This is a genomic window from Enterobacter cloacae complex sp. 2022EL-00981 (assembly GCF_028737495.1).
GTDB lineage: Bacteria > Pseudomonadota > Gammaproteobacteria > Enterobacterales > Enterobacteriaceae > Enterobacter > Enterobacter cloacae.
This window is the reverse complement of sequence record NZ_JAQZRK010000001.1, coordinates 344851-401385: the sequence shown is the minus strand read 5'-3', so window position 1 is coordinate 401385 and position 56535 is coordinate 344851. Positions and strand designations below refer to the sequence as shown.

The window sequence follows — 56535 nt, the reverse complement described above, 5'->3', positions numbered from 1 at the left end:
GTCCATGCTGGCGCAGTACCTGCTCCACCACCTCCGGCACCGGCTGGTGCTGGAAAATGCGGCACTGGCGGGTGCGGCTGAGCAGCGCCAGACGGGAACTGAGCACCACCTGGTAATGCGACTGGTCGGCGGTGGTGGAAAGCCACTCCAGGCGGGTGATGATGCCGTGCACTGCCTTGCCGTTGCGCATCCTCAGGGTGGCGTGTTTCATCAGCACGTCTTCAGGGGCGAGATTGTTCTGCGGGGTGGTGAAATCGATGGTCCAGCGAAAGGGCTCGCTCAGGGCTTCGTGCCCGGTGAATTTCAGCACATCCGCTTTTACCGGGCTGTCGTTAATCTCCAGCAGATAGCGCGGCTGCCCGTCAAACAAAGCCAGCCAGTTGTCCTTGTCCATCACATCACTCCTTTACCGACACCAGACTGAGCCAGCCGTCACCCAGTTCAATGGTGCGGGGTTTATCCGGGTCGAGGTCATCCCGCGTGAGCACCAGACGCCAGCGGTTGTCCTGCATGTCCGGGCGGTTGAACAGCCCCACCACGGCGACGAACTGTGCGTCTTCATCCATTGGCATATTGAGCGTCACGCTGCCTTTGGGCATCACCAGCAAGGCTTTTGAGGCCAGTACATCGTCTTTCAGTACCGTATCAGCATTGCGCAACAGAGCTTGATAATCAGCACTATCGACTGCCTGGCGGTCTTTCAGCTGGTAAACCCGTACCATGGTGGCCAGCGGCGTCTGGGCGCCGTCTGCATTCGCCGCGGTACGGGGGGTGAAATCCAGATGCAGCGTTTTAATTTTCTTGTAAAAGATGGATTTAGTGAGACTGACGGTACCGTCCGTCACGGTCTGGGTCAGGCCGCAGCCTGTCAGCAGGGCGCAGGCGATTAGCGTCAGCGCCCGCCAGGGGGTGACTGTTGTCATTCAACATTCCTTTTGAAGAGGGAAAGTACGCAATTAATCGAAACGGTAATGACCGCCTTCAGCGGGCGGTAACGCCCGGCAGTTCAGACCTTTATAGCAGCCCAGACTCACCGTGAGAGTCTCCCGGTTATCGCTGAGCCTGCCGTCCTTCAGGCCGAGCAGGCCGGTGCGGCCCAGCTGTATTCGCCGGCCTTTACCCAGCCGGGGATCTGGCAACAACCGGACCGGTACGGTAAGACACAGCCGTGCATCGCTGCGGTAACCCAGATAAACCCGCATCAGCACCAGCAAGTCGGTATGGAGCTGACCACCGGGTAACCAGCCTTCGGCTTCATCAGGATCTTCCGTGACAAGCGTCACCCGCACCCTGCTGCAAGCTTCCCTGGCGGTTTTGCCAAGCGTTGCCCGCTGTGAAAGACGGACACGGTTGCCGGTGTCCAGCCCGGTGCGGTTTTCAATATGCACGGTAACCGGGTCAGGTTCGGTGATAACCACACGGGTATGCGGGGCTAGCAGGCTGACCAGCGCCCGGGTACCTTCCACATTGCGGGTGGGCAGCCGCATGGTGCCGAGCAGCGCCAGAAAGCGGGAAACGGGCGTTTCCACATGTTCCGCCGTGCCGGGAATACCCAGACCGACCAGTCCCAGCAGGCACTGGGATGTCGCATCTTTACCGCCCGCCTCAAAAGTGGCCGGGTAGGCATATTTACGCCAGATCCGGTAATACTGCGTGGTGATACGGTGACTAAAGATGTCCAGAAACGACGTGACCGCCTCGTATCCCTCACGACGCTGCGCGATATCATCCAGATACGAGCCCGGCAGCGGTGAATCCACGCCGTACATTCCCAGAAAGGTGGTGCGCACGGTCGGGGGTAACCCGGGATTGTCCTCATTGGTCTCAACCGTCCGCAGTTCGGTGACCGGGAACCCCATCCCCGGCCAGGGTCGGAAACGCACCGGATCGTCACCGGGATGGCTGGTCGCGCCGAGCTTTGGTGCATCCGGATGCTCCTGCTCCAGCAACTGGCAGAAACGATAAAAGTTAGCCTGCCAGATGTCCTTATTGAGGGTTAACGTCAGCCCGGTACGTACTGGCTGTGATTCTCGCGCCATCTCAGTCGTTTCCCTGTCGGTTGCAGTACCAGCGTGAGCTGGTTAAAAAGGTGAATATCCGCATAGAGCGCAAAGAAACGGTTCAGCATCTCGCCGAACAGGTTCACATCGCCCTCGCCTGCAAAGTTGTCCATGTTCAGCGTGACCTCGATATCTACGCCCCGCAGCATAAAACCTTTTTCAAAGCGGCGGATCAGCGTGTGCTTCACCGCAACGATGGCCTCAAGGCGACGGCGGTTCATTTCATCGTCAGTCCAGTCATACAGCGCCAGCGTGCCGCGCAGCACTTCGGGGTTATCCATCATGCTGAGGAAGTTTGAGCCGAGATGGCTCATTACCCGCCAGTGGAACCGGTCGTTTGCTGGGGGATACAGGGGCATGGTGGGAGCCGTGACGTTCAGTACCCTGACCGGAACTTTGCCGACTTTCACCACCCTGTCCAGCAAGGTGCTTTCGAGCGCCTTACGCGGGAGCTGCCCGTTGGTGCCAGTGATCCGCATGGAGAGCGATTCCGGTTTTTCGGCCAGTTGATCCAGCTCGAATGAACGTCCACCGAGGATAAGCCAGGTGTCATAAAGACCGGACGCGCCGCGCTTAACGCGTGTGTGGTAGTAGCGCTCCGGAGCATCGTGGCGCATCATGCCGCCCCGGTGCCGGAAGCTGGTGAACGGAACATACGGGTGCTTGCCGAGTTTTACCGCGCCGTGGATATTATCCACGCTGTAAATTTCGGTGTGCCCGTCCTGGAGGCGCAGCGGCCGCAGCAGATACTCATTTTCCAGCGGACTGAGCGTCAGCGGATCTGCCTCGAGCGTGAAGAGATTAATCACCGGCGCGCAGTGCAGACGGAAATTGTCTGTCTCAAACGGCAGATCGGGCGACCAGGCCTCACTGAGCACCATGTCGATTTCAAACCAGGTGCTGGCCGCCGTCAGTCCGAGTGTGTCAAGGCCGCGCAGCTCCACAAACATAAACTTCGGACGGAAGCTGAAATACTCCAGCAGCAGTTGGTAGCCGCTAAAGGCCGTGTCGCTTTTTTTCCACAGGCCGTCATTGTCATCAAAGCCCACCGGCCTGCACCAGCCGTCAAACTTGTGCCGCTCCGTGTGAGTTCCGGCGTGACGGGCATACATCGCGTGAACACGACGGGTCATCGCCAGATGCAGGGCTGAACTGACCGGACTTTCGGCATTCAGGAAAATAGTGACTTTCTCAAGCCCGGCATTGCTCCAGTCCACTTTTTCCGGGCACTCAAAACGCAGGCGGATGGCCGAACGACCATCCGTTTCGGTATGCAGACGCGCACCGGCAAGGTGCAGGGGTTGCAGGGGAACATCCCGCGTGGTGCGGTACTGACAGGCGGTTTTGTGCGGCCCCACCGGGCGCGACAGCACCGAAAACCCTTCGGCCAGCGTCTCTGTCTGACGCAGATTCCGCCAGTCCGGCGTAAACTCAACGATGGCAAGCGACGGGATGGTCCGCATGTAGTGCGGCCATAACAGGCTGACCAGCCCCTCAGTCAGCTCCGGCAAGTCATCATCGAGTTTTTCACGTAGTCGGCCCATCAGGAAGGCAAAGCCTTCAAACAGGCGCTCTACGTAGGGATCACGTGCACCGGGTTTATCCAGGTTGAGCATTGCCGCCCGATCCGGATGGGCACGAGCAAATTCTTTTCCGGCCTCACGCAGATAGCGCATTTCGGCCTCGTAATAGCGCAGGGTTAAGTCATCCATGCACGGTATTCCTGATTGTTAACAAGTAAGTTCTAGCCACACAGCACCATGGCCCGGGCCGGATCGATGGCAATCAGCCCTGCCAGCAGCGCGTCCATCTCGGGCATCAGCCGGGCTTTATCAGATTCGCTGCGGCCGGCTTTCATGCGCAGCAGTTTCAGGCGGCGGGCCTGAACCTCGAACAGCAGGCCCGGCTCCCAGTCCGCCAGCGTCAGCTGCGGGGCGGAGGCCGTCAGTTCCCCCAGCAGATGCAGTGCCATCTCGTTGCGGCCATACTGCTCGGCCACCCGGGCCATCAGCAGGCGCACCAGCCAGCGCTGGCGCGGGGTGTCCGTTCCCGGCCGGGACTGGAGCCAGGCGAGTGCGGCTTCGGGACCTTCGCTGTCGCCCTTTTCCATCGCTTCGGCTTCCAGTAACAGCACATCGTCCTCATGCCCGGTGGCGGGTGTTACCCGATCACTGGCAAATGACAGCCCCTCTTCGTGTACCTTTTCCGCTATCCAGCCCGTGGTCACCTCATCGGCAAACGGGGTACCGTCATTCCATGCCAGTCCTTCAAGCCCGGGCAGGCGTCTGAGGAGCAGCCGGAGATCCAGCAGAACAGATTCCGCCTGGTTCTCCCACGGCTGCCCCGCATGACTGAGACCCTGCCAGAGATACCACTGCAGATCGAGCCAGAAATGGTTCACCGCTTCGCAGTATATCTGGCTGGCCTGTTCGATCAGCTCAGTCCAGTTTTTCTGCAGATACAGACGTTTCAGCTGCGCCCGGTACTCGGGTTTAGGCGGGAGCAGCCGGGTACGGCCAGCGCTGTCCAGCGGCGGGATCTGATCAACCGTATCCCAGCGAATGGTTTTTATCAGCCGGTGAGAGGCCAGCCATCCCTGCGGTTGTTCACCCAGCCAGTCGGAAAGTAGCCTTGCCTGATCGAGCAAATCACGCCCGGATTTCACGGCCGTCAGTTGTGGCGACGGAGATAAGACGGTGTCGCGTCCGGTTTCCTGAATGCTGCTGTTCTGGGGTATAAGTACCTCCACCCCGCCGGAACGCGCAAGGCGATTATCCAGGGTGGTACAGAGACCGGTAAAGGACGGTTTTTCATCTTCAGGCCAATCAGCAACGCTCGCCGCCAGCAGACTGACAGCCCCCGCAGTCAGTCCGGCATCATCCCGATCCACTTCCGGCCAGCGCGAAAGTGTATCCAGCATTTTTGAACTGTTTAGCCATTCCAGGGCAGATTTTCTGGCATTAGCGCGCAGCGGGTGACAGCGTTTGCCGTAGCGGGACAGCATCGCGACCAGAAGCAATACCCCTTCTGCCAGCCCTTTCTCACCGTCAACGCTCAGTCGGGCCTGGATATACCAGGTGACGACGCGGATATCTTTGGCGCTTTCACACAGTATCTTTTCCGCCAGCCTACAAAGCAGCTCCGGATCGGTCCCCGAGAGCTTATTAATTTCTTCGCGCATCAGCTGGAAATTGTCGTCATAGGCCGGATCGTCACCCGTTTCCGTCTCAGGTCTGACAGGTTTTAACCAGTTATCCCAGAGTGACAGGGTGACGGAGGCGCTTTCGATAAGTTTCTGTTGTTCTTCCTGATTTGTGGCGCATGCCGCTAACAGGGCTTCCGGAGAACTCATGTTTTTCCTTGTCTCATCTTTATTCAACGTCTTCAGCGCTGGCAGCAACCGTAAATATGTTTTCAGGCAGCGTAAACCCCTGGAGCTTCAGCAATGCAAGCGGACCATCACCCAGTTCGCTGCGCATCACAAACTTCAGTGGATTACCGTCCGGCGCTATCCACACCAGTTGCATTCGGCTCGCATCAAGGGGGGTGATCAGGGCTTTATCCAGCAGGCGAATGAATCCCCAGTTGCCCTGGTTGCTGGTGTAAAGCTGCATCCCGCTGTTAACACTGCGCCAGCGGAGGTTCACTCCTGGGTAGTACGTGTTTCCCGGCCAGGTAAAGCTCTGCCAGCTTTCCATCTGGTTAAAGAAGTCCAGATTCTGCTCGTCAAGCGTCAGCTGCATGCGGGCCACATCGCGGGAAGGACGCGCCATCAGTTCGAAGTGAACGTTCGCATCCCCCTGGGCAAAAACGATATCCGACAGTTCAGCCAGCTGGTTAATGGCCCGGAGGAAATCCGGGTTCACCTCCATCCCCTGACTTGCTGAAGGATCCACCACCCAGCGGTTCCCTTCCTGATGAAGAATGCCGCCGAGGCTGGTTTTCAGGAATGTGGCGATGCGACCTGAATCACTGCGCAGGAACTGCGCCAGTAAAGGCAGTGAGGCATCACTGCCGGTGGCTTTAAACGGATAGCGACCGGCAAAGGCTTTGTTCCACTGATCGACAATGGTCGTCTGCCAGCGGGTATTAAGGCTTCCTGCCGCCGGAGTCAGCACCTGTCGCCAGGCCAGATCCAGCGGCTGCACAAACAGTGACTGACCGAATCCGTTCCACTCCTGACCTAGGCTCGCCGCCACCAGACTGCTGTAGTCACGCGTATCGGTCAGGTCGGTAGCCTTGCCCTGGAAGACTGTCTGGGCCAGCATCTGGGACATCGCCTGCGGATCCAGCGCACTGGTGACCTGCTGGAGCTTGAGGCGCACCTGCGTCACGCGAGCAAGCCAGGACTGGAAACTCAGGTTACCGTTACGTCCGGTGCCCTCTTTTCCCTCCATGAACCCCGTCAGCGGACCAAACACGTTATCCAGCGGTCCTTTCGGCCCCTGTGCCTGTTCGATGAACGGCCGGGCATATTTTTTCCGGCCAACCAGTTTTTTCGCCGAATCCACTATCGAATCCGCCAGCGCTTCGCCCTTCTCGCCTGTTTTTCCCTGGTAGTTCAGGGTGTTCATCAGCGCCACCAGGGGTGACTGACGCACATCGCCGATCAGGCTGAGCTGGGCAATGGCTTCTGACAGCGAAGTCGCTTCCTGCCACTGAATGCTGTTGACCATATTCAGCCAGGCATTGCCAAAATCGGTAAAGTAACGTTCGGTCAGCCTGGCCTTCAGCGCTTCGGGTGCGATATCGCTCCCCGGCTGACGGGTTTTATCCGTCAGAACCCAGTCAATTTCGTCGCGACGGGTTTTGACCACATCGTTAATAGCATCCTGTACCTGCTCTTCCCAGGCCTGGCGGGTAAACATGCCCGGCACCACTTCTTCTGTGCTGAAGACGGAGGAGGCATCCGTGTCACCGGTCATATCGGCAAGCGTGAGATCCGGCCAGTTGCTGGCAACGCGCTTCAGCATGTCCTGATACAGCCCGGATTCAGCATTACGCTGGCCAATCTGTTTAAGGAGGATCTGACGCACGGTTGTGACAAGTCCGGCATCAGGCTTAATTTTCCATTCCGGATGTGACGGCAGGTTCTGGGCGTAAAAGCCCAGCAGTTTTGGTGCCAGTTCCTGCCAGGCTCCATCTGATATACCCTGCCGTTTCGGCCAGGCCGTCAGCACATGTTGCGCCAGCCATCTGGCATCAGCTTTGTCCGGTCTGGCCATCATCAGGTAACTTTTGAGCACATCGTAAGCCCGTTGTGTTCCCTGCATACGGGCTTCGCTGGCCGGAGGAAGATTAACAAAAGCCTGAAGCTGCTGTTTCAGGTGGATAACCGTGACATCTCGTATCAGCAGCGCATTATTACGGGCATACAGAGGCCACAGGGCCACCAGCGTGTCGTGGTCCTGATTGAGTCCAAAGCGGGTGTACCAGGGCGCACCGGTTGCTTCCCGGTTCTGCAGTCTGGCAATCGCCTGCTGGAGCACAAGCTGGTTACGCAGACGCTCTGTCAGAGGACTTTCAGTATCCGCGGCAAGACGGGCGGTACTCTGAGCCTGGTATATCTGCGCCCGGTTGACGGCAAGCGACAGCAGTGTACCGGCTCCCCAGAGGACACTCAGGGCAAGCACCAGTAAACGCAGCCCTTTAAGCCAGTCGAAGTTCAACTTTCTGGCGCGGATGGTAGAGCAGTCATCAATAACGGCTTTCCAGCCGGGAGTATCAAGCCGGGCATTGGGTACTGAACCGGCAACGGCCAGTTCATGGCTGAATATCACGCCCCGGAGCCGATAAGCAGCAGAGCCCTGTAACAGCCCGTCAAACAGGGCGTGCAGGCCTGCCTTCAGGTCCCCCTGCAGACGGGACGAGAGTTGCAGCAGCCAGTTATGATGCGGATTATTCAGCACCTGAGACATCCCGACCTGGCGTAAATGCGGAACCAGCGTATCCAGCGTACTGAGAACATCCTGCGCGGTCACACCGGGGCCAAATAACGCGCCGGTCGCCACAGGTTCCGCCTGATCGTCGGATGTGGCTGCCTTGTCAGTCAGCCATAGCCAGACCGGAGCCTGCCACCCCAGAAGGTAATCGGCTTTCTGGCGACACCGTAAAAACGCATCGCGCTCTGTATCAGTCGGCAACACTGCGGTATCCATCACATGGATGATGCCATCCACAGGTTTGCCGGGACGCAGGCGTTTTAACCGGGACAGGAAAAGCTCGTCGGGAAGAGACTGAGCATCGCCGCCATATACCAGAATATTGCCATCACCTTCCTGCCAGAGATCGTGACAAAGTCCGGGGGCTGCTTTTTCCGTCTCGTCAGCATTACCCTGCACAAGCAGGATCCGGACCTTAGACCGCCAGCGACGACCATATCGCATCTCCAGATGTACTGACATCTGTTCATCACTGAAAATAGCTTCCTGCCCATCACCGTCAGCAGACGGAATCTCTGCTAACTGAGCCATGGCCTGTCGTTGGCTATCTCCCCAGTGAAGATAAAGACCCGCTTTCCCCGCATAGCTGAACGCTTTTTCAGTCATCCATCCCAACAGGAATATGGCTGCATTCAACAATGCGCAAAATGTCAGGATGCGCTGTCCATCATATGGTCCCAGTCCGGTGGCAGATGCCAGCCATTGCGGGAACGCATAAAACAGAAATGCGACTGTCGCTGTCAAAAAAAACAGAACTCCAGCCGTTGCGCCAATGAGCGTTTTGACTTTTACTTTAGCCATTCCCTTGATTTTCCTTACGAACGCCTTTTTTATTAACGACGGCTACCCAGACATCTTCTTCGTCTGCAGCTGATTGGGCTGCGATGATTTGTGATCCATTATCGTGACATGCGACAGAAGCAAGAATAATGACAAGCCAGGGAGCGGCTCGCCCGGCATATCCCATAGCGTAATCAATACTGCGATTGTCATCTGACAGGCTGAATGTCACTCCGTTATCTTCACAAGCTTCGTTCCACCCGCTCCCGCTGGCAAGGGCTGGTCCTGTATGCCAGGCAGCTTTCAGTGATTCAGGGTCTGTGTCGGCCCAAAGTAGTGCCCGGTTCAGCGTTTTTACCAGCGCGGGCTCTTTGCCTTTTTCCGGGCGGTGCAGGCACACTGCGTGAGGATAAGCAGCAGCCTTTCGGTTGCAGAGCACCACCAGTGTGATGGCATCGGCGTCACCCTGACTGGGGTACGCTGGTACCGAGAATGTCACAGCTGCAAGAATGCCCGGCTTTTCCCAGCGCAGGTCCAGCCAGGTATCAAACGCCGACAGACCTTTGCCAGACAGGAGTCTGAAGCTTCTCCCTGTTTTGGCAGCAAGTTCTTTTTTGAGATGTGACTCAACGCATTGCCTGATATCGTCATCACAGTCCAGCATCAGGCAGCAGAGAATATCCGTCGGGAGTGTTGCGGTAATATCCTGCACCCGAGCGGCAAGTGTTGAGGTGGTGGCAATTATTTCAGCCTCCAGGTCGACCTGAAATCCTGTCAGGGCTGCATATCTGACAGTGACTTTACTGCCCCGCGGCGTTGAGAAATGCACTATGGGCATAGTATGGCTCGCCGTCTGCAGCAATGCTCCGGGCTTATTTCCTGCGGGATGCTGAATGTGATAACCCAGCATCCAGCCGCAACGCTGACCACGGCGGATTTCCTGCTGAATCAGCGCTTCCCGCTCAGCATTACGGGATTCAGCCCCTACCTGTTCCGCTTTGTACGCGAATCGACGCAGGGAAAAGAGCACTCCCCATAAACAAAATGGTAGCCCCTGCGCAGTAAACCAGAAAATGAATCCGGTTCTACTTGAGGTCCATTGCCAGAGCGTTAACGTGATACCAGCAACCAGCATAAGTGCCAGAAACAGCAACCAGCGCCGGGGATTGGGGCGCATAACTTTCGGCGCTTTTTCGGGAATGGCGTCCAGCCAGACGGGCATGTTCAACCAACCTTTGCAGGAACAAAAGAACTGATCAAAGTGCAGCCGCAACCGCACCTGTGGCCGTGAAAAGCAACAGGGATACCATTATCCAAATAGTTGGGATTACCTTCGATGATCGTTGTCGGACCATGCCCAGGTATCGGGCAGGAAACCCTGTCGCCTTTACGTGCCACGCCGATTCCACCAAAAATTATGGTTTCGGAACAGGTCACTACTGAACCACCGTGCGTGGTTTTGTCGCCTTTTCGAATAATTTGCAACATATTTATTCCTCTGTTGGGATTTATTTTTCATATCACCTGTTAATATTATCTAAATATTATTTGTTCCTCCGTGTCATTCTCAACCACCCCCCCTGACCATAAACGAGAGGCTCTCCTTTAATATACATATGGTTTCCTTTTTGCTTAATTTGGAATTGAGGTGACGGATACACACACCCATCATCACCTCCTGTATAGATTAAAATATATTCTTTATTATTTTTTTATATTATAATCACCATCACATGAGACGGGTGCATGCCATGTAGTTATCCTGACATGCGCTTTTTTTTGTCCGTAAAACATATCCACATCATATCGCATATAAACTTGTGAACCATCAGATAACGTTTCACCATTCATTTCAAAGAAATATTTCTCATCAGAGCGAGTAAGTTCTGAGGCACTTGAAGCGCAGGTAAATAAAAACGTTATAAAGAATACAATACTTGATATCAGGTTGACCATCCATCCTCCTCTTTAACCGGCACAAAACACGTCAGTTAACTTTAATGGATCTTTATTTGTAGTATCAAACGTATATGAACAACTAAATTCAGCAGTCATATTCTCCGGAGCAGAAATGAGCATGTTTTCAAAAATAACGATCCGCCCATTTTTTATTTTAACCCGAAAAGAATAACTCCCATTTTTGTCAGTAAACTTTTTTATATTTCCATCCAAAGCGTCACCATTTAGAAAAGTGGAGTTGACAAAATTGATAAAGAACTTTTTAGATGCCGCACCATTAAATATAACATTTGAATTATGCAAATCGTTGTTACCAAATGATTCCGGAGGGGATTTCCCGAAATCAATAAATAGTTCAGGGTGAAGTTTATAAGAAGATAACCTTGAATAATCATTCACTGAAATAATCGGGGGCGTAAATGCCTTTGTAAAACCCCTAAAATAATTAGAATATATCAACTCATCAGCAATTGAAGGGATAGACACGAATAGCAAAAAAAACGATATTATTTTCATTCATTGCCCTTAATGTGTATCAGAATAACTTGAATCAGGTCCAGAAACATTCATAATTTCTAAATCATAATCTTCTGGCCTAACGTTATAACCTTTTGGCTTCATAAAATACTTAACAGCTGTTATCGAGTTGGCTCGGATAGAAATGCAATTTGCAGTTCCTTCTCGCCCACCGCCCTGGTTTCCTCCTAGTATAAGTAGTCGACCCTGAGCATTAATGCCGCAAACAAATCCAACGTGGCTATATTTCATCACAGCAATAGCTCCATAGAAGGGCTTATCTACAACCTCACCATTTTGCCAAGAACCCATGCCTCAAGAATACGCCAAAGCACTCTTCGTAGCTAATGGAGCATACTTAGTCTGTGTAAAGCACCAGTTTACAAATGAAGAGCACCATGAGGTGCTCACCATCTTTGCCCTTAGCGTTAGTTGTGTCATGGTATATCTTAATTTTATCATTTAATACAGAATCGGACTCAATTAAATCTTTATATTTATTATATTCTGATATTGCAATTGGCATCCAATCTGGATTATTATTTTTCTGAACTATACATGAACACTGGTTCTTATATCTTTCCCCTTCGGCAATCAAAACACTCAACCTTGCAAGTAATTCACTTTTTTGTATCAAACCATCATTATTCCCTTTATTTCCATGTTCTGTAGAGTCTAAACTGGCATTTCTGCCATATGCTTTCTCATTGTCCACCTTTGAATACAGAACTGCATCATTCGGCTTCCCTACACCTTCAGGACAGAATATAAAGGTATAAACATCTTCAGGGCTTTTTATTTGATCAAATTTTTCTTTGTTTGAAGTAAAATATAACTTCACATAATCTAGCTGTTCAATCTCGTCCATAAGTGCAAGCTGCATTTTAGTCAAAGTTAGATTGTGAATTATATTTATTTGTTGTACTGCTATAGAAGTGAACTGAATCAACCCTACTGCACTTTTCTCTACTATACTTTTATCTTTAATTATTTCCTCTTTAGTAAATACATGAAGTTCAATTTTAGGTCTAGTGCCCGACTTACTGGAAATAAATATAATATCACCATTTTTATGGCGCGCTTTTCTGTAAGCTACAATAGAAGATGTGAACATTCGATTCGTTTCAACAGACATACATCCCATTAAAACATCAGCATATCTTATTTTATCTTTCTCTCCCCACATTGCAGCACATATCTTGACAATTTTTTTCCTGAATTCACAAGCCTTAGCAGCACCTAATCTCTGGTTTACCACTTCACCCCAGATTAATTTTGCGCAGTCCTCTTCCGTTTTTAGCGCAGATAAAAACTCGATCGGATGAAAATGCCACACGGCCTCATCTTTATCAAACGACGGAACCCTGCTCATCCACTCCAGATCCGCCTGCCATTTTTCACAGTACCCAACTTCCAGTGAATCCAGATCTTCGTAAAACCCTTCCCAGCGCCCCGTTGAACGCCCCTTACTCCATTCGCTGTGATGTTTTACCGCCAGACGATTCACCACATTCTTCACCAGCGGATCGCGCACTGCCAGCGCCTGTCTGATTTCTTCTGCAGTAATTTTCCCGTCACGGTTGCTGTCCATCTCTGCCATCAGATCACGATAAAATGGCGGCACCAGACCGTACTGATATCCCGCGCCCTGTTCTGCTGAACGGCTTATTGCCTCAAACGACTGAGGCACCCAGCTTTCATACGGGCTGTCCATCACATCACTACTGCAGTCTTCCTCCAGCGCCTGAAACCCGAGCTTCAGTAAATCATACTGATTCACTTCTTCAACATCACTTTGCGGTAACCAGCCACTCCCGGTAATTTTGTACCACCAGTTCTGTGATTCATCCGCAACGGGTGTTGTTGCTCCCCGTGTGAGCAGGCACAGCGCGCTCAGTCTGGCTGATATCGGGGTAAATACCGGTTGCCCTGTTGCATCCTGCCGGGTAAACAGGAGCTTTCCTTTTGATGCCAGAACTGACTTTTTATCGCCCTTCTCGCATTCAGATCTTTATAAAAGCCTTCCCAGCGCCCGGTTGAACGCCCCTTACTCCACTCGCTGTGTTGTTGCTCCTAGTATGAACAGGCACTGTGCGCTCAGTCTGGCTAATGTTGCTGCAAATACTAGCTGTCCTGCTGTATCCTGCTGGATAAAAATTCAGCGCAGTCATGCACGCCCTGCCGGTAGCGTGACTGACTCGGCAGCTACTTTACCAGGCTGCATCATTTATTAGAGAATCATTCACGGCCGCATTCCTGCCTTACGGTTGTCAAATATCAACACAAACCCGCCTCCTTCATTCCAGCTAAGCGTCATGTGAGTTATTAATGTATTTTCCTGATACTATGCCAATCTCCATCCCCCCAAGGAAATAACACACTGCGTATTAAAACCTCACCTGAAGATGTTTTTTTCATAAATATTTGAGGCGCAGGGGATTCACATTCCCCTCCTACATTTTCCTCTTGAGACCAGCTCAAAGACAAATAATCTTTTTCATTAATCATGGAATATGAACCATCACAACTAAATGGCGCATGCCATGATGAGATAGTAACAATAGCATTGTGATTATCTTTCAGATTAACATTCCACGTAATACTTGCTTTCTGTCCATCAATCAACTCATCACCTTTTTGCGTATAAGTATAGATCCCTGGAGAAATTGAATTAATTGGCATTGAAAAGCATGAATAGCTCACTAAAGCTATCACAACTTTCAAACAAGGAAAGATTTTTTTCATTCATAAACCCCCTCGGAACAGTTAGCCATGACTTCATATCCAAGAGCATAATATAAGTGATATTTTTTGGGCTCGGAATAAATATGCACACCTTCGGTGCTAGTGCAAAAGGTTACTCTAGCTTTAAAAGCATTGCCAGTTATAAATACACCTTCTTTATCTCCAAAAGTCACATTAATTTCCCTCGCATTTAATTTCGGATAAATAATGGCAATATCGATATTATTTAAAGACATATCATCTAAAAAAGAATAAGTATAAATACTTTTATTTGTTTCAACATCCTCAACATATTCATTTCCCCCTACGACAGTGAGAGACTCACTTAGAATGGGTTTGCATATTCTCTTTAATGGGGAACAGATTAAAACTATGTCATCTCGTAAGGAACTTTTTGTTGTCGAAATCAACAATCTTGCCCCTTTACTAGTTACAATCCCTATAGCAAAAGATGGAATAAATTCTTTAGCTTGAATCCAATACGGAGAAATTATCAAAGATAAAGCTATTAGTAATTTAAACATATATCACCTTTTTAGTGACCGTCATCTGACCAATGCGGAGGATCTGATGCCAATTTATAGACACCATAAGTTGCCCCTACACTATGCAATTGAGACTGTGAGCTAACAAGAACTTCAGTACCGTCAGCATTTTTTAATACCTTACCCATAATATCAGTTATCGTCATGTCAATAGCACGTTTCTGAGTATGCCTTGATGTAAGAACTGGTTTGTAAACAGTATGGTAACCGCTGACCATATCCCGAGCGGCCGTAACTGCGGCAGTATGATTTCCTTTATGGGTCCAATCTATATTTACACCTTCTTTGTCCGGAACTTCAGAGGGGTTTAAACCCTCTCTGGCAATCTTCCATGAATAATGCATTAAATATGCTCTTTCTACCGGTCTGTAAGTCGCGGATATTCTGACATGGCCGCCGGCGTTTTCGATTGAATTAATAAAATTTTGTACGGATGTAGAAAATGCAGGAAGTAAGTCATTAAGTACTGCACTTGTTGGGAATCTGTTCACCCATTGTGCTCCACTAGGTTCTTTAGATATCGTCAAAGAGTCTGGATTGCAGATACATTTATTTACGTATAGTCCTCCCTCTTCTTTTAACTTATTCAATCGAGTTAAAAGCTCTCTTCGTTGAATGATTCCATCATTATTTCCAGCATTACCATGTTCAGTCGAATCTAGACTTTGATTATCTTGATAATAATTTACACTTTCATCTTTATCTTTTTGCCTGCTATATAAAGCAAAGTCATCATTCATTCCTACACCAGCAGGACAAAAAATACACAAATAAATGTCATCAGCGCTATTAATTTTTTTGAAAAGTGATTCATTCGATGAAAAGTAAAGTTTTACATAGTCAAGTTGTTCTATTTCATCCATTAATGCCAGTTCTTGCTTAGTCACTGAGAGTCCATGAACTCTATTTAATTGAGTAACGGCAGGTCCAGTAAATTGAATTAAGCCCACCGCATTTTGCGCAGCTATAGATGGGTCTGCAATTATTTCTTGCTTTGAAATGGGCCTATATTCTTTTATAGTCCGCCCTTTACTATTTAAAACAACGTCTCCCTGTGAATTAATTTTTGGCATTAACTTAACTACGGAAGATGTAAATAAACGTGAAGTTTCAACTGCCATGCAGGACATAAGAGAATTAGCATATTCGTTTTTCTTTTCTTCCCCCCATAGTTCAGCACAAATTCTAACTACTTTCCTCCGGAATTCACATCCCTTAATAGTACCTAGTCTCTGGTTTACCACTTCACCCCAGATTAATTTAGCGCAGTCCTCTTCCGTTTTTAGCGCAGATAAAAACTCGATCGGATGAAAATGCCACACCGCCTCATCTTTATCAAACGGCGGAACCCTGCTCATCCACTCCAGATCCGCCTGCCATTTTTCACAGTACCCAACCTCCAGTGAATCCAGATCTTCGTAAAACCCTTCCCAGCGCCCCGTTGAACGCCCCTTACTCCATTCGCTGTGATGTTTTACCGCCAGACGATTCACCACATTCTTCACCAGCGGATCGCGCACTAACAGCGCCTGTCTGATTTCTTCTGCAGTAATTTTCCCGTCACGGTTACTGTCCATCTCCGCCATCAGATCACGATAAAATGGCGGCACCAGACCGTACTGATATCCCGCGCCCTGTTCTGCTGAACGGCTTATTGCCTCAAACGACTGAGGCACCCAGCTTTCATACGGGCTGTCCATCACATCACCACCGCAGTCTTCTTCCAGCGCCTGAAACCCGAGCTTCAGTAAATCATACTGATTCACTTCTTCAACATCACTTTGCGGTAACCAGCCACTCCCGGTAATTTTGTACCACCAGTTCTGTGATTCATCCGCAACGGGTGTTGTTGCTCCCCGTGTGAGCAGGCACTGTGCGCTCAGTCTGGCTGATATCGGGGTAAATACCGTTTGCCCTGTTGCATCCTGCCGGGTAAACAGGAGCTTTCCTTTTGATGCCAGAACTGACTTTTTATCGCCCTTCACGCATTCCGGATTGGCCAAAAAACCGGGCATCCTGCTGTCTGTACTCAGCACTTCCAGATGAACAAACCATTCCCTGTCCACAAGCCGACTTCCCTCTCCCGGGGATTCCGTACACCCCATAAATCCGACAGGCGCTCCGGCGCTGACCTTCCATTCTTCCGTTTCCCCTGTCAGTTCTACAGAATCAAAAACACCTTTTTGCTTCGCCTTCTGCATCCATTCAGGCATCAGCCCCTGTATTTCTCCGTCCGGTTCCATCAGTTCAGGATCCAGCGTTACCCAGTACTGCTCTTTTCCCGGAATATTATTTTTCAGTAAACGGACCAGCCCAAAAGTTGTCAGGGTTGTTTTTCCCTTCTTCGTGACATAAAAACGCCCCGTCCGGGAAGAGATAAAACGGTCACCTGCCTTAAGGTTCTTCTTCGTTTTGGCTGGCGCAGGATATTTTCCGGCCTCACCGTTGTCCGGCTCGCCCTCCGGCATACCGTTCTGCCCGTTTTTATACTGACGTAACAGTATGCCGCTGTGCCCGTCCCTGACTTTATAGCAGGGAGAAGCCGGATAATCGGCAACCGGGGCAAGATGCATATACAGACTGTAAAATTCCAGCCAGCTTTTTTCTTTTTGCGGATCCGGTTTACACAGCGATTTAACCAGCACAAAACTACTGCTGTAACGTAGCTGTTGCCCACAGTATGGGGCAGTGAGATACTCTTTGTTTAATCGGTACGCAACCACAGTGCCGTCAGCCATAAACTGGAGTGGTACAGGTTCTCCGGTATTGAGTGCATCCGGGTTCAGGGCCGAGAAGGGATTAGAGACATCACTGATATGGATCCCGCCATGCCACTGTCTATTTGCACCCAATAGCCATGTTCCGTGAGCTTCATCGTCGACAAGACGCATGACTTCATCCAGCGAGCGAAACTCCTGACCACTTGTGTTCCTGATGGGATAGCAAATTTTCATAGACACTCCTTATCGGGAAAATCTTCCGCGCCGCTGCATTGGTGGTTGTGAATTTTCATCTTGCTGTTCTTCTGTAGAAAGAACCTGCTCGAGACTGGTTTTCTTAAATACTTGTGTGACATTTTTCATTGACGCCCCTGTGCCAGGCACCAGGTAATTAGCCACTTTCATTATCATCATCCCTTCAGAGCCATGCTCTATCCCGTTCTTGCTCAGCTTAAGATATGACCCGCCGCCGTTCAGCGTTAAGGTTTTCGGCGTGGTAATGATGATTTCGTCTTCGCTGCTGGTCACGGACATCTTTTTTTCAGATAACAACGACATGGTGTTGTGCTGTGCCTGAACTTCAATATCCCCCTGATTCGCAACCAGCTTCGCCCCCTCCTTATGCACAAACAACCCCAGCGCCTTTTCTACCGTCACGGACAGGTTCTGCATAGCGCCGAAATCCAGATGCTCGCCGGCGTTAATCATGGTGTTCTTCGTGCTGGTCAGCTGGAGATGTTCACCGGAGGTCAGTGCCACCCCCTGCGGGGCGCTTGCCAGTATCACAGACGACTGAAGATCTTTCAGCCTGCCCGTAACCAGGCTGACCTGGGTGCTGATATCGGAGACCAGCGCGCCGGCGGCTTCGGCAGCACCGTTCAGCGCCTGCATCTGACTGTTGGCCTGGGTAATCTGATTCACCACCGGAGTCATCTCCAGCACCTGCCCCTGAGCTTCTGGCTGCTCATGTGCGGCCAGGAAAAGCCCCCTGGCCGCACGAACGGCACCATACTCATCCGTGCGCAGTTCAAAACCGGTACCACGCTGTTCGCGCTGTGCATCAACCAGATGGCCCATATTAAGCTGACTTTTCCCGTACTCCGTGGCGAGCTTGATATGCTCCTCACCCCTCCTGTCTTCAAGCCGCAGCTTATTATTCGCCGGAGTGCGCAGGACGTTGCGCGTGTGGTTATCACTGGTGACGTGGTCAGGGTGTTCAGAGTCGTGCTGAGCATATGCAATATACGGCCGGTCCGGGTCGCCGCTATCAAACATCACCGCCACTTCCGTTCCGTCAAGCAGCGGTGCATGCCAGCCGTAAGTGTCACCAGCATATGGTTTCGCCAGCCGCAGCCACAGGTAAGCGTAACCCTGTTCGCTGCTGTTGCGGTCAAAGTCCAGCTTCACCCGGTAACGCCCCTGCGTATCCAGCCAGGCGTAAGTGTCGCCTTTCTGCGCGCTCTCCACGCGCGCCGGCAGTGAGCCGGAAATCACCGGACGGTTAAGCAATGCTGGACGGTAACAGATGCTTTCGCTGTACGGTATACCGTCGAATTTCATCTGAAAGCTGTCCTGTCGCGAGCCACTGGCTTTTACCGTGGTGATTACAATTCCGTCTTTCACCATTTCCGGCAGGCCCGTATCGGTTTCCAGCACCTGGCCCGGCGCCAGATGCGGGCTGGAGGTACGCCCGCTGACGGTATACTGCTCATTCAGGATGCGCTCGTGGCGCAGACGGGCAAAGAACGCGCCGGTTTCAGGACCTTCCGTATCACCGGCTGTCAGAAACGGCTCTGCGTAGTGGTAGGTTTCACCCGTTGTGATGTCTTCCTGTCCGCTGATACTGACCGTGCTGTCCTGCGGCGTCAGCGCTTCCCGGTAGTTGTAATCCCGGGTTGTCACCCCTCCACTGACAACGTGGTACGCGGTATGAATATCCCAGATACTCTCCCTTCCGCTGTCACTCATCCCGGCGGGGTTTCGTAGCGGGAGGGTCACACCAAACTGGTACTGCTCCTGAGAGTCCTGGAAAATGACGACATCCTGCTCAAGGCGGCTGTCCATCTCGAACCGCCAGAAAATCCCCACTTCGGCCAGCAGACGCTCAATAAACTCCAGGTCGGTTTCACGCCACTGAGTAATCAGCTCCCGAACCGGATACTCGCGGGACAGGCGGAATTCAAAGTCTGCCCCCTCCAGCCCGTGTTTACGCAGGATCTGCTCCACCACTTCAACAACGGACTGATTGAGGAAAATTTCACAGCCCTTCGTTTTCGCTAACAGGGCAATACGCGGCACCAGCGCCAGGGCGTAAACGGTATCCTCTTTTGATGTGGATTTGCGCTCAAATTCCTCAATCACGCCGTAAACGGTACGCACAGGTAAAGCAGGCGTCCCGTCAAATACCGGGGTCTGGAACGTAAAGGATGCGGGTTTTAACAGCACGGCTTCACTTGTGATATCCGGCGAAGAGCAGGTCACGGAGATATCATACCGCCAGGGCTTGCTGAGGGATTCAACCGATGTGAATTTCAGTACGTCAAGAAATTCAGCGCAGTCATGAACGTCCAGCCGGTAACGGGACTGACCGAGCAGTTGCTTTACCAGACTCACTGCATCATTTATCAGAGAATCACTCATACGCCCGCTCCTTCATCAAACGCCAGCACAATCCCCTCCTCCTCATCCCAGCCAAGCCACAGGTGCTGTGGCTTCTGCCCCGCCGCCATATGCGTCAGCAGCTGCTGACTCAGCAACGGCAGAATCTGCTGATTGAGCAGGCTGTCAACGTTGCGCGCCCCGGTATCCGGCAGCAGACAAGCGGCGGTCAGCGCGTCGTACAGGGATCCATCGATGGTGGTCGTCATACCATAGTGACGCGCCAGACGCTGACTCACCTGACCGAGCTTCATCCCGACAATTGTACGCATGGCTTCCTGCGTGAGGGGACGGTAAATCACCGTCTGGAAACGGGCGAGTAAGGCTGGCTGGAAGTGGTCACGCAGCAGCGGACGCAGTAGCTCGTGCAGCTCCGGTTCGGTGGCTTCCGGCTGTGCATCCAGCAGCTGCATGATGTGGTCGCTGCCGAGGTTGGAGGTCATCAGAATCACTGTGTTGCGGAAGTCAATTTCCCGCCCCTCGCCGTCGCGCATAAAGCCCCGGTCAAACACCTGATAGAACAGGTTCATCACGTCACGGTGCGCCTTCTCCACTTCATCGAGCAGCACCACGCTGTACGGACGCTTGCGCACCGCTTCAGTCAGGATGCCGCCCTGACCGAAACCGACATAGCCCGGAGGGGAGCCCTTGAGCTGGGAGACGGTGTGCGGCTCCTGGTATTCGGAGAGGTTGATGGTTATCAGGGATTTCTCGCCGCCAAACAGTTCGTCCGCCAGAGCCAGGGCGGTTTCGGTCTTGCCGGTGCCGCTCGGACCGGTCAGCAGGAACACGCCCTGCGGGCCGTTCTCCGGCGCAAGCCCGGTTTTTGACGCGCGCAGGCGCTGCGCGATGGCATTCAGCGCCGCATCCTGGCCCACCACGCGTTTACCGAGGCTGGTTTCCAGGCTCAGCAGCTCCGTCTGCTCGTCCTTCATTAATGATGAGAGCGGCACTCCCGTCCAGTCGGCAATCACCGTGGCGACGGTGCGCACGTCAACGTCCAGCCCCAGCAGCGGGTTACCCTGCTGAACGTCACTCAGTTGCTGTTGCAGACCGGCAATTTCCGCCTGGCGGGAGATGTCCGCGCGGCAGGCGAGCAGTTCTTCCGTGAGCTTCAGCTCCCGGCCGTACTGCGTTTCCCGTTCGTCGAGTTCCACGATGATGCGGACTTCGTCCTGCTCAATGGCCGCCAGACGTTCACTGTGGGAGGTGTTGCCCACCGCGATATCCTCCATCAGCGCCTGCTTTTCCATCGCCAGGGCCGTGAGCTGCGCCTTCATCCGGGTCAGCGGCTCCGGCACTGTGTCAAGGCTCATGCGCACGCGGGCCGAGGCGGTGTCCAGCAGGTCAACCGCCTTGTCCGGCAGCTGGCGGCCGGTCAGGTAACGTCTGGACAGGGTGACCGCCGCCCTGACGGCCTCATCGGTAATGTGCACCCCGTGGTGCTGTGCGTAGCGTGATTTCAGACCACGCAGCATCAGGCAGGCGGTGTCGTCGTCCGGCTCATCCACTTTCACCATCTGGAAGCGACGTTCCAGCGCCGCATCACGCTCAAAATACTGCTTGTATTCAGACCAGGTCGTCGCGGCGATGGTTCTGAGTTCGCCACGCGCGAGCGCGGGTTTCAGCAGGTTGGCCGCATCCGCGCCACCCGCCTGGTTGCCGGCGCCGATAATGGTGTGGGCTTCGTCAATAAACAGCAGCACCGGCAGCAGCGACTGCTGCACCGCCTCAATGATGTTTTTCAGGCGCTGTTCGAATTCTCCCTTCACACCCGCACCCGCCTGCAGCAGGCCGAGGTCAAGGGTGCGCACCGAGACCGGCTTCAGTGCGTCCGGCACGTTGCCCTCCGCAATGCGCAGCGCCAGCCCTTCCACCAGGGCGGTTTTCCCCACGCCCGGCTCGCCGACCAGAATCGGGTTGTTCTTACGGCGACGGGAGAGGATATCCACCATCTGGCGGATTTCGTTGTCGCGGCCGAACACCGGGTCGATTTTGCCCTCGCGGGCGCGGGCGGTGACGTCGAGGGTGAATTTGTCCAGCGCGTTCTGCAGGGCCGGATTCAGTTCCCCCTCTTTCACTCCGGCATCAACCGGGCGGCCGACAAACGTCACCTCGCCGTCCTGCGCCAGCTCTTCTTCCTGCTGCACCTCCGGACGCTCGTCCGACTGCGCATCCAGCAGCCCGCGCAGACGCTCCAGCTGGCTCTGCGCCAGGGTCAGCAGCGGCCACAAACCGTCGCAGCGCACCCGTTTTGGTTTTTCAGCCAGCGCCATCAGCAGGTGAATGCTGCGTATCTGCTCTTCGCCCGCCAGCGACGCCCGCAGCCAGGCGTCCTGCATCAGGGTCTGAATGCTGCCGGAGAGCTGCGGACGGCTGCGTACCGAACGGGGCAGCGTGTCGAGAAATGCCAGCAAATCCTGCCAGATGGCGTCCATATCCCATTCGTAGCGCCGTGCCAGCACCGTCAGGTCGCCCTCTCCCTGCTCCAGCAGCTTCAGCAGCCAGTGCTCGGGCAGGATTTCCGCATGGGCGCGGGTCTGGCACAGGGAGGCCGCGCCTTCCATGGCACGGGCGCAGTAGGGGTTAAGACGGCGTAACAGGATGGCTGGATTTTCCATGAGGCTCTCTCTTTATCAGTTCCGGACACGCTACCGCCCGTCGCTGTTCCCTGTCATTCAGGAACCCAAAGCGCATAAGGTCGGGCAGGCAGATTGTGTTGTTCTTTGCTGAACGCCCGCGGTTACAGACGTTCAGCAAAAACGGCGGACAGGCAACCCTGTCCGCACGGGGCTTACGCGGTGGTACGTTCGTTCCAGCTGTCGGAATGAATGATGTTGCCGTCCTTGTAGGTCCAGGTGATTTTTTCGTAGCGCAGCTCAATCTGCTCGAGGTGGTTGTGCTTCTCGAACGCCGGGTCCTTGATGTCGTGCATCTTCGGATTCACTTTCACCAGCTTCACGTTCTCAAGCTTCGTGTTGAAGTACTCCACTTCCTGCCCGGCGTCGTTGATTTTGTACCACTTGAATTCCGCAGATTTCAGGGTCTGGCCGGTGGTCACTGCCTTGTACAGGTACGGGCTGGATGAGTCGATCTCCTTGGTGAACAGGAACGGCGTGTGGATACGGGTGCCGGTCAGCTTGCCGGTATTGTTGTCGGTCGGGATGTACAGGTTATGCTCCTGCGCCACCACCTCGATGCTGCCTTCACGGTCCTTCACGTCCACGGAACCTTTGATGTCCGCGCCGCCGTCGTCCTTCAGCCACAGATAAACAGGAATTGCCATGTTAATTACTCCATTTCATTTTTTGAGACGCCATCATCCTGCGATGGCGCGGGTGTGTTGCCCGGCAGCTGACAGGCATTCGCCTGCGGCACCAGACTGATTTCGACACGGCGGTTCAGCGCCCGGCCTTCCGCCGTGTCGTTGGTGGCGACAGGACGGCTCTCGCCGTAGCCCTGCACCGCAAAACAGCTCTCCGGCACGTCGCCGGTATCGCGCATCCAGTTGCGCACGGACTCCGCACGCTTAAGCGACAGCACCTGGTTGGACGGGTCATCGCCCGTGCTGTCGGTATGACCCGCCACCACAATCAGCCAGCCGGGCTTTGCCTTAATGCCCACCAGCGAGTTCACCAGCAGCTTCGTCGAGCCGGGTTTCAGGGCCCATTTGCCGGTGTCAAACAACGACATGCTGTCGAGGCGGATGATTTTCGGTACTGGCTTCATGGCAGGTGCCGGAGGGGTCACATACGAGTCAATCGCCCTCTGTAACGCCAGCCACAGACGCTGACCGGAGTAATAGCCCAGCGCATACCTGAGCGGTTCCCCCTGCCGCTGCCAGCGCTCCAGCAGAAGAGCGTCCTGTTTCAGCGCGGCAAGTGACTGCGCCTTCGGCTCATAATGGTTCATGGGGATGGCATACCAGCGCTGCAAATTCGTCCCGACCAGGCGGATCAGCGCCGCGTTATTCACCCCAGAAAAACCGATGGCAGCAAGAACACATACCAGCATCCATAAAACGAGGCGACGGGTACGCTGCCCGCCCTGGAAGGGCGCACAGTAAGGCGCAAGCATCGGCAACACCGCATCAGGAAAACGCCCTGCCACCTCTGCGGCTCCGGCTGTCTGCGGTAAAACCAGATGCGTCAGACGACACAGGTGATGCGACCACAGCGAAGCGGTGTCAGCAGAGGCCGTACCGCTGCGAAACGCCACAGCAAACGGATGAACCGCCGGGAACAGCCGGTCCTCTTTCGCCAATTCATCCATCAGAATGATGCGTATAAAAGCAAAGGCTTCCCGAAGGACAGGCATCAGCGCCAGATGATTGTCCTGTTGCCAGTCATCCAGCGCCTGTGGCGTCCCATCAAGAGGGTATACAACCGGTTTGTCGCCACGGACAATAACCCACGGAGTTTCAGCGCCGGAAAACTCACCGCTCAGGAGCACTGGCGGTGTGAATCCGGCGATCAGACTCAGTTGTTTCATCTGCTGGCGCAACGCTTTCAGGGTCGCGCGCAGCACCGCTTCATCCTGATGCCCGTCGGGGTGGCAGCTATACATAACGGCGATTTGCCCGGCCTGCCGCGGCTGCTGCTCCTGGATATCGCGCACGATATCAGTGAGCCTGTTGATGTCATTCACCCGCAGCCACCAGCCCTGCGCGGTTTTGCGCAGGGCGTGTCCCTGGAATAAGGCGTCCAGTTCATCCCCACAGACGAGAACAACCGGCCCTGCGTCAGCGAATACAGGCAACTCAGCATCAGACGTCCCGCTATTGTCCTGAGCCTGGCTGAAACGGCTTTTTCGCCGGATCTGCCAGACGGCCAGCGCAACGATGCATAGTGTCATCACGCCTTTGAACAGCGTACCTGCCGGAATGAAGCCCCACAGAAGCCATAAAAGCGCAGCGGCACCCGCCAGTACGTGGAGTATCAGAGAAACCATGACCGATTTATGCATTAATGAGGCAACTCCGGTAACTGTGCGGACAGCAGCGCCTGGAGCCAGAGATGGCCGCCCCACCACACGGCGGCAGTGATCACTGCCGCCGCGACGATCCAGAACCAGACAGAGCGCATCAGGCTGTAGCGGTGTTTTCCGGTCCTGCGTATCACCAGTGAAAGGCCGGCATCCAGAGGCGGCACCCGCTCAGCAAGCGCTTTCATTGCCTCCTCACGCTGGCTCTGGCTGACAGAGCCCATGCTGTACAGCCCCTGGAACCCCAGCGCGATCACCCGGTGATAGCAGGTCAGGACGGCCATATCCGGCGCAGGCTGGCGTAACACCTCCGCAATACGGTCCCAGAGAGCTTCACCTGCGTGCAGCGACCCGAAATAGCGCGCCTGTAGCGGCGCTTTTCGCCAGGCCACCTGTCCCGCATCAGCATCGGTCCCGTCATGCAGTTTTCTGCTCATGACCACTTCGTCAAGCAGCGCACACTGCGCATAAGAGATATGATCGATACTGGCTTCATCGTATCCTGCTCGATCCAGCGCCCCACGCACACTTTCCACCTGTTTGCTGCAGGTGTCGTACAGCACATCCCCGTCAGGCGTGGTTGCCCCCTGCTTAAGCAGGGTGACGGTGAGCCAGGTCTCCGCCATCAGGGCATCGATATCGGTTTCTTTTCTCATGATCGCAGTACCGCAAACAGTTCAAGTTCAAGCTGTCCCAGCAGGGCAGGCACGTAGAACATACAAATTCCCTGCTCCAGCATGTCCCGTGCCGCAGCACTTTCCATGTCCAGCGCGAAGTACTGGTTCTCCATCCGTACCGGTAACGCAGCAGGAACGCGATTCACGGCGATAAGCGGGATCCCCTGCAGCGCAACGGTGGAAATAGCATTCACATCATCCGGGGAACCCGCCTTGCATAATGCCGGGAATTTCTCTGCCACCTGCCAGGCGGGAACGTCAGACCTGACTGAGAGATAGAGATCGGCCTCCTCACGCAGACGAATATCATGCAGCGAGGCTTTCCACGTCTGCTCGTCCGGGCGAAGCATGTCCAGCGCGATAACACGGGACGGCAGGCTGGCTTCCAGTAAGCCGGTAATCAGCTCAAACAACGGAGGAAACGTGTTTTCCGGTCTGGCATGGTCATAGCCGGGAATGGCGTCCAGATCGCTGTCGAGAGAAAACGTCAGCATGCTGCCCGCGAGCCGCGCGAGCTCCACCCACACCTGCTCAGGATGACGGGCCGGAAAACGTTCAAACTCCGTCAGCACCCGCGCATGGGAGTTCAGCGCATTGAGCAGCCAGAAAAGAGACACATCTGCCACCGCGAAATCGGCCAGACGCTCGTTGCTCTCGCGGCGCATGGACATCAGACGCTGGCGGCGTGAGCGAAGCTGGCGGTTCAGTAACACCAGTCTTTCCCGCATCGCCGGGCTGGCAGAAAACAGGGCCATGGGCGGAATAAATGCCGGATCCTGACGCCATCCCTGTCCGTCACGGATCAGACGCACAACCGGGCAACACTGCCACGATGCGTTATCCTCATGTTCAAAACGGATAGCCAGGTTAAAGCGGGCAACCGCAACGGACTCGTCCTCACTGCCAAACGCATCCTGGACATTCACCCACTCTTCACGGTAACGAAGCGGTCTGTCGGCCACAGCCGACTCCTGCTGCACGTTATTCAGCCCGGACTGCATGAGCGGCAGGGCAATCACCACCGTGACCACATCTGATAGCTGTGAGGCTCCCAGTTCGCGCGGCTCGGGCGGCAAATCGCTGACCGCCGCGTCCACCAGCGTGCCATCAGGCAGCCAGAGCCGCAGGTGCGTAATCTGAAGAAGACCCGATCCCAGCAGTCGTTCATCAAACTCAGCGCGCTCCACACCCCATGCAAACGGTGAGGCAAGCGCCGCAACGCCTGTGCTGCGAAAAGTTTCCCATTCTGACTGTTGCTGGAACTGCTGAGGGGACAACAGCGCCCCCTCGTTCCACAGCGGACGATAAATTTTCATCCCTGCGCCCGCCTTACGCTTTCGCTTTCGGCATCTGGCTCACCAGCGACAGGTTCACGTCCATGCCTTCCACCTGGAAGTGCGGCACCGCGAACAGCTTCACGCGGAAGAAGCCCGGGTTGTCCTCAATATCTTCCACCACCACCTTCGCGTCGCGGAGCGGGTGTGAGGCCTGCAGTTCGTCGCCCGGATCGGTCATTTCGGTCACCAGACTGCGTACCCATGTATTGAGTTCCAGCTCCAGCAGACGGCGATCTTTCGTCGTACCGATATTTTCGCGCTGAATCAGCTTCAGGTAATGCGCAATGCGCGACAGCAGGAAGATATACGGCAGACGGGCATTGATGCGGCTGTTGGCAGTGGCGTCGGCGGTATCGTACAGCGCCGGTTTCTGCGCCGAGTTCGCCGAGAAGAAGCAGGCGTAATCACGGTTCTTGTAGTACGACAGCGGTATAAAGCCCAGGTTAGCGAATTCAAACTCGCGGGTTTCCGGGATCATCACCTCTGACGGGATCTTCACCTGGTTGCCGGTACCCAGATCGTACAGGTGGATCGGCAGGTCTTTCACGGCCCCACCTGCCTGCGGGCCACGAATTTGCACGCACCAGCCGTTGTTGATGAAGCTCTTCACCATGTTGGAGGCGAAGGAGAAAGATGCGCTTGTCCACAGGTATTTTTCGTGGTCCGGACCTTTCACCTGCTCAACGTAGTTGAAACTGCGCACCGGCACCGTGTCCGGACCGTAAGGCAGACGCCCCAGCACGCGCGGCATCACCAGGCCGATATAACGGGCATCGTCGGTGTCGCGGAAGGATTTCCATTTGATGTATTCGGCACGGTCGAAGTAGTTACCGATGTCCTTAATCGCGGCCACCTCTTCCATCGATTCCTTGAGGAAGAATTTCGGCCCGACGGCACCGATAAACGGCATATGCGCGGCGGCAGAGACTTTAGAGATATTGCGCAGCAGCGCCACGTCCTGCGGGCTGGCATCGAACTCATAGGCGGAAATGACTGAACCAATCGGCTCGCCGCCCGGGGTGTCGTATTCAGCGGTATAGGTGTGCCAGTACAGGCCGCTCTGGATAAGTTCCGGCGCATCTTCGAAGTCCTGGCGCAGGTCGTCTTTGGACACATCCAGAATTTCCGTTTTCACGTTCTGGCGGTAGTCGGTGTTGTCCACCAGCTGCTTCAGGCCGCGCCACAGGGATTCCACTTTCTGGAATTCTGCATGATGCATCACCGCATCCAGCTGGCGGCTGATCTGGAAATCCAGCTCTGCAATATGGTGGTCAATCAGGGTTTTATCGAGTTTTTCCACTGGCTGGCCGGATTTGCGGATGCAGTCCATAAATACCTGCATTGCCGCTGTCAGGCGCTCACCTGCCGGAGCATCAGACAGTGCGGCATCGTCCAGAAACGCATTGATATCGCCCAGGCTTGTGGCCGGGGTCAGGTTGATTTTGTCGAACAGGGAGGCGTAGACGCTCTCTTTTTCCAGCACAGTGGTCTGCCCCTGCGCGGAGCCATTTTCAGTATTAACAGACATCAGCATTCTCTCGTTTAATCCATTAAAAGACGCGCCCGTTTTTATTTCGGGGCCAGGGCACTCATTTCGTTACGTAATTCCTGAGACAGCGCCGGGTCCTTAAGAATTTTCTCGAGTTCTTTTCTGAAAGTGGCGTTATCCAGCAGATTGGACTTGAGGTCACGTAATAAATTACGCATCGCCAGCATGGCACGTAACTGAGGAATTTGTCGGGCCACCTGTTCGGGTTCAAAATCTTTCATATCTGAAAAGCGCAGCGTCACATTCTCTTCCGTACGCTCACCCGCCAGCGTATTCGGAACCGTCATGTTGACCTCCGGGTTAAATTCCGAAAGTACACTGTTGAGGTTATTTTTGTTGACGTTAATTTTCTTTCTTTCAGATAATGGCCGGCTCTCTTTGCCGTTACTGAAATCACCGACAGTGAGTAATTTAAGGGGTAACTCAACTTTCTTCTGCGCCCCTCCGGTATGCAATGCAAGTTTTAAATTAATGCGTGCCTTAGGCACCTCGTTCTGGAACGTATCAGCCATAGCAGTCCCTTTCCTTAAGGAATGTTTGTTGAAGTTAACGACGTTTCTGAATAAATCGATATTAGAACAAAACGCTACAATAGATCAACTACCTGGAATCAAAGGCCAAATTAAGACATTCCTTAAGAATTTTACTCTATAGAAATAAAATATGGTTTTGCAGCATGCCTTTTCATAAAGAAATATCAACCACAACTCCGAAAATAGTCAGCATTAGTGGCTATTTCTGTGAAAAAATGAAGATCCATATCCAAACAAAGCAACGTTATTGATTTAAATCAATACGAGAGAAAATATCTACAGCGCCACCTAAAAATATGACCCGCATCAATGTTTACACGCTTCCGCAAGACGCGACACCCATTAAAAAGTCCAATAATGGACAGTTTTTTTAACGAAATGCAATATATTCAAAATATGAATATTTCGCTTAATTTAAAAAAACAGAGCAATACCCAGCGCTGTAAAACACAGTATCAATGCAGCGCCATCTTCACGATCTAGAATGAACAGAAAAGCGCTGGCACGTGATATCGGGCCAGCGCAGTATCAGGAGGGGAAATAAATTAGCGGACTCTCGTTTTTCAGTGCTTCACAATATACATCGTACGGCTATACGCCACGTCTTCAGGGTTATTGATCGGATATCCCTTCACCCAGGGTTTAATCAGACGTCCGTTGGTGTACTGGTAGATCGGCGCAATTGGCGCTTTTTCCGTGAGGATCTTCTCCGCCCGGTTGTAATCCGCATTACGGGCTTCGGCGGTGGTTTCAAGCGTCGCCTGATTGATGATCTTATCGTATGCCGGGTCGTTAAAGCGGGAGATATTGCCGCTGTGGGTTGATGTCAGCAGCGACAGGAAGGTCGATGGCTCGTTGTAGTCCCCGACCCAGGACGCGCGGATCACATCAAAATTCCCTGTGTTTCGGCTATCGATATAGGTTTTCCACTCCTGGTTTTGCAGTTTGACGTCTACCCCCAGATTCTTCTTCCACATCGAAGCCACCGCAATCGCGATTTTCTGATGGTTCTCTGAAGTGTTATACAGCAGGGTCAGCTTCAGTGGACGCTGAGGGCCATACCCCGCCGCCTGCAGCAAGGTTTTGGCCTGCGCGTTTAGCTCCTGCTGCGACATCTGCTCAAATGGCGATGTCTCTGGCGTGAAACCTGCCGTCACATCAGGCGTGAAATGCCAGGCTGGTTTTTCTCCCGTACCTAACACTTTCTCCGCCATAATCCGGCGATCGATGGTCATACTCAGCGCCAGACGCACGCGGGAATCGGCAGTCGGACCCTTTTGCGTGTTAAATGCATAGTAATACGTTCCCAGCTGCGGCGGCGTGTATACCTGTCCAGGAATATCCTTGAGCAATTTCTGGTACAGGTTTTTCGGGAACGACTCGGTGATATCAATATCACCTGCCAGGTAGCGTTTGGTGGCGGAAGACTCCTGGTTGATCGGAATAAACGTCACTTTTTGGAGAACAGTTTTCGCGTTATCCCAGTAGTGGGTATTCGGCACAACGACCAGCTTCTCATTCACCACACGATCTTTCAGCACATAGGCACCATTGCCCACAAGGGAGCCCGGACGCGTCCACTCTTTACCGCTTTCGACGTTCGCTTTCTGAACCGGATAGAACGCGAAGTTTGCCGTCAGGTTGCTGAACCACGGCAGCGGTTTATCGAGCTGAACGCGTAACGTTCTGGCATCCACCGCCGTTACCCCCAGCGTATCGGGCGCGGCTTTGCCATCAATAATCGACTGAGCGTTGTTAATGCCTGCCAGAGCAGCAAACCAGGCAAACGGCGAGGTGTTTTTCGGATCAACCAGACGCTGCCAGCTGTAGACAAAATCCTGCGCCGTGACCGGCGTGCCGTCAGACCATTTTGCATCATCACGCAGGGTAAATGTCCAGATGCGGTTATCGTTACTCTGCCAGCGCGTCGCCACGCCCGGCGTCAACTCCCCTTTCTCATTCTGATTAACCAGGCCTTCAAACAGATCGCGAATCACCTGAATCTCGGGTAGCCCCACGGCCTTGGCCGGATCAAGCGACGCGGGTTCGTCTTTGATGTGTCTGACCAGCTCCTGTTTTTGCGCCAGCACCGTCCCCTTTGGCACATCAGCAGCGTAAGAAAATGACGATAGCCCGCAAAGGCACAGTGCAGAAAAAAGCAGCGAAACAGGATGCTTCATGAGATCCCCTTTAGAAATCGGTAATACGCGAATGCGTAATTATTTGTTTCGAAACGGCGAAATGCAAATACCTTAAGCCGGAAAGGTGATATCTGGCAATCTTCGTTCTTCGATGAAACTATTTGATTAAACGTGGGTTTTGCACAACACTGCCAGTAAGCACTTCTTTATCAGGATTTCCTATGGCAGTTACCCGACCAAGAACGGAACGTGGCGCTTTCCCGCCAGGCACCGAACATTATGGCCAGTCTTTCTTAGGTGCACCGCTAATCTGGTTTCCCGCACCGGATGCCGATCGTCATAGCGGCCTGATTATTGCGGGAACGCACGGCGATGAGAACTCCTCGATCGTCACCCTCTCCTGCGCGTTACGCACCCTTGCACCGACACTACGCCGGCATCATGTGATCCTGAGCGTCAACCCGGATGGCTGTCAGCTTGGGCTGAGGGCGAATGCGAGAGGGATAGACTTAAACCGCAACTTCCCGGCGGCCAACTGGCGCGCCGGTGAAACGGTCTACCGCTGGAACAGCTCGGCTGCAGAGCGTGACGTGGTGTTACTGACGGGAGAAAAACCCGGCTCAGAGCCAGAAACACAGGCGCTCTGCCAGTTAATCCACAAAATCCACCCCGCATGGGTTGTCTCATTTCACGATCCGCTGGCCTGTATTGAAGATCCCCGTCACTCCGCACTGGGGCAGTGGCTTGCCGATGCCTTCGCCCTGCCTCTGGTCAGCAGCGTCGGTTATGAAACCCCGGGGTCATTTGGTAGCTGGTGCGCCGATCTGGACTTGCACTGCATCACCGCTGAATTCCCCCCGATATCTTCCGACGAAGCCAGCGAAAAATACCTGAAAGCGATGGTAGATCTTCTGCGCTGGCAGCCTCAGAGATGAAGCACTCCGCTGGTGAAGGTGAGCGCAGGCGAAACGTCAACCGCCAGCCAGGTCGGGCCATCGAGATCGGCAAACCGGACCTGATTCACCAGCGGTAGCGCCGCATTAATCGCCCGGGAAGTACAGAGCATGCATCCCAGCATCAACGCAAACCCCTTCGCCTGTGCCTGCGACGCCAGCGCCAGCGCCTCGGTCAGCCCACCGGTTTTATCGAGTTTGATATTCACCATCTCATAGCAGCCCGCTAAACCGTCGAGACTCTCGCGGGTATGGCAGCTTTCATCGGCGCAGATCGGCAGCGGGTGGATAAAGTTCTTCAATGCCGCATCATCCTGTACCGGAAGCGGTTGCTCCAGCATAGCCACACTCAGATCGGCCAGCAGCTGGCAGCGCGCGGCCAGCCCTTCCGGGTGCCATGACTCGTTGGCGTCGACAATCAGCGTGGCGTCCGGCACCGCCGCCCGAATGGCGACCATGCGTTCACTGATCAAGCGATCATCGAGTTTCACCTTAAGCAGCGTGGCACCAGCCTCAAAGAGCGCTTTTGCGCTGGCAGCCATCTGCTCCGGCTCGCCAATCACCACGGTTTGCGCGGTCACCACTTTCTCCGGAAGCGTCACGCCGACCAGCGACGATAAGGATATCTGCTGCCTCGCCGCCTCAAGACTCCACAGCGCACAGTCAATTGCATTACGAGCCGCCCCGGCAGGTAAACGCTGCTGTAACGCCTCACGCGTCAACCCGGTTTGCAGGTCAGGTACCAGGGTCATAATTTGCGCCATCACCGAGGCAAGGCTTTCTCCGTAGCGAGGATAAGGCGTGCATTCACCAACCCCTTTAACCCCTTCTTCTTCTATTTCGACCACTACCACGCAGGCTTCACTTCGGCTGCCACGAGAGATCACAAACGGGGTATGCAATGGCCAGGCTTCTTCATAGACCTTAACGCTTCTCATCACTGACTCCTTGCAGCCCGGTAAGGCGAAAAAATTGGTTTGCCGTGTTATCCGCTGATGGCATACACTAGCCTCGACGTTAACTATATGTAAACAGGAAGATATCTATGTCACAACTCGTTCATTTCCAGGGCAACCCGGTTGCTGTAGCAGGTTCCATTCCTCAGGCTGGCAGCAAAGCGCAGGCTTTTACTCTGGTGGCTAAAGATCTGTCTGACGTCACACTGAGCCAGTTTGCTGGCAAACGCAAAGTACTGAACATTTTCCCAAGCATTGATACCGGCGTCTGTGCCGCATCCGTGCGCAAATTCAACCAGCTGGCCACTGAAATGGACAACACCGTGGTGCTGTGCGTTTCAGCAGACCTGCCATTCGCGCAGTCCCGTTTCTGCGGTGCTGAAGGTCTGAGCAACGTCATTACCCTTTCAACTCTGCGCAGCCCGGATTTCCTGGAAAAATACGGCGTTGGCATTGCTGAAGGCCCACTGAAAGGCCTGGCGGCGCGTGCCGTGCTGGTAATCGATGAAAACGATAACGTCGTGTTCAGCGAACTGGTCAACGAAATCACCACCGAACCTGACTACACCGCTGCGCTGGAATCACTGAAAGCCTGATTATTTACAGGCATTTTATAAAGCTTAGCAATGTAATGAAATAAAAGGTTTATTTAAGAATAGACCTTGCGTTCCAAACCTCGCCGATGCGGGGTTTTTTATTGCCTCAATAGCTGAATCGTTAAAGCAAAAACGTTCTAAAATCACATATACCATGAAATAAAAACGTTCCATTCTCACCATAACGAGATCGCTAACACATAATAAAGGTTTAAAAACCGCAATTTCTCCGCCAGTGAAGCCCGTCACATTTCCCTTCTCGCCTAAACATTAGATTTGCTTACGTGATAAAAAATCGTTTCAGCAAAAGGGATTAAATATGAAGATTAAACTGGCTTTTACGGTTCTTGCGGTACTGATATCTGGACATGCCGCCGCTAAAACCTGGGTGCTGACAAGCGCTGAAAGCGGCGTGGAGAAAGGAAACTGGAAAATTTCCAGCGATGAGCTGAAGTTTCAGGGACAGCCTTTCAGCATCGAGCAAAAAGTCCTGCATGGTGGCAAGCAGGAAGGCAGCAAGGTAATTATTATCAGCAGCAAAAATGGTCTGACAATTACCCTCAGCCCGACGCGTGGGATGAATCTGCTGCATGTCGAAGGCTTTGGTACCCGAATGGGGTGGGATTCTCCTGTCAAAGAGGTGGTGAATCCGGCCTATATCAATCTGGAAAGTCGAAACGGACTTGGCTGGCTGGAAGGTTTCAACGAAATGATGGTTCGTTGCGGCTATGAATGGACAGGCCACCCGGTCACGGCTGACGGTCAGATTTATACCCTACACGGCAAGGCGGGAAATACGCCTGCGTCGCAGGTGGAAGTCGATGTTGCTGATGCCGCACCGCATGAAATTCGTATTCGCGGATTAATCAAAGAGAGCACGTTTAAAAAAGCAGATCTGCAGACGATGACCGAACTGCGTTACGTACCAGGCAGCAACCAGTTCAGCCTGCATGATGTTCTGACTAACCATGCTGATTATCCTCATGATTATCAGATTATCTATCACAGCAACTTTGGTACGCCAATCCTCGAAGAAGGTGCCCGCTTCCTTGCGCCGGCCGCCAGCATTGGTCCTTTCAATGACTATGCCAAAGCGGGTCTGGATAACTGGCAAACCTACGCCGGCCCCACTCAGGGCTTTGATGAAATGGTCTTCAATATCAAACCGCTCGCGGATAATAATCATGAAACCCTGGCGGCAGTGGTCAATAAAGCGGGAGACAAAGGTGCGTCAATTCAGTTCGACACGCGGCAGTTGCCTGTCCTGACCTTATGGAAAAATACCGATACGCTCAAACAGGGCTATGTCACGGGTATTGAGCCGGGAACCAGCTACGCCTATCCCGTCACCATTGAACGCGAGCAGAAACGCGTTAAGCAGCTACAACCTGGCGCCAGCACGCAGTTCGACCTGACCTATACCCTGCTTCACAGCAAGGAACAGGTGAAAGAGGTTGAACAGAAAATTGCGGGGATTCAGGGCGAAACGAAAGTCGAGGTAGATACCACGCCTCTGGCGAAAGAGTAAGTGCGAAAAAAAGCCTCTTTACAGAGGCTTTTATCGTTATTCGTCACCCTTCTTGTGGTTGAGTCCATATTCACGAAGCTTATTCGCAATCGCGGTATGGGATACCCCCAGGCGTTTTGCCAGCTTACGCGTGCTTGGGTAGCTGCGATAAAGCTGTGTCAGCACGGAACGCTCGAAACGGCTGGTAATATCATCCAGCGAGCCTTCCATCGCCTCTTCGCCCACCGATACCGTACCAGCATCGTAATCCGGTAACAGGATATCCTGTGGACGCAACTCGTACCCTTCCAGCTGCGTCAGCGCACGATAAACGGCGTTTTTCAGCTGACGAATATTTCCCGGCCAGCCGTAGCGCGTCAGCACCGTACCCAGATCGGCTGACAGTTTCGGACGCGGCACCCCCTGCTCGTCGGCGAAGCGTGCCACAAACAGCTCCGTCAGCGGAATGATATCTTGCGGACAATCGCGCAGCGGCGGAATGTTTAGCGTCAACACGTTCAGTCGATAGTAGAGATCTTCCCGGAACATCCCTTTCTGTACCAGCTCAACGAGGTTTTTCTGGGTGGCACAAATCACGCGCACATCCACGTGAACTTCGTGATCCTCCCCTACGCGACGGAAGGTCCCATCGTTCAGGAAGCGCAGCAGTTTGGCCTGCATGCGCGGCGACATTTCGCCAATTTCGTCCAGCAGCACGGAGCCGCCGTTCGCCTGCTCGAAGAAGCCTTTTTTGCCTTCCGGGGCGTGGCCAAACAGCTCGCTTTCGACGGCATCCTCAGGAATAGAGGCACAGTTCAGCGCCAGATACGGTTTTGCCGCGCGTGGGCTGGCAAGATGCACGGCGTGGGCCAGCAGATCCTTTCCGGTCCCGGTATCGCCGGTAATCAGCAGCGGCGCGGTCAAGCTGGCAAGCTTGCGGGCCTGATCGACCACATGACGCATTTTCGGGCTGACGGCAATGATCTGGCTGAACGCTCCCACATCCTGGCTGGAGAGATTTTGCAGCTGACGGCCCATCCGCACGGTAGAGCGCAGCATGATAACGGCCCCGGTCAAAACGCGAGTGTCGTTCTCTCCTTTCAGGTACACCGGTGTAATCTCCATCAGGAAATTCTGCCCGTTGATCACCACATGCTCGCTATGCGTATTTTGCGGGTTGCTGTCCAGCCAGCGCTGGAAATTAAACCCCGGGATCAGCTGCGCGGCATGGTGATGAGTGAGCTTGTCCTGGCTCTGGGCGAACAGCTGGCAGCTCGCATGGTTTACCCGCTCAACTTTGCTTTTCAAATCCAGTGACAGGAAAGGCTCTGGCATGGCTTCAAGCAAGGCGCTCAGTGCGAGGTGCTCACGCTCAGATGGCATCCAGGGAATGGTGCGTACATCCGTAACGCCAGCGATACGGCGGATTTCAGCCATCAGGCTGCTAAAAGTATTAAATTCAATTTCGGCAAAATTGAGGTAAATTCGCCCGACAGGATCAATCTCAATGCCACGTAAATCAATGCTACGTAAAACAAGGAGATCGAGTAACTCGCGGGTCAGACCGAGACGGTCTTCACAGAAGACTTCAAGACGCATGGGAAATTCACCGTTTTAAGCCAATAACCTTAAAATGATATGTCAGAACACGGTGATGCGGAAGATGGCTGTCAAGAAAGATTGACAGCCAGCACGATAAGTAAACAAACCGGTTACTGAACCGGTTTTTTATTGAGCGTCTCTTTGAGCTGCCCAATCAATTCACGACGAAAATCGCCCAGGCGCGGTTTATCTCCGTCGATCCACGGCAGTGGTCGGCAGACTTCCATCGCTTTAATGCCCAGACGTGCGGTTAACAACCCTGCCCCAATTCCCTGCGCGGCACGCGCTGAGAGACGGGCCGCCAGATCCTGCGACATCCAGTCCATGCCGACTTCGCGCACCAGCTCACTGGCACCTGCAAAGGCGATGTTCAGCAACACCAATTTAAAGAGCCGCAGCCGGCTGTAGTAGCCAAGCTCAATACCGTAAAGACTGGCGATACGGTTTATCAGGCGCAGGTTACGCCAGGCGATGAACGCCATATCCACCAGCGCCAGCGGGCTGACCGCGATCATCAGCGTTGATTCCGCCGCAGAGCGGCTAATCTCGCGCCGCGCCTGAGCATCCAGCACTGGCTGCACCATATGCGAATAGAGCGTCACCACCTCCCGGTCATTTTGCGTTTCGTGAATGGCGGCATACCAGCGCTGCAGTGCCGGGTGCGACTGATCGATCCCCGCCTGCGCCGCCAGCTTTTCGCAGAATGCCCGGCCTTTTCCGGTACCGTGGCTGTGCAGCAGATCGCGTGCTTCATCCCGTTCATGCGCACGCTGCCTCAGACGCCACAGTCGACGCCACTCGGTGACAACCGACCCTACGCCTGCCCCCACGATCAACGCCCCCGCAGCACAACCGCCCAGCGCCACCCAGTCCTGGGTTTGCCAGGCGTTGATACCCCATTGCACGCCTTGTCCCACCACGCTTACGCCGAAGAGCGCCAGCCCGGCCGTGACCATCTTACGCCACAGGCTACGTTTCGGACGTAAAGCAGCCTCAACGACCGCTTCCGCCTGGCCCTCCTCAACGGACGGCTCGTCAGTCAGGGCCGGCGCAAAATGTTCTGCCTGCTCGCCGCTGAACGTCTGCGCCGTTTTAAAGGCCTCCTGCTGCGCCTGCTCAAGCGTCCCGGTAAAGTCAATGCGGGGTTTTAACGGTTCCGTCATCGCAATTTATCTCCAATCAAAAACTCCAGCGCCGCATCCAGACGAATGTGCGGTAATGGCTGATCGACGGTCATGACCTGTGGGCGGAAGGCTTCAAACTGGAAGCCCTGACTCTGCCAGAATGCCTGCCCCGGAAGGCGTGCAGGCACTTCGCCCGGATACACGGTCAGCGGTTCGCCGTCGCTGAGGCGATTCCCGCGCAGGGCCGGGATTTTCTCGCCGTTAAGATCAATCAGCCCACTTTGCGTCGCCTGTACGGAAGCCAGCCCAAGACAATCCATGCTGATCCCTTCGAACGCCGCATTTTGCCAGGCGTCCTGCACCAGTTGCTGCAACAGCGACACCATGTTGGCATGCTGATCAACCGTTACGTGATCGGCCTTGGTGGCCGCAAACAGCAGTTTGTCGATCACCGGCGAAAAGAGGCGGCGAAACAGCGTACGCTGTCCGTAGTGAAAACTTTGCATCAGTTGCGTCAGCGCCAGGCGCATATCGTTGAAAGCCTGCGGCCCGCTGTTGAGCGGTTGCAGGCAGTCCACCAGCACAATCTGACGATCGAAACGTAAAAAGTGGTTTTTATAAAAACCTTTCACCACTTTTTCACAGTAGTAGTTGTAGCGCTCGCGCAGCATCCCGGCGTTGGTGTGCTTGTCAGCCTGCGCCAGTTTTGCCTCTCCGACGCCATCCACGTCGGGCCACGGGAAGAACTGCAGCGCAGGCGCACCCGCCAGGTCGCCCGGCAAAACAAACCGTCCTGGCTGGATGAAGTGCAGCCCTTCCTGTTTGCACTGATGCAGATAATCCGTCCAGGCTTCGGCAATCGCCGCCAGGCGGTTCTCATCTGCGGGTGCCAGCGGATCTAATCCTGCGCATAACTGCCGCCATTTTGCCGACCACTCCGCGCGGTGACCCTGTAACAAACCGGTCATTTGTCGCGACCAGCTGAGATAATCCTGCGCCAGCATGGGTAAATCGAGCAGCCATTCGCCCGGGTAATCCACAATCTCCAGATAGAGCGTGGAGGTATCCTTGAAGTGGCGCATCAATGATTCATTGGAACGAAAACGCAGCGCGAGACGGATTTCACTCACCCCTCTCGTGGGTGTCGGCCACGCGGGTGGGTCACCGTAAAGCTGTGCCAGCCCTTCATCATAAGTAAAGCGAGGGATACCGAAATCGCGCTGGGGAACGCGCTTAACGCCCAGCAGACGCTCTTCCCGCACCGCACTGAGCAGCGGCAGGCGTGCCCCGGCGTGCAGGTTCAGCAGCTGGTTAACCATCGCCGTGATAAACGCCGTTTTGCCACTGCGGCTAAGCCCGGTGACCGCCAGACGCAAATGGCGATCGACGCCGCGGTTCACCAGAGAGTTGAGTTCGTTTTTAAGTCGCTTCATCGCCGTCCTTCGTCGCTGGAAGCCTGGAATGACTTGCTTCAGAATACAGTAAATAGGGGCAGATCGTTGATTATCAATTCATAATTATTGCTATTGCCGTTTTTTCTCCAGTAAGATGAACGACATTGCCGTCCCGGAGTGAGTAAGGTGTATGTCACCCACCATCTATGATATTGCGCGCGTTGCTGGTGTTTCTAAATCAACCGTGTCCAGAGTGTTGAATAAACAAACCAATATTTCTCCTGAAGCGCGGGAGAAAGTGCTGAAGGCGATTGAAGAGCTAAATTATCAACCAAATAAACTTGCCCGCGCTCTGACCTCATCTGGCTTTGACGCCATTATGGTGATTTCCACCCGCTCAACAAAAACCACCGCCGGTAATCCTTTTTTCTCCGACGTATTGCACGCCATAACCGCCAAGGCGGAACAGGAAGGGTTTGATGTTATTTTGCAAACGTCAAAGAGCAGTGAAGATGACCTGCTAAAATGCGAAAGCAAAATAAAGCAGAAAATGATTAAAGGGGTCATTATGCTGAGTTCGCCCGCCAATGAATCCTTTTTCTCTCGGCTCGATATCTACGGTGTGCCGGTGGTCGTAATCGGTAAAGTCGAAGGCGACTTTCAGAATATTTACTCCGTCGATACCGACAATTTTCGTGACAGCGAGATGCTGACCGACACGTTTATTAAAAACGGGCGGAAAAAAATTGCCTGTCTGCATGCGCCACTCGATTATCACGTGTCTATTGATCGTCTCGCGGGTTATAAAGCCAGCCTGGAAAAGGCGAATATTGCTGTAAACCCGGACTGGATCATTGATGGCGGTTATACCCATGAGAGCGCACTTTCAGCGGCCATTACGTTGTTGTCTTCTTCCACCCCACCGGATGCGGTATTCGCCACCGACAGCATGAAATTGCTGAGTCTTTATCGCGCTGCGGATGAGTTAAATTTGATGCTACCTGAGCAGGTTGCCGTGGCGGGTTACAGCGACCCGATGCTCTCCCTGATTCTGACGCCTGCGCCAGCTGGATTTGATATTCCTACGCGCAAGCTGGGCGAAGAGAGCTGCGACCTGCTTTTCAGGCGTATCTCCGGTAAACCCGCCCCGCATAAGGTGCTGATTGAAACCCACTTTTCGTTCGCTGATTCTCTTCGCTAAAACCAGGGGCTGATAGCCCCTGGTGAACAGCCGATCAGAAGGCGTAATTCACGCCCACGCCCGCATAGTGGAATCGATCGCTTTCGCCTTCATCGTGATTTTCCCATTCATAGGCATACTCCAGCGTCATTGAAAGACCGTTATTGAAATCGTAGGCATAAAGCAGGCCCAGACGGTTGAAATCATGCCCTTCACGCTCAGGATCGTCTTGCCAGTCCCAGTTTGACCAGCGGTCGAGCCCCAGGCGGGTATACGGCGTCAGCGTGGTATTGCCTAATGAAATGGGTAAATAGGCGCGGATCTCCTGCGTTGAAAACTCACCGTTATTACGTGAACTGTCCATATTAAAACCGCGCTCTAAATAGTAATTCACTTTTGCAGCGAAGGTTTGATTAATGGTCCAGGTAAAGCCCGTTTCTGTTTCAACGCGACTGTCGGCATAACCCGTTTTTTCCAGGTCGTTGGCAAACTGATACATGGCAAACCAGCCGCCGAAACGCCAGTCATCGCTTAACTTAATATCCCAGTCTGGTTGTATTTTGTAGCGCTGCATATTCGCGCTACCGTCTTTCGCGCCGTGTTCATCTTTGAAATGATAACCGTAATTACGGAAGCCGCCGGTCAGGCCGAGGGTAAAATCATCGGTTCCAATAAAACGATAGCGCAGCTCGAATTCGGGACGATCAAAATAGGTCCCACGGGTCATACTGCTGTAATCAACGGGGCCTTCCTGATACATGGCAAGGGAAATCGTCCACGCATCCCATGTGGCGTTAAACCACACGGAGGGTTCATATAACCCGTCTTTATCATCCCCCTGACCTTCGACGTTTTCAATTTCATACATGGCACCTATATTAAAATTCCAGTGTGGTGCCGGTTCTGAGGCGTGTGCGTAGCTAACCCCTGCGCATAGAATAAGCGCAGCACTTCTTAGTAGAGTACTCATTAAAATATTCCTTTATAATGGACAAACAAAAAAACCGGAAATGAATATTTCCGGCGAACATTTTTATTATCTGATTGCCGCTTCTGTTTCCGCGTCAAAAAAATGACACTTATTCATATCGAACTGAATGCCGATATTATCCCCTGCAGCATAATCAGTGGCAGCCCCTGCCCGGACGACCAGTTCGTGGCCCCCGACGGTGGCATACAGCATAAATTCAGCGCCGGTCAGTTCGGCAACGCTGATTTTGGCGGCAATCGCCGCACCGCTGGCTTGCGAGGTGAAAATATCCTCCGGTCTGATGCCAAAGACCACGGCTTTACGTTGATACCCCTGAGCGTTAAGTACCGAGAGCATATCTTCGGGGATCTCCAGACGAAGCGTTTCCGTCACGAAGTAGCGTTCATTGATCGCCCCCCGAATAAAGTTCATTGCTGGCGAACCAATGAATCCTGCCACAAACATATTTGCCGGTTCGTTATAGACCTGCTTCGGCGCGCCCACCTGCTGAATGTATCCATCTTTCAGGATCACAATGCGGGTTGCCATCGTCATGGCTTCGGTCTGATCGTGCGTCACATAAATCATGGTGGTATTCAGCTTTTGATGCAGCTTGCTGATTTCGGTACGCATTTGAACACGCAGTTTGGCGTCAAGGTTTGAGAGCGGTTCATCCATCAGGAAGACGCCCGCTTCACGCACAATCGCCCTGCCTAATGCTACGCGCTGGCGTTGGCCACCCGACAACGCACCGGGCTTACGCTTGAGGTAATCGCGCAGCCCAAGAATCTGAGCGGCCCAGTTAACGCGCTCTTCAATGACGGCAGGCGCGATCTTCTGCATCTTCAGCCCAAACGCCATGTTGTCGTACACCGTCATATGGGGATACAGCGCATAGTTCTGAAAGACCATCGCAATATCCCGGGACTTGGCCGGGACATCATTCATACGCACGCCGTCAATCACCAGCTCACCGGCGCTGATCTCCTCCAGCCCGGCAATCATGCGCAGCGTCGTCGATTTACCGCAGCCCGATGGCCCGACGAAAACGATAAATTCTTTATCCTCAATGTCGAGGTTGAAATCTTTGACCACATGGACCTGGTTGTCATAGATTTTTTGGATATGTTTTAGCGATAGTTGCGCCATTCTTAATTCCTTATCAGTACCGTCCGGGAAGCCCAGAAATCTGTCAGGCATTTCCAGGTCAGCTCCCGCGTTGAATGAAGTTGAAGTCCCGCATGGTTGAGGCCTGCCCCTATTCCCACCGACAACATCCCTGCGGCGTTGATCGCCTCAACGCCGGAGGCGGCATCCTCAATGCCGATAGCCTCCTCCGGGCGGACGTTAAGACCCGCGCAGGCAGCAAGGAAGATTTCCGGGTCCGGTTTGGAGCGGGCAATGCGGGACGCATCGGCACAGAAATCAAACGCCCTGTGGATCCCCAGCGCCTGCAAAATGCCGGGAGCGTTGAGTGAGACAGATGCCAGCCCAATTTTGACGTTTGCCGTACGTATGTCGGCCAGCACCTCACGAATGCCCGGGAGCAGTGACGCTTGCGTAAGCGAAGCCAGCGACTGGACATAGAGCGTATTTTTTTTACGCGCAAGCGCCAGGCGCTGCTGTTCGTCGAACGCGTCTTCTTTGCCACCGTGACGCAGGATCCGCTGCAGGGAGTCCATGCGACTAATCCCTTTCAGCGTTTCATTGAAGGCTTCATCAATGGTGATCCCGACCTCCTTCGCGACAGCGCGCCAGGCCAGGAAGTGCAGATGAGCGGTGTCGGTGATCACCCCATCCAGATCGAATACAACGGCATTAAGGTTCATCTCTTCCCTCCGTGGTAGCGGTCCCAGTAACAGACGTAAGAAAATCCTTGCAGGACAAGACCTGCCGTCCCGAAAGCTGGAGGGTTTTACCCCAGAGCGTTAGCGTGACAGGAGCGGAGCTGGTCACCGTGAGTGTCTCTTTCGTCACGATGAAGTGCAGCTGCGCATTCTGCCAACGCAGCGGAAACGCCAGCCTTTGCCAGTGCGCAGGCATCCTGGGTGCCAGATGTAGCTCCCCGTCCACGATCTGCAGCCCGGCAAATCCCTGAATAACGCCTGACCAGATCGCACCCGTTGCGGCAGCATGAATACCGTCATCACTGCTGTGCGGATCGTCGCCCAAATCGATAGCAATGCCATCACGCCAGAAGGCGTAAGCCCCTTCTGTATCACCACAGCGCGCGTTCACAATCCCGTGGATGGCTTTGCTCAGAGACGAGTCATGAATTGTGCGCGGCTCATAGAATGCCAGGTTGGCCGCGCACTGCTGCGGCGTAAAGCGTTCCGGCAACAGGTAATTAAGCATTACCACATCGGCCTGTTTGAGGATCTGCATCTCGTTAACTTCAGCGCGCGAGTAATCCAGCAGAATGGTCTGCTTGCCCGCTTTGGCTTTATAGCGGCTCAGATCGATCGCCGGTTTGGACATGAAGGTGTCATCCTGCGGTATGACCCCGTCGGCGTTAGCCTCGGGCAGCCATAAGCGCGACAGGAACCGTTGCGCATTTTCCGTAAAACGCGCATCTTCACGCTCAAACATCGACATAAACCGGCAGGCACTGGCGACGTTGTGCCACGCCAGATAGTTGGTGTAGGCGTTGTTATTCACGTGCTCCGTGTATTCATCCGGCCCAATCACGTCATGGATCTCCAGACGGTCGCCAACTTCCTTCGCGCGTCCCATCCAGAACAACGCGGTTTCCATGAGCAGCGTCAGGCCTTCATTGCGCATAAAGGCGTCATCGTGCGTTGCCTGCCAGTAGGCGACAACGGCCCACGCGATATCCGCCACGATATGATGTTCAGCCAGCGCGGAGGCCACTTTCTGACGAACGCCGGTGCGGATGTTGATCGCTGCGAATTCCGGCGTCTCTTCCTGACCGCTCGCGGCACTCTCCCAGGGGAACAAGGCGCCAGGACAGCCGTTACGGCGTGCTTTTTCCCGGGCCCCCGGCAGGTTAAGCCACCGGTAGCGCAGCAGACGACGGGCAACATCTGGTCGGGTAAAGAGATGGAAAGGCAGCAGGAAAATTTCGGTGTCCCAGAACACGTGGCCTTTATAGCCCTCCCCGGTCAGGCCCTTGGCCGCAATACTGCTCCGTTCATCATGGGCAGGCGTCATGGCCGTGAGGTGCCAGACCGCGTAATCCAGCGCCAGCTGATCCTGATGTTCGGTCGACGTGACGTCCACCCGGCAGTCATGCCAGACCTTTTTCCAGGCGCACGCCGCGCTTTCGAGTAACGCGGCATACCCTCTTGTCGCGCAGGTTTTGAGCTCAGCCAGAGCATTGCGGGCAAACGTGTCCTGTGAAAGCGCTTTATCGCTGCGATGCGTCACCCAGACCAGCTTCTCAAGCGTGACAGTGTCACCCTGAGCGACCTTCACGGCGTGAAGAACCGTGATACGCCGGTTTTTCGCGGTAAAGCAGCTGTCGCTGGTGGTTGAGAGACGACAGCATGCCGATATCACCACATCCGCAGCACGATCCTGCGTTTCATACACGCCCTGCATGTAGTATTGGTCAAAGACTCTGACCGATATTTCATCCAGATGCTGACGGCCGCTGTTGGTTTGCGTCGCATCAATCCCCGTGCTCAGCATAACGTCTGATGCGGCATCCAGCGGAGTGACGGAGAGCTGCATTGCCACCAACGGCAGTTGATCCAGTGAGACAAAACGGCGGCTTTCCACACGGTAGCGCTTTCCGTCTGGCGAGCGCCACACCACGCGACGACGCAGTTCGCCATTGGCAAAATCCAGCTCCCGCTGCCAGTCAATAATCTCCCCTGACAGCAAGGTGAAATTGATGCCGTCCAGTTCGATATCCATGCCGGTGATGTCAGGCACGTTGATCAGCTCGTTGGTCTCATTACGACCAGCACGATGATAAAGCCCGGCAAGATACATTCCCCGGGTCTGCTGCGTGTAGTTTTCCTCATGCGCCGCACGTATGCCCATATAGCCGTTGCCGCAGGCCATGATTGACGCGTATTTATTGAGGCTGTGAGGGCAAAAACCCGGATCGTTTAATACAGACAGGTTCAGCATAACGTTACGCTTTCCCCTTTTTCTGCCGCCTCGTACAGTGCGGCGACCAGTTGCTGGATCACCAGCCCTTGTTCGGCATCGGCAATCATTACCGGTTCTCCCATAACGTGACGGACAAACGCATCCATGCTGCGTAAATGCCGCTGATCGTCTGCCTCTTCGCGCAAGGTTAGGGTCTGCAAAACTCCGCCTTCATCGGTGTAAATGTGGGCCGGGAACAGCGTTGCCCCCGCTTTTTCACCGCAAAAGGCGACATTCATGATGGACTGCTCGCGGATATTGAGGGCAAAGGAGGTATCCAGACGCAGAATGCCGCCATTGCAAAATTCAATCGTCCCGAACAGGGCATCTTCAACGGTAAACTGAGCAGGATCCCATTCACCAAACTGGCCACTGTTTTTGCGGTTTCCCAGTTTTTGAAAGCTGTGCGCCGTCACGCGTTTTACCGCCGGGAAACCCAGTACATACATCGCGGCGTCGAGCATATGGATCCCAATATCAATCAGCGGCCCGCCCCCCTGCAGTGCTTTATTGGTGAAAACGCCCCAGCCGGGAACGCCGCAGCGGCGCAATGCCTGCGCCGTAGTGAAGTAGATTTCGCCCAATGTCCCGTTCATTACCGCCTCACGCAGCAGTTGCGTATCACGTGCAAAGCGGTGGTGAAAATCATAGGCCAGCACTTTTCCCGCCGTTCGGGCCGCCACACGCATCCGGTCGGCTTCATGTGGCGTCATGGCCGGGGGTTTTTCGCACATTACATGGCACCCGGCTTCCAGGGCTGCCATCGCATGTTCAAAATGAAAACGGTTGGGCGAACAGACGCTCACCACGTCCGGTTTGACCGCCTGCAGCATTTCATTCACGTCCTGCCATGCCGACGGAATGGCATGGCGTTCAGCAAACGCCTGAGCCTGTTCAGGATGGCTGTCCATGACAGCCACCATCTGAACATCACTGCGCGTGGAGTAATACGAGGCATGCACTTTGTCCGCGACCTGCCCGGCACCAATAATGGCGACACGCAGAGGCGAAGGTGTTAAGGCACTCATCACGCTGGTCATCCTTAGCATTCACGCAGATAAGTGAGAGAATCCTGATAGGCCTTCGCAGGATCGTCAGCGCGAACGCGGCACTCGTAAACAACGTAACCCTGATAACAATCGGCACGCAGCTGGTCGAACAGAGCGGCAAAATCAAGAGAGCCGCTTCCCGGCTGATAGCGATGGTTATCGGCAATATGTACATGGCCCAGCAGGTCACGGTTCTGGTGCAGCGCTTCCGTCAGCGAGTCTTCTTCAATATTCATATGATAGAAATCGCCGATAATCTGCACATGTTTCAACCCATTCTCTTCGATGTAGCGACGTGCATCCGCGAGGGTGTTGATCATGTGATCCTGATAGCGGTTCAGCGGCTCCAGGTAAACGGTGGTGCCGGTACGGGCCGCCACCTCATCCAGCTGGCGCAGCGAGGCGCTCACCGCCTTGCGGTCTCCTTCAAGGCTACGCGGCGACGTCATCGGCGGCAGGCGGAAGGTAAACATCCCCCAGGCGGCAGGAACCACGATTCCTTTTCCACCCACCTCTGCTAACGCTTCAAGGATGCGTTCGATCTGCGTTAATCCGTTCAGGCGACGCTCTTCGATGAAGTCACCAATCCAGCCATCGTACCCGCCGCAGGCCGTGGTAACCGGCAGCCCTGTAGCCTTAATGGCCGCTTTAACCTCTTCAAGGTTCTCCACCAGCAGCTTGCCGTCTATCTCATACCCATCAAAGCCCATGGCTTTGATGTATTGGAATTTTTCCAGGATATTTGTCGGGAAAAAGGCCTGGTTTTGCGTTGCGATTTTCATTTTCATGCTCTCCTTAGCTCAGAACGTGACGCCCATTTTGATACTCAGTTCAGGATGCTGATCGACATAGGTCATGTAGCTCTCAGCGCTGGTGGTAAACGTTACGACCGGGTCGATTAAATCTTCGCAATTGAGATAGCGGTTCATCAGCAATTCCCAGCAGGTCTCTTCAATTCGCTTACGGTTCCAGCGTGGGTAATCAGGATTTGGCTCGCTGCAGGCGCGAGAGAAGACAATTTTCGCATTATTGAAATGCGCTTCGCGCCCCAGGTTAAAGCCTTCCGCGAACGGTTTCGCAAAGGCCACGTATGAGATGGTGCCGCCGTAAGCGAGTCCGCGCAGCGCAGACTGCAGCGCATCAGCAAAGCCGCTGGTTTCGATAATCACATCCGCGCCCTGTTTGCCGGTCAGTTTTTTGATTTCCAGACCAACATCCGTGCCAATCGGATCCAGACAGTGGTCTGCCCCATGGCGACGGGCGATATCGCAGCGGTGCGCGATAGGGTCGACACCGATAACGATTGACGCACCGGCTTTCTTTGCCAGCTGGATGGCAATCTGACCAATCGCGCCAAGCCCAACGACGACGACAAAATCCCCTACCCGCACATTGGCGTCACGTACGCCGCTCATTGCAAATTGTGCCGGGTCGTAGCAGACCGCATTTTTCCAGGAGGCGCCCTGAGGCATTTTGCGCAGTTTGTAGTTGTTGACGGCATTCACAATGACCGTTTCCTGTAGCGGTCCATAACAGCAAACGCGGTCTCCGACACGGTATTCCGTTACGTCAGCGCCACACTCAATGATGTCCCCGACGATCATGTTCCCGAGCTGGAATTTGCCAAACTCGATCCCGCGAGCCGCCCCCTCTTCACGCGGCGTAAACAACTGCCAGTCAGGGTTAAACTCTTCATCGATAAACGGACTCGCCGCCCTGAAATCCACCACTTCGGTGCCATGTTTCGGTGCGCCAAAGCGGGCGCGAATTTTCACTTCATGAACGGCAACGGGACGGTCTTCATATTCGACCAGCGCTGCCACACGCGGCGCTGTCGCAACTAACTTCTTCATTACTCACTCCTTGTTAAAATTGGCCGCCTCAGCCCTTAACGCCACCGGCGGTCAAACCACTTTTAATAAAACGTTCAGACAGCGCATACATGATGACCACCGGCAGTGCCGTCACCAGCGATGCCGCCATCATGCGGCCCCAGATGTAATCTGGCGTACTGAAAAGCGTGTTCAGCCCGACCGGCAAGGTGAAGTTGCTGGCGCTGGACAGGAAAATGGAGGCAAACAGATAGTCGTTCCACGCCACCATGAAGCAGTAGACAAAAACCGACACCAGGCCCGAAATCGCCAACGGAACGGTAATGCGAAAGATGATTTGCAGGCGGTTAAGGCCATCCATCATCGCGGCTTCTTCTATTTCGTCCGGGATGGTGTCGAAATAGCTGCGCAGCATAAATACCGCAGTGGGTAACGTCTGAGTCACCATGGTGATAATCAGCGCCAGTTCGGTGTCATAGATGCCGAGCGCGGTGATGATTTTGAACAGCGGCACCACCAGCAGAATCCCTGAAAACATGTAGACGGTGTAGAAGCTGGCGTTGATCGTCGTGCGCCCTTTAAAACGCAGTTTGGATAAGGCGTAAGCCCCCAGCGTGCCGAGAAACACGGCAACGATCGACGAGGTCAGTGACACCACCATGCTGTTACGGAAGTAATCCACAAACGGGAAAATCAGCGGGTTAAAGATGTCGATGTAATGCTGTAACGTCCACTCCTGCGGCAGAATGGTCGGATGCAGCGATATCGCCTCTCTGGCGCTTTTAAAGGAGGTCATCAGCATCACGAAAAACGGAAACAGTGTGATGATCAGGAACGCCGCGAGCCCCAGATAAAAACCAATACGTCCCAGTACGCGTTTATTTGTTGCCATTGAGATTTACCCTTTTTCTGGTCAGCAGAATGACGGCGAAAATGATCACAAACAGCACCACTGAGATAGCCGCAGCTTTACCCAAATCGTTAAAGGCAAACGCCGTTTTGTAGAGATAGACGCCCAAAATATCGACTTTGGTAGTCAGCAGGTACACGTCCGCAAACATGTAAAACATCCAGATGGTTCGCAGCGTGATGACCGTGGCCAGCACCGGCATAATCGCGGGCAGCGTGACGATGCGAAAACGTTGCCAGCCATTCGCGCCATCCATTTCTGCGGCTTCGTATAACGATTTATCAATCGTTTGTAAGATCGCGAGAAACGAGATAAACGCATACGGGAAGTAGCGCCAGATGGCGAATAGCACCACCAGCACAAAGCTGCTGCCGGGGTTGTCAAACCACAGCGGTGCCTGGTCATACAGATGCAGCAGGTCTACCCCCAGATAGTTCACGATGCCGTAGCCGTTGTTGAACATGTATTTCCAGGCAAACACCAGTGAAATAGACGGCGTGACGTAAGATAAAATCACCAGCGAACGCGCCGTTTTGCGCAGCCGAAACTCCCGGTTAAAGAAGATGGCGACAGCCAGCCCTAGCCCCGTGCTACCTATCACCACCAGGGCCGTATACCAGAAGGTCATCCACAGGGAGTGCCAGAACGCTGCATCACTCAGAATACGGATGTAGTTATCCAGCCCAACAAACACCGCGCTAATGCGCGGGTTGAGCGGCAAGCGTAAGAAACTGATTTCAATGTTGGAAATCATTGGCCAGGCCACAAGGCCCCCCAGCAAAATCAGGCTGGGGGCCAACAGCAGCATGGCGAAAGGCATATCTGAACGACCAGAAAACAACGTCTTCATAATTTCCTTCCGCAGAAGCGCTCCTATCGTTGTGAAACCAGGTCAGTCAGGCGTTTCTGGCTGTTGCTTAACGTGGTGTTGAGGTCTTGCTGACCTACCGTCACGTTATGCACCATCGAACTGATGATGCCGGAACCTGTCACGTCGCCCATGCGGGTAAAGTTTTTGTCGCCCACGGCCCCAAATACCTGCACATTCGGGAACTGTGCGATCAGCTCATACGGCAGTTGACCAAAGGCTTTGATGACCTCGTTGTTTTTCCAGCTCTCGGTATCCACCACCAGTTTGTTCACCGGTAACGCCGCCCCCGGAGACATCATGACCCAGTCCGAGGCGTTTTGAGCCTGCTCCATCCAGGTCACAAATTTCTCAGCGGCTTTGGTTTCTTCTTCAGTCTGACCGGTCGTGATCGTCAGCGATGTCACCATGCCGTAAACCGCAGACGATTTTTCCGTTGGAACCACGAAGCCCAGGTTGGCAGGATCCCCTTCTTTAAACACGGCAGGCAGAATGTAGGTGGAGTAAACCGCCATTGGCGCGGAACCGTTCATGAACGCGTCTTTGATCTCCATGACGTCGTTCGAGCCTGGCATCGTGTTCTTCGCCAGTTCTTTATAAAACGCCAGCGCGTTTAACATTTCAGGCGTATCGATCTGGATGTTGCCCTGCGCGTCGAAGACGTTTGCCCCACCTGAAAGGGCAAACTGGGAGAAGGCCTGCTCGGTCATGACGCTTTCAGCGGTAGGAAGCGCGATACCGTAGTGTTTCTTAGCCGGGTCGTTGAGCATCTGACTGGCTTTCAGCAGCTGTTGCCAGTTATGCGGCTCTTTAATACCCGCCGCGGCGAGAACATCTTTGTGGTACCAGACGCCTGACAGCCAGGCGCTAATTGGCACCCCCGTCCACGCGGTGCCGTCTTCCGTGCGAACAACACGGAGAATGCCGTCATAAAACGTCTCTTCACCGACGGCTTTAATGGCTTCGCCAATTGCGTCACGGTCCAGCAACTGCTCTTTATCCATCACTTTTGCATAGTCATGGCTGACCTCAATCACCTCCGGCAGTGCGCCGGTCCGCGCGAGGGTAATGACCTTGGTGTTGTATGCATCCTCTTCCACCGGCACCTGTTTCACCGTAATGGAGGGATTCTCTTTCTCGAATTTCTCAATCAGTTTCGTGATGACGGCCTGACGCTCCTGCTCCACCGACGAATGCATAAACTCGATGGTCACAGAAGATTGTGTGTCGTCCTTGCAGCCTGATAACAGGGCGCACGAAACCAGTGCTGAAATCAGCACAATTCTCGGCATTTTCATTGTTAAGGTCCTTTTTTAGTTTTCTTTAATCCACATAACCTGCCATGGATTTAGGGTCAACGTCGTATCGTTAATATTGATCCCGGTTATTAAATCTTTTCCTGTCTGACTATTTGAAGGGAGGTGTTGAATATCATTACTGAAATTAAAGAGCTCTGTTATTCGCTCGCCGTTATCGGCAATGCGAACTATTTTCAAAACATGCTCCCCGGATGTTTCAAAGCGCGCCTGACTGTCCGGGTGGAACGCTTTTTCCTGACGGCGTAACGAAATTAACGCACTCAATCCCGAATAAACTTTATGACGAAGGCTATTAATATCGTCGAGTTTATGATCAATTTCACCGGCCTGATATTTCTTTCGGTTTATTGCTCTATTATACCCTAACCGCTCCACACCCTCATAATCATTACGGGAGCCAATAATACTCTGAATATAGATTGCAGGCACACCCGGGAAACTCAACAGTACGGCATGAGCCAGAATAAAACGGGCTATGCGCAGAGTATCCTCATCCTTCTTAGCACTTAATGCATCCAGGTAGGTTACATTGATTTCATACGGGCTGCGCGTACCATCAGGGTTATTTTTCCAGTTAACCAGCGCGCCTTCCTGCTGGAGTGTTTCCACCAGCGACAGAATTTCCGATTCCGGTAAAATTCCGCGTAACGGATTAAGTCCGATCCCGTCATGCGAAGCCAAAAAGTTAAACCAGGTGGTTTGCTTTGACGGCAGTTCCAGCGATGAGGCCCACTGACAAAGTGCCCGTACATCCTGACGATGAACGGCATGCAGAACCAGTGGTGGCAAGGAGAACTGATACACCATCTGGGCTTCATTCTTGCCGTCACCAAAGTAAGAAACGTTGTCTTTATGCGGGACATTGGTCTCAGTGATGATCACCGTACCCGGTGCCACAGCGTCCGTAATGGCGCGGAAGAGCTGAATCAAACGGTGCGTTTGTTCAAGATGGATGCAGCTTGTTCCGGGGATCTTCCACATAAAGCCGACCGCATCAAGGCGGATATAGCGCGCTCCTTCCATCAGGTAATGGAGAAGCACATCCACCATTGCAATCAACACCTCAGGAGAGGCGAAATTGAGGTCAATCTGATCATCGCTGAAGGTCGTCCACAGATGCCGAACGCTTCCATCATCAAGTGTAAAAGGTGTCAAGAGAGGCAATGCACGAGGCCGTGTCACAGCAGATAAATCAGTTTGCGGATCCACGGAAATAAAGAAATCTTCATAGCCCGGTTTTTGCGCAAGATAATGAGCGAACCATTGGCTTTTCGCTGACATATGGTTGCAAACAAAATCGAACATTAAACTGGCATACTGCTTTAATTCAGCAACGTCTTGCCATGTTCCCGTTTCAGGCGCAACGTCATGGTAATCGATAACGGAAAAACCATCATCAGAGGACCACGGGTAAAAAGGTAAAAGATGCACATGAGAAAATGAACGAGAAAGCCATTTGTTATAAAAGCGGGTAAAAACAGGCAGCGCTTTCTCCCCTTTATTGTAGAACTGTTCGGCATAGGTAATCAGGACGATATCTTTTTCATCCCAACCGGCTTTACGCTTTTCGGTAATAACAGCAGCAGCTCTGGAAATTTTCCCTGACAGTGTTTCACGGTGCGCCTCAGAAAACGATTCACCGTAAACAAGATTGATTAAATTTTTAATTTTATCGTTCACTTTATTTTTCCATGGTAGCGGTCCCACGAAACGCAATCTACTCCCATGAAAAATATCTGTCAACGGACCTGAGGGGGTAAAAACGTCTTCTCAAGGCAACTCAGCGCAGTAATGTGAGCTGCCGCAAAGAAAGACAGAAAAGGGAGAAAACGAAGAGAAATGCCAGCAGCCCTCCTCTCATAAGAGAAAGACTGCGGTATACATGGAGATCAGGATAAGTATCGACGGGAAAAACGTTTGGCCAGTTTTTGCAGCAGCGGCTCCAGCGCCACGGCCAATAACAGTCTTACCGGCTTACGGGCAACAGATTTTATTGCCCAGCCAGCCACGCCTGCCGGACCATAACGTAACGCCGTCAGCAGGACCAGTTTACCTGCGATTTTCAGGCCGGGTTTTACCTTCTGACCGGCCTGTTGCCAGTTTTTGTTCATCTATGTTCTCTCTTAAAGCTGACGAAAACGACTTCTCAGCGTAAAGGTATCAGACGTGACGTAACGTTCCATTTCGCGCAACCGCTTTTCACCTGCGGCGAGTTCAGCATCCACCTGGTTCAGAATGTCACTACTGCTCGGTGCGCCTTCTGCAGCCAGTTCACCTTCCGGCATGGGGTCGAGCACAAACGACAATACGATGTACGCCACCAGAGTGATAAACGCCAGACCGAAGAAAATCGATAACACCGTTACCACGCGCACCAGCTTAACCGGTACATCCAGATAGTGGGCAAGCCCCGCACAGACGCCGCGAACCATGCCCTGCTGTGGGATCCGCCACAGCTTTTTATTCAGATTCAGTCCTGACATTAACGCTCCCTCCAGTTCGGGTGTTCCGCATCCAGGATAGCTTCCAGCGCCTGAATACGTTCACGCATCTTATTCGCCTGATCGGACAGCTGTACCAGACGTTGTTGCTCGCTCTGGGAAAGGGCGTCCCGTGAAGAACGGTTGCTGTAGTGCAGCCATAACCAAATCGGCAGCACGAACAGCACGAAAATGGTCAGGGGAATAGCGAGAAAAAGCGCGCTCATGTGTACTCCTTGTCGTACGATGCGTGGCGGCACGCTCAGGTGCCGCATGAATTATTATTGATTGTCTTGCTTCATTTTGGCTTTCAGGGCCGCCAGCTGCTCGCTGATTTCATCGTCGGCTTTCAGATCGGCGAACTGCTGATCGAGCGATTTTTGCTTACCGATGCTGTGGCTTTCCGCTTCCGCTTCCATCTGATCGATACGACGTTCGAAGGACTCAAAACGCGCCATTGCTTCATCAAGCTTACCGCTGTCCAGCTGACGGCGTACATCGCGGGAAGAGTTTGCCGCCTGGTGACGCAGCGTAAGTGCCTGCTGACGCGCACGGGTTTCGCTCAGCTTGTTCTCAAGCTCGCCAATCTCTTTCTTCATACGGGTGAGCGTGTCGTCCACCAGCGTAACTTCATGTTCCAGCGCGGTAACCATATCCGCCAGTTTCTGTTTTTCAATCAATGCGGCACGGGCCAGATCTTCTTTATCTTTACGCAGCGCCAGTTCGGCTTTTTCCTGCCATTCATTAAGCTGGGCGGTAGCCTGCTCAATACGGCGGGTTAACTGCTTTTTCTCAGCCAGCGCACGGGCGGAGGTAGAACGCACTTCAACCAGTGTATCTTCCATTTCCTGAATCATCAGACGCACCAGCTTTTGCGGATCTTCCGCTTTCTCAAGCAGCGAGTTGATGTTGGCGTTCACGATGTCGGCAAAACGAGAAAAAATACCCATAATTCAATCCTCACATTTCTGTTATCGGGCGATGCCCTGCTGTACAGATAATACAATTCCCGTGCCAACTTTTTATCTTATTGATTTCACTGAATGTGATTGATTTTCGCTCACTATGGAACTAAGCTCACCTGGTGAATCTCGCTAAGGAGTGGTTAATTTCATCATGGCTGAATATAAAGACAATTTACTCGGTGAGGCTAACAGCTTTCTCGAAGTGCTGGAGCAGGTTTCACACCTCGCCCCTCTCAACAAACCGGTGCTGATTATCGGTGAGCGCGGCACGGGCAAGGAGCTGATCGCCAACCGACTCCACTATCTGTCCGGGCGCTGGGATGGTCCTTTTATTTCGCTTAACTGCGCCGCGCTGAATGAGAACCTGCTGGATACCGAGCTGTTCGGCCATGAAGCGGGAGCCTTTACCGGGGCGCAAAAGCGCCACCCTGGCCGTTTCGAGCGTGCCGACGGCGGCACCCTGTTCCTCGACGAACTGGCCACCGCGCCAATGCTGGTACAGGAAAAATTGTTGCGCGTCATTGAATATGGCGAGCTGGAACGCGTCGGCGGCAGCCAGCCGCTACAGGTTAACGTGCGTCTGGTCTGTGCGACAAATGCCAACCTTCCGGAAATGGTGGCTGAGGATAAATTTCGCGCCGACCTGCTCGACCGCCTCGCTTTTGACGTCGTCCAGCTTCCGCCGCTGCGTGAACGGCGCAGCGATATTATGCTGCTGGCGGAACAGTTTGCCATTCAGATGTGCCGTGAGCTGGGTCTGCCGCTCTTTCCGGGCTTTAGCGATAATGCCCGGGAGACGCTGCTTAACTACCCCTGGCCGGGGAATATTCGCGAGCTGAAGAACGTCGTCGAACGCTCTGTCTACCGTCACGGCAGCAGCGAAACGGAACTGGACAACATTATTCTCGATCCTTTTCAGCGTAACGCGCCATCTGTTACCGCCCCGGCGCGTTCGAACGATGGGCCCTCACTCCCGCTCGATCTGCGCCAGTTTCAGCATAAGCAGGAACAACAGCTACTGGAGCAGAGCCTGAGGATGGCGAAATATAACCAGAAAGGGGCAGCTGAACTGTTGGGGCTGACCTACCACCAGTTAAGAGCATTGCTCAAAAAGCACCAGATGCGCTGACGGGCAGGACCATTCTGCTGGGATTTATCCCCGCGAGGATCCCGCGGGGATAAGAGTCATGCTACCGCAATATGCATCTGCGAAAGCATATCGGTATTCACACCGACCAGCGTGACGCTGCTGTCACCGTAGGTGAGTAAGGCATTATCACCTTCAAACGACAGGTGGTTGAGATAGCTGTCATTATCGGCAATGTTCTGGTTAGCCATAAAGATCAGGCTGTCGCTGGCGGAGAGGTTATAGACCGTGTCATGACCAAAATCACCATAGAAGAGAAGCGTGTTTTCGCTGCCGTTAAGGTGGATGGCGTCATCGGCATACCCGGAAACCACATTGTTATTGTTACCGTTTACGCTGATCTCACTGTCATTGGCTCCTGAATAGAACCAACTGTCATTACTGGCGGTCGAGATAGTGAAGCTGTTCTCTGTATCGGC

General features: G+C 53.5%; 49 protein-coding genes (1 of these 49 only partly in view). 5 read left to right on the top strand and 44 right to left on the bottom strand.

What is annotated here, in order from left to right; translation table 11 throughout:
- The 24 genes from PUZ33_RS01900 to PUZ33_RS01785 form a co-directional block, all read right to left on the bottom strand.
- Nucleotides 1–394 (bottom strand): contractile injection system protein, VgrG/Pvc8 family (locus PUZ33_RS01900; RefSeq protein WP_274205291.1); only part of this gene is annotated, 394 nt, incomplete at its 3' end.
- Nucleotides 395–398: 4 nt separating this feature from the next.
- A complete protein-coding gene (gene tssJ, locus PUZ33_RS01895; RefSeq protein ID WP_029883448.1) occupies nt 399–923 on the bottom strand; it encodes a type VI secretion system lipoprotein TssJ in 525 nt (174 codons plus the stop codon).
- A gap of 33 nt (nt 924–956) precedes the next feature.
- Nucleotides 957–2039, bottom strand: coding sequence for a type VI secretion system baseplate subunit TssG (gene tssG / locus PUZ33_RS01890; protein ID WP_058681279.1), 1083 nt, complete (start codon nt 2037–2039; stop codon nt 957–959).
- A complete protein-coding gene (tssF, locus tag PUZ33_RS01885) occupies nt 2003–3772 on the bottom strand; it encodes a type VI secretion system baseplate subunit TssF (protein WP_058681280.1) in 1770 nt (589 codons plus the stop codon). The genes tssG and tssF overlap by 37 nt, the downstream gene beginning before the upstream one ends.
- 32 nt (nt 3773–3804) lie before the next feature.
- A complete protein-coding gene (gene tssA, locus PUZ33_RS01880; RefSeq protein WP_062676479.1) occupies nt 3805–5412 on the bottom strand; it encodes a type VI secretion system protein TssA in 1608 nt (535 codons plus the stop codon).
- 19 nt (nt 5413–5431) lie between these two features.
- Nucleotides 5432–8803 carry an ImcF-related family protein gene (locus PUZ33_RS01875; RefSeq protein WP_062676480.1) on the bottom strand — a complete coding sequence of 1124 codons (3372 nt, stop codon included), beginning with the start codon at nt 8801–8803 and terminating at the stop codon, nt 5432–5434.
- Nucleotides 8796–10004: a hypothetical protein gene (locus tag PUZ33_RS01870; RefSeq protein ID WP_062676481.1), complete on the bottom strand. Its 1209-nt coding sequence runs from the start codon at nt 10002–10004 to the stop codon at nt 8796–8798. Before PUZ33_RS01870 ends, PUZ33_RS01875 begins: the two co-directional genes overlap by 8 nt.
- A 2-nt stretch (nt 10005–10006) precedes the next feature.
- A complete protein-coding gene (locus PUZ33_RS01865; protein WP_072262741.1) occupies nt 10007–10270 on the bottom strand; it encodes a PAAR domain-containing protein in 264 nt (87 codons plus the stop codon).
- A 216-nt stretch (nt 10271–10486) separates the two neighbouring features.
- Entirely contained in the window at nt 10487–10738 is a 252-nt protein-coding gene (locus PUZ33_RS01860; RefSeq protein WP_126347382.1) for a hypothetical protein, read from the bottom strand.
- Nucleotides 10739–10750: 12 nt separating this feature from the next.
- Nucleotides 10751–11257, bottom strand: coding sequence for a hypothetical protein (locus PUZ33_RS01855; RefSeq protein ID WP_058681284.1), 507 nt, complete (start codon nt 11255–11257; stop codon nt 10751–10753).
- Nucleotides 11258–11266: 9 nt separating this feature from the next.
- Nucleotides 11267–11569 (bottom strand): hypothetical protein, encoded by a 303-nt coding sequence (locus PUZ33_RS01850; protein WP_126347383.1) that lies wholly within the window; start codon nt 11567–11569, stop codon nt 11267–11269.
- A 46-nt stretch (nt 11570–11615) separates the two neighbouring features.
- Complete coding sequence (locus tag PUZ33_RS01845) at nt 11616–13037, bottom strand: hypothetical protein (protein WP_240186049.1); 1422 nt, start codon at nt 13035–13037, stop codon at nt 11616–11618.
- Nucleotides 13038–13582: 545 nt separating this feature from the next.
- Nucleotides 13583–14002 (bottom strand): hypothetical protein, encoded by a 420-nt coding sequence (locus PUZ33_RS01840; protein WP_126347387.1) that lies wholly within the window; start codon nt 14000–14002, stop codon nt 13583–13585.
- Complete coding sequence (locus PUZ33_RS01835) at nt 13999–14526, bottom strand: hypothetical protein (RefSeq protein ID WP_062676482.1); 528 nt, start codon at nt 14524–14526, stop codon at nt 13999–14001. The genes PUZ33_RS01840 and PUZ33_RS01835 overlap by 4 nt, the downstream gene beginning before the upstream one ends.
- Nucleotides 14527–14537: 11 nt before the next feature.
- Entirely contained in the window at nt 14538–17501 is a 2964-nt protein-coding gene (locus PUZ33_RS01830; RefSeq protein ID WP_252107552.1) for an EF-hand domain-containing protein, read from the bottom strand.
- A 9-nt stretch (nt 17502–17510) separates the two neighbouring features.
- Nucleotides 17511–19907: a type VI secretion system Vgr family protein gene (locus PUZ33_RS01825; RefSeq protein WP_058681287.1), complete on the bottom strand. Its 2397-nt coding sequence runs from the start codon at nt 19905–19907 to the stop codon at nt 17511–17513.
- Nucleotides 19904–22546 (bottom strand): type VI secretion system ATPase TssH, encoded by a 2643-nt coding sequence (tssH, locus tag PUZ33_RS01820; RefSeq protein ID WP_058681288.1) that lies wholly within the window; start codon nt 22544–22546, stop codon nt 19904–19906. Before tssH ends, PUZ33_RS01825 begins: the two co-directional genes overlap by 4 nt.
- 173 nt (nt 22547–22719) lie before the next feature.
- Nucleotides 22720–23211 (bottom strand): type VI secretion system effector Hcp, encoded by a 492-nt coding sequence (hcp, locus tag PUZ33_RS01815; RefSeq protein WP_029883904.1) that lies wholly within the window; start codon nt 23209–23211, stop codon nt 22720–22722.
- Between the two features lie 5 nt (nt 23212–23216).
- Complete coding sequence (locus PUZ33_RS01810; RefSeq protein WP_252107551.1) at nt 23217–24890, bottom strand: OmpA family protein; 1674 nt, start codon at nt 24888–24890, stop codon at nt 23217–23219.
- Nucleotides 24890–25564, bottom strand: coding sequence for a type VI secretion system protein TssL, short form (gene tssL, locus PUZ33_RS01805; protein ID WP_058681290.1), 675 nt, complete (start codon nt 25562–25564; stop codon nt 24890–24892). Before tssL ends, PUZ33_RS01810 begins: the two co-directional genes overlap by 1 nt.
- Nucleotides 25561–26901 (bottom strand): type VI secretion system baseplate subunit TssK, encoded by a 1341-nt coding sequence (gene tssK, locus PUZ33_RS01800; protein WP_029883901.1) that lies wholly within the window; start codon nt 26899–26901, stop codon nt 25561–25563. Before tssK ends, tssL begins: the two co-directional genes overlap by 4 nt.
- Before the next feature lie 13 nt (nt 26902–26914).
- Nucleotides 26915–28450, bottom strand: a complete 1536-nt coding sequence (gene tssC, locus PUZ33_RS01795) for a type VI secretion system contractile sheath large subunit (RefSeq protein ID WP_045294366.1) — start codon at nt 28448–28450, stop codon at nt 26915–26917.
- Between the two features lie 41 nt (nt 28451–28491).
- On the bottom strand, nt 28492–28983 hold the full coding sequence (tssB, locus tag PUZ33_RS01790; RefSeq protein ID WP_013096428.1) for a type VI secretion system contractile sheath small subunit: 492 nt from the start codon (nt 28981–28983) through the stop codon (nt 28492–28494).
- Nucleotides 28984–29567: 584 nt separating this feature from the next.
- A complete protein-coding gene (locus tag PUZ33_RS01785; protein ID WP_058681291.1) occupies nt 29568–31184 on the bottom strand; it encodes a peptide ABC transporter substrate-binding protein in 1617 nt (538 codons plus the stop codon).
- 182 nt (nt 31185–31366) lie between these two features.
- On the opposite strand from PUZ33_RS01785, the gene mpaA reads away from it, so the two are divergent.
- A complete protein-coding gene (mpaA, locus tag PUZ33_RS01780; RefSeq protein WP_058681292.1) occupies nt 31367–32080 on the top strand; it encodes a murein tripeptide amidase MpaA in 714 nt (237 codons plus the stop codon).
- On the opposite strand, the gene ycjG is transcribed toward mpaA, so the two are convergent.
- A complete protein-coding gene (ycjG, locus tag PUZ33_RS01775; protein WP_058681293.1) occupies nt 32071–33036 on the bottom strand; it encodes an L-Ala-D/L-Glu epimerase in 966 nt (321 codons plus the stop codon). The two genes, mpaA and ycjG, sit on opposite strands and share 10 nt — an antisense overlap.
- 107 nt (nt 33037–33143) lie before the next feature.
- Here ycjG and tpx point away from each other — a divergent pair, with 107 nt between their 5' ends.
- Together tpx and PUZ33_RS01765 are read left to right on the top strand one after the other, a co-directional pair.
- Nucleotides 33144–33650 carry a thiol peroxidase gene (tpx, locus tag PUZ33_RS01770; RefSeq protein ID WP_013096423.1) on the top strand — a complete coding sequence of 169 codons (507 nt, stop codon included), beginning with the start codon at nt 33144–33146 and terminating at the stop codon, nt 33648–33650.
- Nucleotides 33651–33969: 319 nt separating this feature from the next.
- The gene (locus PUZ33_RS01765; RefSeq protein ID WP_058681294.1) at nt 33970–35178 is read left to right on the top strand and encodes an aldose 1-epimerase family protein; all 1209 of its coding nucleotides are present in this window, start codon (nt 33970–33972) and stop codon (nt 35176–35178) included.
- Nucleotides 35179–35214: 36 nt separating this feature from the next.
- Here PUZ33_RS01765 and tyrR read toward each other — a convergent pair whose 3' ends face one another.
- From tyrR to PUZ33_RS01750, 3 genes are all read right to left on the bottom strand, one after another.
- Nucleotides 35215–36756: a transcriptional regulator TyrR gene (tyrR, locus tag PUZ33_RS01760; protein ID WP_013096421.1), complete on the bottom strand. Its 1542-nt coding sequence runs from the start codon at nt 36754–36756 to the stop codon at nt 35215–35217.
- A gap of 113 nt (nt 36757–36869) precedes the next feature.
- Entirely contained in the window at nt 36870–37922 is a 1053-nt protein-coding gene (locus PUZ33_RS01755; RefSeq protein WP_020689208.1) for a YcjF family protein, read from the bottom strand.
- Nucleotides 37919–39316, bottom strand: a complete 1398-nt coding sequence (locus tag PUZ33_RS01750; protein ID WP_013096419.1) for a YcjX family protein — start codon at nt 39314–39316, stop codon at nt 37919–37921. The genes PUZ33_RS01755 and PUZ33_RS01750 overlap by 4 nt, the downstream gene beginning before the upstream one ends.
- 151 nt (nt 39317–39467) lie before the next feature.
- Between PUZ33_RS01750 and PUZ33_RS01745 the strand changes: the two genes are divergently transcribed.
- Complete coding sequence (locus PUZ33_RS01745) at nt 39468–40478, top strand: LacI family DNA-binding transcriptional regulator (RefSeq protein ID WP_058681295.1); 1011 nt, start codon at nt 39468–39470, stop codon at nt 40476–40478.
- Nucleotides 40479–40512: 34 nt separating this feature from the next.
- On the opposite strand, the gene PUZ33_RS01740 is transcribed toward PUZ33_RS01745, so the two are convergent.
- From PUZ33_RS01740 to pspA, 15 genes are all read right to left on the bottom strand, one after another.
- Complete coding sequence (locus PUZ33_RS01740) at nt 40513–41427, bottom strand: OmpG family monomeric porin (RefSeq protein WP_058681296.1); 915 nt, start codon at nt 41425–41427, stop codon at nt 40513–40515.
- A 66-nt stretch (nt 41428–41493) separates the two neighbouring features.
- A complete protein-coding gene (locus PUZ33_RS01735) occupies nt 41494–42576 on the bottom strand; it encodes an ABC transporter ATP-binding protein (RefSeq protein WP_058681297.1) in 1083 nt (360 codons plus the stop codon).
- A 2-nt stretch (nt 42577–42578) separates the two neighbouring features.
- Nucleotides 42579–43256 carry a beta-phosphoglucomutase gene (pgmB, locus tag PUZ33_RS01730; RefSeq protein ID WP_058681298.1) on the bottom strand — a complete coding sequence of 226 codons (678 nt, stop codon included), beginning with the start codon at nt 43254–43256 and terminating at the stop codon, nt 42579–42581.
- Complete coding sequence (locus tag PUZ33_RS01725) at nt 43246–45525, bottom strand: glycoside hydrolase family 65 protein (protein ID WP_058681299.1); 2280 nt, start codon at nt 45523–45525, stop codon at nt 43246–43248. Before PUZ33_RS01725 ends, pgmB begins: the two co-directional genes overlap by 11 nt.
- Nucleotides 45519–46577, bottom strand: a complete 1059-nt coding sequence (locus PUZ33_RS01720) for a Gfo/Idh/MocA family protein (RefSeq protein WP_029883670.1) — start codon at nt 46575–46577, stop codon at nt 45519–45521. The genes PUZ33_RS01725 and PUZ33_RS01720 overlap by 7 nt, the downstream gene beginning before the upstream one ends.
- A gap of 11 nt (nt 46578–46588) precedes the next feature.
- Entirely contained in the window at nt 46589–47377 is a 789-nt protein-coding gene (locus PUZ33_RS01715) for a sugar phosphate isomerase/epimerase family protein (RefSeq protein ID WP_029883669.1), read from the bottom strand.
- An 18-nt stretch (nt 47378–47395) separates the two neighbouring features.
- On the bottom strand, nt 47396–48448 hold the full coding sequence (locus PUZ33_RS01710; RefSeq protein WP_058681300.1) for a zinc-dependent alcohol dehydrogenase: 1053 nt from the start codon (nt 48446–48448) through the stop codon (nt 47396–47398).
- Between the two features lie 28 nt (nt 48449–48476).
- Nucleotides 48477–49319, bottom strand: coding sequence for a carbohydrate ABC transporter permease (locus tag PUZ33_RS01705; RefSeq protein WP_013096410.1), 843 nt, complete (start codon nt 49317–49319; stop codon nt 48477–48479).
- Nucleotides 49306–50187 carry a carbohydrate ABC transporter permease gene (locus tag PUZ33_RS01700; protein ID WP_013096409.1) on the bottom strand — a complete coding sequence of 294 codons (882 nt, stop codon included), beginning with the start codon at nt 50185–50187 and terminating at the stop codon, nt 49306–49308. Before PUZ33_RS01700 ends, PUZ33_RS01705 begins: the two co-directional genes overlap by 14 nt.
- A gap of 23 nt (nt 50188–50210) precedes the next feature.
- Nucleotides 50211–51503, bottom strand: coding sequence for an ABC transporter substrate-binding protein (locus PUZ33_RS01695; protein ID WP_058681301.1), 1293 nt, complete (start codon nt 51501–51503; stop codon nt 50211–50213).
- 15 nt (nt 51504–51518) lie between these two features.
- Nucleotides 51519–53204 carry a sugar phosphorylase gene (locus tag PUZ33_RS01690; RefSeq protein ID WP_062676485.1) on the bottom strand — a complete coding sequence of 562 codons (1686 nt, stop codon included), beginning with the start codon at nt 53202–53204 and terminating at the stop codon, nt 51519–51521.
- A gap of 209 nt (nt 53205–53413) precedes the next feature.
- Nucleotides 53414–53635 (bottom strand): phage shock protein PspD, encoded by a 222-nt coding sequence (pspD, locus tag PUZ33_RS01685; protein ID WP_013096406.1) that lies wholly within the window; start codon nt 53633–53635, stop codon nt 53414–53416.
- 12 nt (nt 53636–53647) lie between these two features.
- Nucleotides 53648–54007, bottom strand: coding sequence for an envelope stress response membrane protein PspC (pspC, locus tag PUZ33_RS01680; RefSeq protein ID WP_013096405.1), 360 nt, complete (start codon nt 54005–54007; stop codon nt 53648–53650).
- Nucleotides 54007–54231 (bottom strand): envelope stress response membrane protein PspB, encoded by a 225-nt coding sequence (pspB, locus tag PUZ33_RS01675; RefSeq protein ID WP_013096404.1) that lies wholly within the window; start codon nt 54229–54231, stop codon nt 54007–54009. Before pspB ends, pspC begins: the two co-directional genes overlap by 1 nt.
- A gap of 54 nt (nt 54232–54285) precedes the next feature.
- Nucleotides 54286–54954, bottom strand: a complete 669-nt coding sequence (gene pspA, locus PUZ33_RS01670) for a phage shock protein PspA (RefSeq protein ID WP_013096403.1) — start codon at nt 54952–54954, stop codon at nt 54286–54288.
- Nucleotides 54955–55120: 166 nt separating this feature from the next.
- Here pspA and pspF point away from each other — a divergent pair, with 166 nt between their 5' ends.
- Complete coding sequence (gene pspF, locus PUZ33_RS01665; protein WP_058681303.1) at nt 55121–56098, top strand: phage shock protein operon transcriptional activator; 978 nt, start codon at nt 55121–55123, stop codon at nt 56096–56098.
- 56 nt (nt 56099–56154) lie between these two features.
- Here the strand turns inward: pspF and PUZ33_RS01660 are convergent, their stop codons facing one another.
- Nucleotides 56155–56535: the end of a polyurethane esterase gene (locus PUZ33_RS01660; protein ID WP_058681304.1), read on the bottom strand. The gene runs 1353 nt beyond the window's last position; the window shows 381 of its 1734 coding nt (coding positions 1354–1734); its start codon lies beyond the right edge, outside the window; its stop codon occupies nt 56155–56157.

Bases quoted from the DNA above. Each gene is read 5' to 3' on its own strand.
- PUZ33_RS01850 (WP_126347383.1), bottom strand. From the start codon at position 11,569: ATGGGTTCTTGGCAAAATGGTGAGGTTGTAGATAAGCCCTTCTATGGA.
- pspD (WP_013096406.1), bottom strand. From the start codon at position 53,635: ATGAACAAAAACTGGCAACAGGCCGGTCAGAAGGTAAAACCCGGCCTG.
- PUZ33_RS01750 (WP_013096419.1), bottom strand. From the start codon at position 39,316: ATGAAGCGACTTAAAAACGAACTCAACTCTCTGGTGAACCGCGGCGTC.
- tssG (WP_058681279.1), bottom strand. From the start codon at position 2,039: ATGGCGCGAGAATCACAGCCAGTACGTACCGGGCTGACGTTAACCCTC.
- hcp (WP_029883904.1), bottom strand. From the start codon at position 23,211: ATGGCAATTCCTGTTTATCTGTGGCTGAAGGACGACGGCGGCGCGGAC.
- PUZ33_RS01835 (WP_062676482.1), bottom strand. From the start codon at position 14,526: ATGTTTAAATTACTAATAGCTTTATCTTTGATAATTTCTCCGTATTGG.
- PUZ33_RS01695 (WP_058681301.1), bottom strand. From the start codon at position 51,503: ATGAAAATGCCGAGAATTGTGCTGATTTCAGCACTGGTTTCGTGCGCC.
- PUZ33_RS01875 (WP_062676480.1), bottom strand. From the start codon at position 8,803: ATGGCTAAAGTAAAAGTCAAAACGCTCATTGGCGCAACGGCTGGAGTT.
- PUZ33_RS01840 (WP_126347387.1), bottom strand. From the start codon at position 14,002: ATGAAAAAAATCTTTCCTTGTTTGAAAGTTGTGATAGCTTTAGTGAGC.
- tssH (WP_058681288.1), bottom strand. From the start codon at position 22,546: ATGGAAAATCCAGCCATCCTGTTACGCCGTCTTAACCCCTACTGCGCC.
- mpaA (WP_058681292.1), top strand. From the start codon at position 31,367: ATGGCAGTTACCCGACCAAGAACGGAACGTGGCGCTTTCCCGCCAGGC.
- tpx (WP_013096423.1), top strand. From the start codon at position 33,144: ATGTCACAACTCGTTCATTTCCAGGGCAACCCGGTTGCTGTAGCAGGT.
- tssB (WP_013096428.1), bottom strand. From the start codon at position 28,983: ATGGCTGATACGTTCCAGAACGAGGTGCCTAAGGCACGCATTAATTTA.
- pspF (WP_058681303.1), top strand. From the start codon at position 55,121: ATGGCTGAATATAAAGACAATTTACTCGGTGAGGCTAACAGCTTTCTC.
- PUZ33_RS01765 (WP_058681294.1), top strand. From the start codon at position 33,970: ATGAAGATTAAACTGGCTTTTACGGTTCTTGCGGTACTGATATCTGGA.
- PUZ33_RS01870 (WP_062676481.1), bottom strand. From the start codon at position 10,004: ATGCCCGTCTGGCTGGACGCCATTCCCGAAAAAGCGCCGAAAGTTATG.
- PUZ33_RS01745 (WP_058681295.1), top strand. From the start codon at position 39,468: ATGTCACCCACCATCTATGATATTGCGCGCGTTGCTGGTGTTTCTAAA.
- pgmB (WP_058681298.1), bottom strand. From the start codon at position 43,256: ATGAACCTTAATGCCGTTGTATTCGATCTGGATGGGGTGATCACCGAC.
- pspA (WP_013096403.1), bottom strand. From the start codon at position 54,954: ATGGGTATTTTTTCTCGTTTTGCCGACATCGTGAACGCCAACATCAAC.
- PUZ33_RS01825 (WP_058681287.1), bottom strand. From the start codon at position 19,907: ATGAGTGATTCTCTGATAAATGATGCAGTGAGTCTGGTAAAGCAACTG.
- PUZ33_RS01740 (WP_058681296.1), bottom strand. From the start codon at position 41,427: ATGAGTACTCTACTAAGAAGTGCTGCGCTTATTCTATGCGCAGGGGTT.
- PUZ33_RS01785 (WP_058681291.1), bottom strand. From the start codon at position 31,184: ATGAAGCATCCTGTTTCGCTGCTTTTTTCTGCACTGTGCCTTTGCGGG.
- pspB (WP_013096404.1), bottom strand. From the start codon at position 54,231: ATGAGCGCGCTTTTTCTCGCTATTCCCCTGACCATTTTCGTGCTGTTC.
- ycjG (WP_058681293.1), bottom strand. From the start codon at position 33,036: ATGAGAAGCGTTAAGGTCTATGAAGAAGCCTGGCCATTGCATACCCCG.
- tssC (WP_045294366.1), bottom strand. From the start codon at position 28,450: ATGTCTGTTAATACTGAAAATGGCTCCGCGCAGGGGCAGACCACTGTG.
- PUZ33_RS01810 (WP_252107551.1), bottom strand. From the start codon at position 24,890: ATGCATAAATCGGTCATGGTTTCTCTGATACTCCACGTACTGGCGGGT.
- PUZ33_RS01710 (WP_058681300.1), bottom strand. From the start codon at position 48,448: ATGAAGAAGTTAGTTGCGACAGCGCCGCGTGTGGCAGCGCTGGTCGAA.
- pspC (WP_013096405.1), bottom strand. From the start codon at position 54,007: ATGTCAGGACTGAATCTGAATAAAAAGCTGTGGCGGATCCCACAGCAG.
- PUZ33_RS01860 (WP_126347382.1), bottom strand. From the start codon at position 10,738: ATGGTCAACCTGATATCAAGTATTGTATTCTTTATAACGTTTTTATTT.
- PUZ33_RS01830 (WP_252107552.1), bottom strand. From the start codon at position 17,501: ATGAAAATTTGCTATCCCATCAGGAACACAAGTGGTCAGGAGTTTCGC.
- PUZ33_RS01705 (WP_013096410.1), bottom strand. From the start codon at position 49,319: ATGGCAACAAATAAACGCGTACTGGGACGTATTGGTTTTTATCTGGGG.
- PUZ33_RS01855 (WP_058681284.1), bottom strand. From the start codon at position 11,257: ATGAAAATAATATCGTTTTTTTTGCTATTCGTGTCTATCCCTTCAATT.
- PUZ33_RS01755 (WP_020689208.1), bottom strand. From the start codon at position 37,922: ATGACGGAACCGTTAAAACCCCGCATTGACTTTACCGGGACGCTTGAG.
- PUZ33_RS01715 (WP_029883669.1), bottom strand. From the start codon at position 47,377: ATGAAAATCGCAACGCAAAACCAGGCCTTTTTCCCGACAAATATCCTG.
- PUZ33_RS01700 (WP_013096409.1), bottom strand. From the start codon at position 50,187: ATGAAGACGTTGTTTTCTGGTCGTTCAGATATGCCTTTCGCCATGCTG.
- tssJ (WP_029883448.1), bottom strand. From the start codon at position 923: ATGACAACAGTCACCCCCTGGCGGGCGCTGACGCTAATCGCCTGCGCC.
- tssA (WP_062676479.1), bottom strand. From the start codon at position 5,412: ATGAGTTCTCCGGAAGCCCTGTTAGCGGCATGCGCCACAAATCAGGAA.
- tssF (WP_058681280.1), bottom strand. From the start codon at position 3,772: ATGGATGACTTAACCCTGCGCTATTACGAGGCCGAAATGCGCTATCTG.
- tyrR (WP_013096421.1), bottom strand. From the start codon at position 36,756: ATGCGTCTTGAAGTCTTCTGTGAAGACCGTCTCGGTCTGACCCGCGAG.
- PUZ33_RS01865 (WP_072262741.1), bottom strand. From the start codon at position 10,270: ATGTTGCAAATTATTCGAAAAGGCGACAAAACCACGCACGGTGGTTCA.
- tssL (WP_058681290.1), bottom strand. From the start codon at position 25,564: ATGAGAAAAGAAACCGATATCGATGCCCTGATGGCGGAGACCTGGCTC.
- tssK (WP_029883901.1), bottom strand. From the start codon at position 26,901: ATGAAAATTTATCGTCCGCTGTGGAACGAGGGGGCGCTGTTGTCCCCT.
- PUZ33_RS01735 (WP_058681297.1), bottom strand. From the start codon at position 42,576: ATGGCGCAACTATCGCTAAAACATATCCAAAAAATCTATGACAACCAG.
- PUZ33_RS01725 (WP_058681299.1), bottom strand. From the start codon at position 45,525: ATGCTGAACCTGTCTGTATTAAACGATCCGGGTTTTTGCCCTCACAGC.